The sequence below is a fragment of the Streptomyces sp. NPDC021749 genome (genome assembly GCF_040640655.1).
Taxonomy (GTDB): Bacteria; Actinomycetota; Actinomycetes; order Streptomycetales; family Streptomycetaceae; genus Streptomyces.
The window spans coordinates 1-55,742 of sequence record NZ_JBFACE010000038.1; the positions used below are offsets into that span (position 1 = coordinate 1).

Annotated in this window: 53 protein-coding genes and 9 pseudogenes; 37 read left to right on the forward strand and 25 right to left on the reverse strand. The window is 70.0% G+C overall.

All coding sequences use genetic code 11. The features are described 5' to 3' along the window. Window positions 1–105: NAD(P)-binding protein (locus AB0G35_RS29270; protein ID WP_360955877.1), on the reverse strand; the 105-nt coding region annotated here is incomplete at its 3' end. 157 nt (window positions 106–262) lie between these two features. Here AB0G35_RS29270 and AB0G35_RS29275 point away from each other — a divergent pair. Further along, a pseudogene (locus AB0G35_RS29275) lies at window positions 263–486 on the forward strand (ATP-binding protein); the annotation flags it as partial. 65 nt (window positions 487–551) lie between these two features. On the opposite strand, the gene AB0G35_RS29280 reads toward AB0G35_RS29275, so the two are convergent. Beyond that, a complete protein-coding gene (locus AB0G35_RS29280) occupies window positions 552–1,091 on the reverse strand; it encodes a 2'-5' RNA ligase family protein (protein WP_360955747.1) in 540 nt (179 codons plus the stop codon). 245 nt (window positions 1,092–1,336) lie between these two features. Between AB0G35_RS29280 and AB0G35_RS29285 the strand changes: the two genes are divergently transcribed. Further along, on the forward strand, window positions 1,337–1,825 hold the full coding sequence (locus AB0G35_RS29285) for a hypothetical protein (RefSeq protein ID WP_360955879.1): 489 nt from the start codon (window positions 1,337–1,339) through the stop codon (window positions 1,823–1,825). Window positions 1,826–2,179: 354 nt separating this feature from the next. Here AB0G35_RS29285 and AB0G35_RS29290 read toward each other — a convergent pair whose 3' ends face one another. After that, window positions 2,180–2,494 carry a hypothetical protein gene (locus tag AB0G35_RS29290; protein ID WP_360955749.1) on the reverse strand — a complete coding sequence of 105 codons (315 nt, stop codon included), beginning with the start codon at window positions 2,492–2,494 and terminating at the stop codon, window positions 2,180–2,182. A gap of 394 nt (window positions 2,495–2,888) precedes the next feature. Beyond that, window positions 2,889–3,263 (reverse strand): hypothetical protein, encoded by a 375-nt coding sequence (locus tag AB0G35_RS29295; protein ID WP_360955751.1) that lies wholly within the window; start codon window positions 3,261–3,263, stop codon window positions 2,889–2,891. Window positions 3,264–3,364: 101 nt separating this feature from the next. Here AB0G35_RS29295 and sigJ point away from each other — a divergent pair, with 101 nt between their 5' ends. Then, window positions 3,365–4,282 carry an RNA polymerase sigma factor SigJ gene (gene sigJ / locus AB0G35_RS29300; RefSeq protein ID WP_360955753.1) on the forward strand — a complete coding sequence of 306 codons (918 nt, stop codon included), beginning with the start codon at window positions 3,365–3,367 and terminating at the stop codon, window positions 4,280–4,282. Window positions 4,283–4,451: 169 nt separating this feature from the next. Here the strand turns inward: sigJ and AB0G35_RS29305 are convergent, their stop codons facing one another. Continuing rightward, window positions 4,452–5,390, reverse strand: coding sequence for a L,D-transpeptidase (locus tag AB0G35_RS29305; RefSeq protein ID WP_360955881.1), 939 nt, complete (start codon window positions 5,388–5,390; stop codon window positions 4,452–4,454). Window positions 5,391–5,661: 271 nt separating this feature from the next. On the opposite strand from AB0G35_RS29305, the gene AB0G35_RS29310 reads away from it, so the two are divergent. From AB0G35_RS29310 to AB0G35_RS29325, 4 genes are all read left to right on the forward strand, one after another. Continuing rightward, window positions 5,662–5,919: a hypothetical protein gene (locus tag AB0G35_RS29310; protein WP_360955755.1), complete on the forward strand. Its 258-nt coding sequence runs from the start codon at window positions 5,662–5,664 to the stop codon at window positions 5,917–5,919. 266 nt (window positions 5,920–6,185) lie between these two features. Then, window positions 6,186–7,325 (forward strand): S8 family peptidase, encoded by a 1,140-nt coding sequence (locus AB0G35_RS29315; RefSeq protein ID WP_360955757.1) that lies wholly within the window; start codon window positions 6,186–6,188, stop codon window positions 7,323–7,325. A gap of 387 nt (window positions 7,326–7,712) precedes the next feature. Continuing rightward, window positions 7,713–8,930, forward strand: a complete 1,218-nt coding sequence (locus AB0G35_RS29320; RefSeq protein ID WP_360955759.1) for a PP2C family protein-serine/threonine phosphatase — start codon at window positions 7,713–7,715, stop codon at window positions 8,928–8,930. Window positions 8,931–9,199: 269 nt separating this feature from the next. Then, entirely contained in the window at window positions 9,200–9,634 is a 435-nt protein-coding gene (locus tag AB0G35_RS29325) for a VOC family protein (RefSeq protein ID WP_360955761.1), read from the forward strand. A 24-nt stretch (window positions 9,635–9,658) separates the two neighbouring features. Here the strand turns inward: AB0G35_RS29325 and AB0G35_RS29330 are convergent. Continuing rightward, window positions 9,659–9,843: pseudogene (locus AB0G35_RS29330) on the reverse strand (IS5/IS1182 family transposase); the annotation flags it as partial. Between the two features lie 241 nt (window positions 9,844–10,084). On the opposite strand from AB0G35_RS29330, the gene AB0G35_RS29335 reads away from it, so the two are divergent. Next, window positions 10,085–10,687 carry a hypothetical protein gene (locus AB0G35_RS29335; protein ID WP_360955763.1) on the forward strand — a complete coding sequence of 201 codons (603 nt, stop codon included), beginning with the start codon at window positions 10,085–10,087 and terminating at the stop codon, window positions 10,685–10,687. 187 nt (window positions 10,688–10,874) lie between these two features. Here the strand turns inward: AB0G35_RS29335 and AB0G35_RS29340 are convergent. The 4 genes and pseudogenes from AB0G35_RS29340 to AB0G35_RS29355 all read right to left on the reverse strand — a co-directional run. Continuing rightward, a pseudogene (locus tag AB0G35_RS29340) lies at window positions 10,875–11,123 on the reverse strand (serine hydrolase); the annotation flags it as partial. Between the two features lie 340 nt (window positions 11,124–11,463). Beyond that, on the reverse strand, window positions 11,464–11,853 hold the full coding sequence (locus AB0G35_RS29345; RefSeq protein ID WP_360955765.1) for a DUF1048 domain-containing protein: 390 nt from the start codon (window positions 11,851–11,853) through the stop codon (window positions 11,464–11,466). Between the two features lie 2 nt (window positions 11,854–11,855). Next, window positions 11,856–12,185, reverse strand: a complete 330-nt coding sequence (locus AB0G35_RS29350) for a PadR family transcriptional regulator (protein WP_360955767.1) — start codon at window positions 12,183–12,185, stop codon at window positions 11,856–11,858. A gap of 369 nt (window positions 12,186–12,554) precedes the next feature. Beyond that, on the reverse strand, window positions 12,555–13,421 hold the full coding sequence (locus AB0G35_RS29355; RefSeq protein WP_360955769.1) for a GNAT family N-acetyltransferase: 867 nt from the start codon (window positions 13,419–13,421) through the stop codon (window positions 12,555–12,557). 750 nt (window positions 13,422–14,171) lie between these two features. On the opposite strand from AB0G35_RS29355, the gene AB0G35_RS29360 reads away from it, so the two are divergent. Beyond that, window positions 14,172–15,215, forward strand: a complete 1,044-nt coding sequence (locus AB0G35_RS29360; RefSeq protein ID WP_360955771.1) for a PP2C family protein-serine/threonine phosphatase — start codon at window positions 14,172–14,174, stop codon at window positions 15,213–15,215. 367 nt (window positions 15,216–15,582) lie between these two features. Here AB0G35_RS29360 and AB0G35_RS29365 read toward each other — a convergent pair whose 3' ends face one another. Continuing rightward, window positions 15,583–16,170 (reverse strand): hypothetical protein, encoded by a 588-nt coding sequence (locus AB0G35_RS29365; protein ID WP_360955773.1) that lies wholly within the window; start codon window positions 16,168–16,170, stop codon window positions 15,583–15,585. A 413-nt stretch (window positions 16,171–16,583) separates the two neighbouring features. On the opposite strand from AB0G35_RS29365, the pseudogene AB0G35_RS29370 reads away from it, so the two are divergent. The 7 genes and pseudogenes from AB0G35_RS29370 to AB0G35_RS29400 all read left to right on the forward strand — a co-directional run. Then, window positions 16,584–16,742 (forward strand): annotated as a pseudogene (locus AB0G35_RS29370) (SAM-dependent methyltransferase); the annotation flags it as partial. A gap of 482 nt (window positions 16,743–17,224) precedes the next feature. Beyond that, window positions 17,225–20,710: an amino acid adenylation domain-containing protein gene (locus AB0G35_RS29375; RefSeq protein ID WP_360955775.1), complete on the forward strand. Its 3,486-nt coding sequence runs from the start codon at window positions 17,225–17,227 to the stop codon at window positions 20,708–20,710. Further along, complete coding sequence (locus tag AB0G35_RS29380; protein WP_360955777.1) at window positions 20,707–22,077, forward strand: SidA/IucD/PvdA family monooxygenase; 1,371 nt, start codon at window positions 20,707–20,709, stop codon at window positions 22,075–22,077. Before AB0G35_RS29375 ends, AB0G35_RS29380 begins: the two co-directional genes overlap by 4 nt. After that, window positions 22,074–22,430, forward strand: a complete 357-nt coding sequence (locus tag AB0G35_RS29385; protein ID WP_360955779.1) for a cupin domain-containing protein — start codon at window positions 22,074–22,076, stop codon at window positions 22,428–22,430. Before AB0G35_RS29380 ends, AB0G35_RS29385 begins: the two co-directional genes overlap by 4 nt. Continuing rightward, window positions 22,397–23,950 (forward strand): class I tRNA ligase family protein, encoded by a 1,554-nt coding sequence (locus AB0G35_RS29390; RefSeq protein WP_360955781.1) that lies wholly within the window; start codon window positions 22,397–22,399, stop codon window positions 23,948–23,950. The genes AB0G35_RS29385 and AB0G35_RS29390 overlap by 34 nt, the downstream gene beginning before the upstream one ends. Continuing rightward, window positions 23,944–24,738 carry an alpha/beta fold hydrolase gene (locus tag AB0G35_RS29395; RefSeq protein WP_360955783.1) on the forward strand — a complete coding sequence of 265 codons (795 nt, stop codon included), beginning with the start codon at window positions 23,944–23,946 and terminating at the stop codon, window positions 24,736–24,738. Before AB0G35_RS29390 ends, AB0G35_RS29395 begins: the two co-directional genes overlap by 7 nt. Then, window positions 24,735–26,087: an MATE family efflux transporter gene (locus tag AB0G35_RS29400; protein WP_360955785.1), complete on the forward strand. Its 1,353-nt coding sequence runs from the start codon at window positions 24,735–24,737 to the stop codon at window positions 26,085–26,087. The genes AB0G35_RS29395 and AB0G35_RS29400 overlap by 4 nt, the downstream gene beginning before the upstream one ends. 87 nt (window positions 26,088–26,174) lie before the next feature. Here AB0G35_RS29400 and AB0G35_RS29405 read toward each other — a convergent pair whose 3' ends face one another. Then, window positions 26,175–27,005, reverse strand: coding sequence for a dienelactone hydrolase family protein (locus AB0G35_RS29405; RefSeq protein ID WP_360955787.1), 831 nt, complete (start codon window positions 27,003–27,005; stop codon window positions 26,175–26,177). A 156-nt stretch (window positions 27,006–27,161) separates the two neighbouring features. On the opposite strand from AB0G35_RS29405, the gene AB0G35_RS29410 reads away from it, so the two are divergent. Then, a complete protein-coding gene (locus AB0G35_RS29410) occupies window positions 27,162–28,265 on the forward strand; it encodes a helix-turn-helix domain-containing protein (RefSeq protein WP_360955789.1) in 1,104 nt (367 codons plus the stop codon). Window positions 28,266–28,560: 295 nt separating this feature from the next. Here the strand turns inward: AB0G35_RS29410 and AB0G35_RS29415 are convergent, their stop codons facing one another. From AB0G35_RS29415 to AB0G35_RS29430, 4 genes and pseudogenes are all read right to left on the reverse strand, one after another. Then, window positions 28,561–30,009 carry an ATP-binding protein gene (locus tag AB0G35_RS29415; protein ID WP_360955791.1) on the reverse strand — a complete coding sequence of 483 codons (1,449 nt, stop codon included), beginning with the start codon at window positions 30,007–30,009 and terminating at the stop codon, window positions 28,561–28,563. A gap of 434 nt (window positions 30,010–30,443) precedes the next feature. Continuing rightward, entirely contained in the window at window positions 30,444–31,220 is a 777-nt protein-coding gene (locus tag AB0G35_RS29420; protein ID WP_360955793.1) for a MerR family transcriptional regulator, read from the reverse strand. A gap of 213 nt (window positions 31,221–31,433) precedes the next feature. Then, window positions 31,434–32,528, reverse strand: a pseudogene (locus tag AB0G35_RS29425) (serine hydrolase domain-containing protein); the annotation flags it as partial. A 189-nt stretch (window positions 32,529–32,717) separates the two neighbouring features. After that, on the reverse strand, window positions 32,718–34,022 hold the full coding sequence (locus AB0G35_RS29430; protein WP_360955795.1) for an MFS transporter: 1,305 nt from the start codon (window positions 34,020–34,022) through the stop codon (window positions 32,718–32,720). Window positions 34,023–34,124: 102 nt separating this feature from the next. On the opposite strand from AB0G35_RS29430, the gene AB0G35_RS29435 reads away from it, so the two are divergent. The 3 genes from AB0G35_RS29435 (at window position 34,125) to AB0G35_RS29445 (ending at window position 35,802) form a co-directional block, all read left to right on the forward strand. After that, on the forward strand, window positions 34,125–34,577 hold the full coding sequence (locus AB0G35_RS29435) for a helix-turn-helix domain-containing protein (RefSeq protein ID WP_360955797.1): 453 nt from the start codon (window positions 34,125–34,127) through the stop codon (window positions 34,575–34,577). Window positions 34,578–34,712: 135 nt separating this feature from the next. Beyond that, complete coding sequence (locus AB0G35_RS29440) at window positions 34,713–35,006, forward strand: hypothetical protein (RefSeq protein ID WP_360955799.1); 294 nt, start codon at window positions 34,713–34,715, stop codon at window positions 35,004–35,006. Window positions 35,007–35,514: 508 nt separating this feature from the next. Continuing rightward, window positions 35,515–35,802 carry a hypothetical protein gene (locus AB0G35_RS29445; protein WP_360955801.1) on the forward strand — a complete coding sequence of 96 codons (288 nt, stop codon included), beginning with the start codon at window positions 35,515–35,517 and terminating at the stop codon, window positions 35,800–35,802. Between the two features lie 9 nt (window positions 35,803–35,811). On the opposite strand, the pseudogene AB0G35_RS29450 reads toward AB0G35_RS29445, so the two are convergent. After that, window positions 35,812–35,958, reverse strand: a pseudogene (locus AB0G35_RS29450) (IS5/IS1182 family transposase); the annotation flags it as partial. Window positions 35,959–36,683: 725 nt separating this feature from the next. Here AB0G35_RS29450 and AB0G35_RS29455 point away from each other — a divergent pair. From AB0G35_RS29455 to AB0G35_RS29480, 6 genes and pseudogenes are all read left to right on the forward strand, one after another. Continuing rightward, window positions 36,684–36,854 (forward strand): LysR family transcriptional regulator, encoded by a 171-nt coding sequence (locus AB0G35_RS29455; protein WP_360955803.1) that lies wholly within the window; start codon window positions 36,684–36,686, stop codon window positions 36,852–36,854. Continuing rightward, the gene (locus tag AB0G35_RS29460) at window positions 36,851–37,606 is read left to right on the forward strand and encodes a LysR substrate-binding domain-containing protein (protein ID WP_360955805.1); all 756 of its coding nucleotides are present in this window, start codon (window positions 36,851–36,853) and stop codon (window positions 37,604–37,606) included. Before AB0G35_RS29455 ends, AB0G35_RS29460 begins: the two co-directional genes overlap by 4 nt. Window positions 37,607–37,683: 77 nt before the next feature. Beyond that, on the forward strand, window positions 37,684–38,457 hold the full coding sequence (locus AB0G35_RS29465; RefSeq protein WP_360955807.1) for a class I SAM-dependent methyltransferase: 774 nt from the start codon (window positions 37,684–37,686) through the stop codon (window positions 38,455–38,457). Between the two features lie 572 nt (window positions 38,458–39,029). After that, window positions 39,030–39,677 carry a class I SAM-dependent methyltransferase gene (locus AB0G35_RS29470; RefSeq protein ID WP_360955809.1) on the forward strand — a complete coding sequence of 216 codons (648 nt, stop codon included), beginning with the start codon at window positions 39,030–39,032 and terminating at the stop codon, window positions 39,675–39,677. Between the two features lie 282 nt (window positions 39,678–39,959). Next, window positions 39,960–40,293: pseudogene (locus AB0G35_RS29475) on the forward strand (hypothetical protein). Between the two features lie 223 nt (window positions 40,294–40,516). After that, on the forward strand, window positions 40,517–41,011 hold the full coding sequence (locus AB0G35_RS29480) for a methyltransferase domain-containing protein (RefSeq protein WP_360955883.1): 495 nt from the start codon (window positions 40,517–40,519) through the stop codon (window positions 41,009–41,011). 172 nt (window positions 41,012–41,183) lie between these two features. On the opposite strand, the gene AB0G35_RS29485 is transcribed toward AB0G35_RS29480, so the two are convergent. Together AB0G35_RS29485 and AB0G35_RS29490 are read right to left on the reverse strand one after the other, a co-directional pair. After that, window positions 41,184–41,765, reverse strand: a complete 582-nt coding sequence (locus tag AB0G35_RS29485; protein WP_360955811.1) for a TetR family transcriptional regulator — start codon at window positions 41,763–41,765, stop codon at window positions 41,184–41,186. 235 nt (window positions 41,766–42,000) lie between these two features. After that, window positions 42,001–43,443 (reverse strand): NAD-binding protein, encoded by a 1,443-nt coding sequence (locus AB0G35_RS29490; protein WP_360955813.1) that lies wholly within the window; start codon window positions 43,441–43,443, stop codon window positions 42,001–42,003. A 651-nt stretch (window positions 43,444–44,094) separates the two neighbouring features. Between AB0G35_RS29490 and AB0G35_RS29495 the strand changes: the two genes are divergently transcribed. Beyond that, the gene (locus tag AB0G35_RS29495; RefSeq protein ID WP_360955815.1) at window positions 44,095–44,244 is read left to right on the forward strand and encodes a hypothetical protein; all 150 of its coding nucleotides are present in this window, start codon (window positions 44,095–44,097) and stop codon (window positions 44,242–44,244) included. Window positions 44,245–44,430: 186 nt separating this feature from the next. Then, window positions 44,431–44,907: an SRPBCC domain-containing protein gene (locus AB0G35_RS29500; RefSeq protein ID WP_360955817.1), complete on the forward strand. Its 477-nt coding sequence runs from the start codon at window positions 44,431–44,433 to the stop codon at window positions 44,905–44,907. Between the two features lie 225 nt (window positions 44,908–45,132). On the opposite strand, the pseudogene AB0G35_RS29505 reads toward AB0G35_RS29500, so the two are convergent. After that, window positions 45,133–45,549 (reverse strand): annotated as a pseudogene (locus tag AB0G35_RS29505) (sugar nucleotide-binding protein); the annotation flags it as partial. 257 nt (window positions 45,550–45,806) lie between these two features. On the opposite strand from AB0G35_RS29505, the gene AB0G35_RS29510 reads away from it, so the two are divergent. Continuing rightward, the gene (locus AB0G35_RS29510; protein ID WP_360955819.1) at window positions 45,807–46,316 is read left to right on the forward strand and encodes a GNAT family N-acetyltransferase; all 510 of its coding nucleotides are present in this window, start codon (window positions 45,807–45,809) and stop codon (window positions 46,314–46,316) included. 111 nt (window positions 46,317–46,427) lie between these two features. On the opposite strand, the gene AB0G35_RS29515 is transcribed toward AB0G35_RS29510, so the two are convergent. Then, window positions 46,428–47,132 (reverse strand): hypothetical protein, encoded by a 705-nt coding sequence (locus AB0G35_RS29515; protein ID WP_360955821.1) that lies wholly within the window; start codon window positions 47,130–47,132, stop codon window positions 46,428–46,430. 613 nt (window positions 47,133–47,745) lie between these two features. On the opposite strand from AB0G35_RS29515, the gene AB0G35_RS29520 reads away from it, so the two are divergent. After that, window positions 47,746–48,456, forward strand: a complete 711-nt coding sequence (locus tag AB0G35_RS29520) for a DUF4232 domain-containing protein (protein WP_360955823.1) — start codon at window positions 47,746–47,748, stop codon at window positions 48,454–48,456. 104 nt (window positions 48,457–48,560) lie between these two features. Here AB0G35_RS29520 and AB0G35_RS29525 read toward each other — a convergent pair whose 3' ends face one another. Both AB0G35_RS29525 and AB0G35_RS29530 read right to left on the reverse strand, forming a co-directional pair. Beyond that, window positions 48,561–49,157, reverse strand: a complete 597-nt coding sequence (locus AB0G35_RS29525) for a hypothetical protein (protein WP_360955825.1) — start codon at window positions 49,155–49,157, stop codon at window positions 48,561–48,563. Between the two features lie 166 nt (window positions 49,158–49,323). Continuing rightward, complete coding sequence (locus tag AB0G35_RS29530) at window positions 49,324–49,620, reverse strand: helix-turn-helix transcriptional regulator (RefSeq protein WP_360955827.1); 297 nt, start codon at window positions 49,618–49,620, stop codon at window positions 49,324–49,326. A gap of 34 nt (window positions 49,621–49,654) precedes the next feature. Here AB0G35_RS29530 and AB0G35_RS29535 point away from each other — a divergent pair, with 34 nt between their 5' ends. Beyond that, on the forward strand, window positions 49,655–49,792 hold the full coding sequence (locus tag AB0G35_RS29535; protein ID WP_360955829.1) for a hypothetical protein: 138 nt from the start codon (window positions 49,655–49,657) through the stop codon (window positions 49,790–49,792). A 427-nt stretch (window positions 49,793–50,219) separates the two neighbouring features. On the opposite strand, the gene AB0G35_RS29540 is transcribed toward AB0G35_RS29535, so the two are convergent. After that, entirely contained in the window at window positions 50,220–51,137 is a 918-nt protein-coding gene (locus AB0G35_RS29540) for a hypothetical protein (RefSeq protein ID WP_360955831.1), read from the reverse strand. Here AB0G35_RS29540 and AB0G35_RS29545 point away from each other — a divergent pair. The 5 genes and pseudogenes from AB0G35_RS29545 (at window position 51,115) to AB0G35_RS29565 (ending at window position 53,898) form a co-directional block, all read left to right on the forward strand. After that, complete coding sequence (locus AB0G35_RS29545; RefSeq protein ID WP_360955833.1) at window positions 51,115–51,960, forward strand: hypothetical protein; 846 nt, start codon at window positions 51,115–51,117, stop codon at window positions 51,958–51,960. The genes AB0G35_RS29540 and AB0G35_RS29545 overlap by 23 nt on opposite strands. Window positions 51,961–52,833: 873 nt before the next feature. Beyond that, a complete protein-coding gene (locus AB0G35_RS29550; protein ID WP_360955835.1) occupies window positions 52,834–52,980 on the forward strand; it encodes a hypothetical protein in 147 nt (48 codons plus the stop codon). Between the two features lie 161 nt (window positions 52,981–53,141). Next, a complete protein-coding gene (locus AB0G35_RS29555; RefSeq protein WP_360955837.1) occupies window positions 53,142–53,267 on the forward strand; it encodes a hypothetical protein in 126 nt (41 codons plus the stop codon). A 91-nt stretch (window positions 53,268–53,358) separates the two neighbouring features. Then, window positions 53,359–53,463 (forward strand): annotated as a pseudogene (locus AB0G35_RS29560) (transposase); the annotation flags it as partial. A gap of 21 nt (window positions 53,464–53,484) precedes the next feature. Beyond that, window positions 53,485–53,898, forward strand: coding sequence for a cytidine deaminase (locus AB0G35_RS29565; protein ID WP_360955839.1), 414 nt, complete (start codon window positions 53,485–53,487; stop codon window positions 53,896–53,898). A gap of 77 nt (window positions 53,899–53,975) precedes the next feature. Here the strand turns inward: AB0G35_RS29565 and AB0G35_RS29570 are convergent, their stop codons facing one another. Further along, window positions 53,976–54,572 (reverse strand): TetR family transcriptional regulator, encoded by a 597-nt coding sequence (locus AB0G35_RS29570; protein WP_360955841.1) that lies wholly within the window; start codon window positions 54,570–54,572, stop codon window positions 53,976–53,978. Between the two features lie 92 nt (window positions 54,573–54,664). Between AB0G35_RS29570 and AB0G35_RS29575 the strand changes: the two genes are divergently transcribed. Continuing rightward, complete coding sequence (locus AB0G35_RS29575; protein ID WP_360955843.1) at window positions 54,665–55,600, forward strand: zinc-binding dehydrogenase; 936 nt, start codon at window positions 54,665–54,667, stop codon at window positions 55,598–55,600. Window positions 55,601–55,742: the final 142 nt, after the last annotated feature.

Genomic DNA, 55,742 nt, shown 5'->3' on the forward strand with positions numbered 1-55,742 from the left:
GGGCTCCGCCTCGTAGACCGTGGCCGGTATTCCGTGGACGTGCAGGACGCGGGCGAGCGTGAGGCCGCCGAGCCCGGCGCCGATGATCGTGACGTCATTGGTCATGGTGATTCCTTGCGTGTGGTACGCCTGCCGGACAGGCACCCAGCAGGATCCCCAGAAAAATGCCAGCCCCCGCAGACAAACCACCGGCAAGCCGCCGACATCGCACCGACAGGCCCGCCAATACGTGCGGGCGGCCAGGGCATCACCTGGGTGATCATCGAGACTTCTCTTCCAGGTCCTGACCGAGCGCGAGGAGAAGAACAGCGTCGCCAACGCCTCCACCGAGCCCTACGGCTACGGGACCAAGGCCTTCACCGACCCACGTCTCCGCGCGGCCATCGTCGACCGACTCACCTTCAAGGCACCGTCATCGGGACCGGGACCGACCCCTATCGCCTGGCCGGCACGCGGGCCCGAGCTGAGCAGGTCGAAGCCGACTGACTGGCGCCTTTACGCTGATCCGCTGCCCGTCGCGGCGGATCAGCCAAGCTCAGGGGCGGGCCCGTTCATTCACGGAGTGCGAACGACGCCTGCTCATGCCACTTCACGCCGTCATGCACCAGGAGGTCGACGGACGAGACCCGGGACGTGAAGGGCAGTTTGCTGAGCAGGTCGGCCTCCATCTCATCCAGGACTGCATCGTCCTGACCGTCAGCGACGGTCAGATGGGGCACGACCTCGGTGAACTGGCCGCCATAGGGAGGAGCCTCGGGCCATCGGTCAGCGATCACCTCAGTGAGCCGCCGCAACTGCACGTCTGGCTCAGGCGCGAGATACAGCACTCCAGGAAACCGCCCACAGCTCTCAAACCGCAGGTCAAAGGCATGGTGATTGCCGAGCAGATCAGCGAGGGTCGAGCAGACACGTGCATCTATTCGGCTCTCGTCGAGGAACGGGAAAAGCACCGTGATATGTGCCGGAACCCCTGCTCGGGCTGACGGATCGAACCGTTCACGCCAGGCGCGGACGGCCGGCTCTGCGCCTGGGATCCTGACGATGAGTCCCGTCTGCCCCGCCTGAAACTTGCTCGTGCTGTCGTCTGTCATGACACGGCATGCTGCCATTTCAGCAGCCGATGACAGCACTCATCACACCTCCGCGCTCATGAGCAATCCCCGCTGCGAGCCACATCCCCACCAACGACCAGGCACAGGCCTCCCTCGGCCTCGCCGCTGCCCTCTGCTGCTACAAACGCCTCGTCGAACCGACCATGCAGAACACGGTGCCCGTTGGCCCGGGTGCGGGTCGCGGAGCGAGCAGGGGCGTACGGCAGAATCCAGCTGTGACGTCCATGGGGATTCTGGCCGGCTTGGAAGCGGGCCTGGCAGAGCTGTCCACGCCGATGCGGGTGTACGTGGCGGCCGGGCGGTTCACCGAGCCGGAATGCGATCTGCCCGAGCTGGCGGCTCAGATTCGCGCGTTGCTGGTCGTGGTCACGGCGGACGAGGCATGGCGGCGCTTTCTGCCCGAGTACGCCCCGCCGCCCGTCCGGGAGATCTGCGCCGCCCTGGAACCGGTGGAGAGGCACGAGGCCGCCGCGTTCCTGGCCCAGGTCGCGGCCGTCGACCTGGTCTGGCCGGACCATCGGCACCTGCCGACCGAGGCCGCCGAGCGCGCGGCGGACCGGGTGGTGTCCCTGCTCGGACCGGAGGGCAGCTGGTGGACCAATCACGACACCGAATGCGGCGCAGTGAACGGGCTCACCCCTCTGTTCGACAGCCTGCTCGCAGGGACGGACGGTGAGCACTTCGCGCTGGCCCTGCAGATCGCCGACGACTGAGCGACCCGCCCCTGGCCGAGTGCTCACCCCCCGTATCTCCGCGTGTGGACGGCACGGCGTAGCCGCCTAGGATGACAGAGCATGGTCTACCGGACACGTCGGCGCGTACTGCGGCACTCCCCGATGGCCGACGAAATCGTCCTTCGTGCGTACGAGACGGCCGGCAGGTAGCCGGCTGGCCGTACGGCCAGTGCCGGTCATTCGCCGATGACGGCAGCCACAGAACCTACAGACGCCCATCGCGCAACCGCGCGCTGAGCCTCGCGCGCCGCTGAACCTGCGTAAACACATGCCCCTGAAACCCGTCGACCGGCCGCGGAGGCTCCACGGCCGGTCATCGGTGATCTTCGGGTGTTACTGCCCCTGATAGGGCGGCTGTTGGGGCGGTGGGGCGCCGTACGGTCCGGGGTTCTGCGGCGGCTGCCCGGGAGGGATGACAGGCGGATACGCCTGCGCTCCCGGTTGCTGCGCCGGCGGGTACCCCTGGCCGGGCTGCTGGGCGGGCGGATACGGCACCTGGTTCGGCATGCCCTGGGCCGCATTCCAACCCCCGGGAGCCGCCGGCGGCTGCGCGCTCCTGCCGCTCTTGCTCACCATCACGGCGATCACGACCACGATCGCGACCAGCACGCCCAAGCCCAACAACAGCACCAACGACGACAAGACCATCTGTGCCCCTCCCATGCTCCAGGGGCGTGCGGACACGCCACGGCGTTGATTGACCCGCCACGACCTTACAAGGGCACGACAACGGCCTCCAGTTCACCACTCGAAGTCGTCGGCCGATCAGGGCCCGGAGCCTGCACCGATCACCGATCCTTGCAGCGGGTCTCGTGGTCAGCGAGCCTGCCAACGGTCCGTATCATGTCGGCGAGATCCTCGCTCCACAGTCTGCGGCTGAACCATGTCCCGGCGTGGTGCGCGGTGTGCTGCACCGTCAGGGCACCGGGTGTGTGTGCGGTTCCGCCCGGCGGCCCGACAGCTGGCACCGGCCCCGATCAGCGAACTTGCCGTCAATACCGGACTGCGGCGTATTGGCCGGGACCGTCGCCCCCCGCGCTGGTCAGCGGCGGGCCAGTGCCAGCACGCTCAGCCCGAACATCAAGACGCCCAGGGGGAGATGGACCGACGGGACGTGCGCGATGCCGAGCACGACCTGGACCGAGGCGAGTACGAGGAAACCCGACGCGTGCCAGACGGGCCGGGGCGACCCGCCGCCCGGCTTCCATGCCAGCACCGCCGCGAGCACGTACAGCATCGACGCCCCGTACATCACACGGGCTCCGACGCTGTGCAGCGTCTCTCCGTAGGACGAGGTCAGCAGCAGCCCGGCGGAGACCGCCTGAAGGAAGAGGGTCAGGGTCTGCAGCGCGATCGCGATCCGCAGGAACGGGAAGCCGCGCTGCGCGTTCGCCGTCGTCGTCACCTGGGTGGCCATGTCACAGTCCCCTTTTCCGCCCTCGGGCAGCAGATCGATAAGGTCTCACCAGCCCGACGACGCGGGGCTGCGAAAGGTAAGGCGAGGGGGCGGCCGGAAGCATGGGGACTGTCGGGACCAGCGCCGATGAGGTAGTCGGCGAGCGACGCCAACTGATCAATGTTGCTTACCGGTTGCTGGGTTCGGTGACCGAGGCCGAGGACGCCGTACAGGACGCTTACGCACGCTGGTACGGGCTGACACGAAGCCGACAGGAGGAGATCCGCTCCCCCGGCGCCTGGCTGACGACGGTGACCAGCCGCATCTGCCTGGACCTGCTCGGCTCGGCACGGGCCCGCCGGGAACGCTATGTCGGTGCGTGGCTGCCCGAGCCGCTGCCCGACCGCACCGAGTGGGGGCCCGCGGGCGGCGCCGACCCCACCGGCCCTCCGGACCCCGCCGACCAGATCGTCCTGGACGAGTCGGTGGCCATGGCCTTCCTCGTCGTCCTGGAGTCGATGACGCCCGCCGAGCGGGTGGCGTTCGTCCTGCACGACGTCTTCCGGTACCCCTTCGTCGAGATCGCCGACGTCCTCGGCCGGACCTCGGCGGCCTGCAAGCAGCTGGCGGCCTCCGCCCGGCGGCGGGTCAGCGTCGCGCGCACTCCGGTGACGGCGACCGGCCGGGCCGACGTGGTGAGACACGTCAAGGAGGCATGGGAGGCCAAGGACATCGCAGCCCTCGTCGGTCTCCTCGACCCGGCTGCCGTGATGACCGCCGACGGCGGCGGCATGGTCGGCACCGTCCTGCGCCCGGTCGAGGGCGGCGCGCGCATCGCCCAGTACATGGTCGCCATTGCCGACAAGGCTCCGGGGCTCGAACTCCTGGAGCGCTCGGTCAACGGTGTGCCGGGCCTGGTGGCCCAGCGTGCCGGCGTCGTCCTGACCGTGGCGTCGTTCGACGTCTCTGAGGGGCGCGTCACCCGGATCTGGGCGGTCCGCAACCCGGAGAAGCTACGGCCATGGGCGCGGCAGGGTTAGCTGAAGCGTGTCATCGACGGCTGCGTGTCGTAGAAGACTCCGTGTCGTAGACGGCTGCGATCCCAGCGTGCGGCGGGAGTAATTTCCCTTGCAGGCGTGGGTTTTTGAGGGCCGCATCGCTGCGGGTGAGACGTTCACCGGTCTGCGGATGCGGCGGTGGCAGCGGCGGTCACAGTGTCGCGGTCGTCCCCTGTCCGGACGCGCTGCCCGCGAGCCACTGGTCCCATCCCAGGTTGAAGGCGGCGTAGCCGTTGTCGGCCGGTGCCTTGGCACGGGGCGAGCCGGTGATGGTGACCGGGTCCCCCTGCTTGACCTGGCCGTAGAACCACTTGGCGTCCGACATGGACAGGTGGACGCAGCCGTGCGAGCCGCGGGCGCTTCCGCTGCCCGGGTTGGGGTCGCCGGTGGAGTAGTGCACGTAGGTGCCGGACTGGGTGAGGTGGATGTCCCAGGGCAGCGTGAGGTTGTAGTAGTTGGGGCTGCCCTTGTCACAGCTGATGCCGACGCTGCAGGAGGTCATGTGGACCTTCTCCTGCTTGTCGATGACGGCCATCGTGCCGTTCCACGTCGGATACTGAGCGCTGCCCGCGTTGATCGACAGGGTGCGCACCGGCTTGCTGTTCCGGGTCACCTTCATGGTGTGGCCGGTCACCGAGACATCCGCGCGCACATCGTCGCCGATCTTGAAGGTGTGCGTGTAGTTGCGCACGCCGTAGCGTCCGTTGCCGTTGCTGATGCCCTTCATGTCAGCGTCGATCTTCACCTTCGTGCCGGAGGGCCAGTACGTCTTCGGTCGCCAGTCGGCGCGCTTGTCGCCGAACCAGTGCCAGGCGCCGGCCACCGGATGCGAGGCGCTCACCTTCATGTGCTTCTCCACCGTGGCCCGTGCCTTTGCCGCCACCGGATTCGTGAAGACCACCGAGATCGGCATGGCCACGCCGACCGTGGTTCCCGTCTGCGGGGTGATGGTGTCCAGAAGCATCGGCGGGCCCGCGGGCTTCGTCGGTGACGGCGAGGCGCTCGCACTCGGCTTGCCCGGTGCCTTTGCGTCGTCCCCACCGGCCTTGTCACCATCGCCCCCGTCACAGGCACTCGCGCCCACCAGCATCGCTCCCGTGACGAGTGCGATCCCTATGCCGCCCTTGCGCCGCCCCACGATCTGCCCCGCTCTCTCGCTCTTCGGCCCTGACGGGCCCGACTCCCTGTCAGACGGATGAGGGTCGGGCTCCAGTTGCGTGTGTCGCGTAAAACGTGTCCCAAATTCGGCCGGGTGATCTGGTGCCTGCTGCACCCGATACCGCGCCGAGGGCCGACCCGGCGCTCCGACCGGCACCGTCACCTTCACCTTCGGCGACCGCACCGGCTCCGCCACCGCACCGGTGTCCGGCGGGATCGCCACGGTCACCCACACCTACAGCGGCACCACGGGCAGCCCGTTCACCATCTCGGCGGCCTACGCCGGGGACGTCAGCTTCGCCGCCTCGACCGGCACCGACACCCATTCCCTGGTCAACGGCCGGGCCAGCGCCCAGTTCAACCCCCTGTCGAAGGGGACACACGTGATCACCGGCAACTACAACGGCGACATCGGCTTCGCGCCGTCCAGCGGATCCACCCGCCGGATGGTCACCAACTGACGTGCCTGGAAAGGCCGTCGGACCCGCGGGTCGGAACCGCGGGTCCGACGGCCTTTTCGTGTCAGGGGACCGGCTGCCCGGGTCGCTGATCCCCGTAGGGCACACCCCAGCCCAGGAACTGGGGTTGGATCCCGTGTCCCTGGCCATGACGAGCGGCGCGGTCAACGCCGGGCGGAGCGCTCCCGATCCGCCGCGCCCGCACGCCCTGCCGGAACCGCCCGCCCCTTGTGGTCGTCTTGTGCGCTGACTGTGCACGAAGCAGGGATATGGGGGACATTGTGGCGCGGAACGTGACGAAGGCCGGTCTCATCGTGGTGGCCATGGCGACGGTGCTCGGGGCCTCGGCCTGCGGCAGCGGGGAAGCCGGCGCGGCGGCCGGAGGGAGCGGCGCAACGCGCCCCGTGCACGGGCAGGGGAAGCCCACGGCGCCCTCCGGGGTCGGGGCGTCGTCCGACTCGGCGCCGGTGTCTCCCGGCACCCTGGGGAAGTTGGCCGGGATGACGCAGACCACGGCGTCGCCCCTCACCCGGCACGTGCCGTGGAACCTGGACATTCTGGACCAGCGGTCGCGGCCGCTGAACGGGAAGTTCACCACCACCGCCACGGGCAAGGGCGTGCACGTCTATGTGATCGACACCGGGATGGACATCGCCCACAAGGAGTTCGGCGGACGCGCCCGCCTCGGCGCCGACTTCGTGGGCGCGAAGGACTCCGGTGACTGCTTCAGCGAGGACGGGATGGGCCACGGCACGTTCGTCGCGGGCATCATCGGCGGGACGAGGTACGGGGTGGCGCCCAAGGCGGAGCTCGTACGGGTCCAGGGCATCCAGTGCGAGAGCGAGGGCGGTGGCTCCCCGTCGGCGGCCGAGGCGGCCTTGGTGAAGTCGGTCAAGTGGGTCACCGCGCACGCGCAGAAGCCTGCGGTGGTGAACATGTCGCTCAACCTCGACCACCGGTCGGCGGCCCTGGAGTCCGCCGTGAAGAAGATGGTCGACGCCGGGATCCCGACGGTGGTGTCGGCCGGCAACTTCCATGACGACGCCTGCCGGCACTCCCCGGCCGGCGTCCCCGGCACGATCGTCGTGGCGGCCTCCACCTCGAACGACCGCGTATGGAGCGACGGCGGCTCCTACGGGTCGGGGTACGGGCGGTGCGTGGACCTGTACGCCCCCGGCCAGAAGGTGACCGCCGCCCTCGCCGGCGGCGGTACGGCCACGGAGAACGACGGCGCGACGTCCTGGGCCGCGCCGCATGCGACGGGCGTGATCGCGCTGTACCTGTCGGCACACCCCCACGCCACGGCCAACGAGGTCCACCTCTGGCTCGACCACACGGCCACCCGCGGTGTCGTACGCGGCGTCCGCTCCGACACTCCCAACCGGCTGCTCAACACCGGCGGTCTCTAGCCTGCCCCGGCCACCCCGGCCACCCCGGTCGCCCAGGCACCCAAGCCCCGCGCCTGACTGGGATGGCGGGCGCACGTCGCGCGGCGCTGCGGGGCAACACTCCGTCCCGGTCCGCCTCCTGCGGAAGCCACCGGTCCCTGGCCGGAGACGGGCCTGCGTCAAGGCACGGGCATGGGCATGGGCATGCCATATGCAACGGGAGGACCGCCCGACCGATGGTGGCCGGCGCACGAGGGGTACCCGGTCGAGCTCAGCTCACCGTCCCTGACCGCCGCTCCCGTCCTCGCCGCCCCTGGCCGCCGTTCCCGCCCTCGCCGCGGCCCGTGCCCGGCGCGATCATGACTGACGTGAGAGATTGGGATCGGTGGGAGAGTGGGCACAGAAGGGATGATCCCCGTGTCGGACCTACCGCACGCATCCGCTGGTCCAGACACAGCCGTCGACGAGAACCGGCTGGAAGAGCTGATCGTCGAGGCGCAGACGGCCCTGCCCTTCGAACTGCCCGCTCTGGCGAACCGCTGCGCCTCGGCCCTCGGCCTGGACGCTGCGCTGATCTACCTCGTCGACCTGCAACAACAGCTGCTCATCCCACTCGATGAAGCCATGGATCCGCTGCCGGTCGACCGCTCGTCGGCCGGCTGGGCGTACCGCACGGTCTCGCCGCGGGTGGCCGAGGCCGACGACGGTGTGCTCGTCTGGTTGCCTCTGGTGGACGGCGCGGAGCGGCTGGGCGTGCTGGCGGTGCGGTCCGGCTCGCTCAACGGGGTGCGGATGCGCCGCAGCCGGATGCTGGCCCATCTGCTCGCCATGCTGATCACCTCCAAGCGCGCCTACAGCGACTGGCTCGCCGGTCTCGCCCGCACCACCACGATGCGGTTGCCCACCGAGATGCTGCGGGCCTTCCTGCCGCCCCACACCGTCGGCAGCAGCAGGTGCGTCTCGACCGCCGTCCTGGAACCGGCATACGACGTCGCCGGTGACGCCTACGACCACTCGGTGGTCAAGGACGTGCTGCACACCATGATCATCGACTCCATGGGTCACGATCTGGTCGCCGGTCTGACCACCTCGGTCGCCATGGCGGCGGCCCGGAACGCCCGCCGCGGCGGTGGCGACCTGGCCGACGTCGTCGGCTCGGTCGACCAGGCACTCGCCCAGTGGCTTCCCGACCACTTCTGCACCGGCGTGCTGTGCCGGCTCGACGCGGTCACCGGGGTGCTGCAATGGGTCAACTGCGGTCACCCGCCGCCGCTGCTGATCCGTGCCCAGCGGGTGCTCGACGGCGTGCTGGACAGCCCCCCGCAGCCTCCGCTCGGCCTGGCCGGCCAACTCACCCCGGCAGCCCGGAAGGTCCACGAGACAACGCTGGAACCGGGTGACTGCGTCCTGCTCTACACCGACGGTGTCGTAGAGGCGCGCGACGCAGACGGTGCGGAGTTCGGCCTCGACCGGTTCACCGACTTCATCATCCGTTCCTCCGCCGCCGGTCAGCTCCCGGCCGAGGTGCTGCGGCTGCTCACCCACGCCATCCTCGACTACCAGCGCAATCAACTGCGGGACGACGCGACCATCCTGCTCTTCGAGTGGCGTCCGCAGCACCGGTGACGCGGTGGTGCCCCGAGCCTCGCTGTGTTCGTACGCCGTTCCTGGCCGGATCAGGTACTCGGCCGGCACCTCAGCGGCCACCTCGAAGCTGCTCGATGACGAACGCGACCACCCACACCGGCATTTGGCACGTCCTGCTTGCGCTGCCTCGACTTCGGTCGCCCCTTCGACCGCACCTCACAGCGGCGGCGGGCCGGGGGCCGTATCCCGACAACATGCGGATCCACACCGGTAGATGAGCACCAGAGTCCCCCTGCTATGGTGCGCCGATGTCATCGATCAAGCAGTTCCAAGTCACCTTCGACTGCGCAGAACCTGCGCGCCTCGCCGGTTTTTGGTGCGAGGTGTTGGGATACGTCGTACCGCCGGTCCCGGAGGGGTTTGCCAGTTGGGAGGACTACCACCGGTCGCTGCCTCCTGAGGAGCAGGTCACCTACTTCGCGTGCAGTGATCCCTCGGGTGTGGGCCCGCGACTGCTCTTCCAGCGCGTTCCCGAAGGGAAGATCGTCAAGAACCGGGTGCATCTCTGCGTGCGGGCCGGCACGGGACTGGTGGGTGATGAGCGCCTCGCCACACTGGAGGCCGAGTGCGCACGACTTGTCGCGCTCGGGGCGGTACACCTACGAACGATGCTTGCCGACGGCGACAACGAGTCGTGCATCGTGATGCAGGACATCGAGGGCAACGAGTTCTGTCTCGACTGAGCACGAGCCGGTGAGGTGGGGAGCCGTCTCCCGCTGCTCCGCCCTCCATGCAGGCAGTTCGGTCGGGCCGCGTTCGCGGCGATGCGGGATGACCAGGCCGGTGCCCGATGGCCGCCGTCCGCGATGACCGTGGTCCGGCCGACGGCGGCCTTCGCGCCGGACGGTTGCCGCGCCTTGCGGTCGTTGCGGTTGCCGGTTACCGGTTGCCGGTCGGGTGACGTCGCTGCGGCCGACTTCGCCCCCCGAAGAGCGGGGCGAGCTGCCGTGGCGTCACGTTCGTACAGCGAAACGGGTTTGGCACCTCAGAGCCTCATACCTCCTCCCTCTTTACCTCGACCCGCTGATGCCCTTTTCGCCGTGAGCGAAACCAAAGAGAGGAGAAACTTCAACCGTTAACAATGCAGCATGCCTCGACCCTCACCCCCTTCCGCACGACGGTTGCGCCAGAGAGTGCGCGGAAACTTCTTGGCCCAATCAAGGAGGGCACGCGCCGATGAAAGCGCTACCGCAGAAGAGTCCTCCAAGCATCAGCGCATCAGCTCCCTCACGGCAGCTCTTGGCGTGGTTCTCTCACTTCCGGCTCTCGTACTCTCGCTTGTCACCTATCTCGACCAGCGCGAGAGCGAGCACAAGGCCGGCCTGGAGGCAGCCTCAAAAGTTTTTTGGTACTGGAACTTCGACACCGAGGGCGAAAAACTCCTCTCGGTCACGGTCGAAAACAGGGGCCTCACGCCCGCCTATCGCACCGCCCTGATCGTAAAAGACAAGAAGAGCGGGCGAATCAAGTACGGCTACGATTTCGATCTGGCGAAAGCCTGCTCAAAGTCCTCGTACGAATTCACCGGCAAACACCCGGAAGCTGGAGTCGATGCGGGCAATGCAGACACTGAACTGATTTTCTATGACTCCATTGGCCGCCTATGGAAGAGCACGAGCAAAGAAGGTGCAACGCTCATCAGCGGAGTGAATGAATCACTTCACGTCCACACCTTCGATGCCGCGAAGAAGTGGAAACTGCCGTTCAAGGATGCAGACCTCGACAACTGCGGATAGCTACCGCTTGGGCTCTCCGCGTTACACGATCCGAAGTTGCCTGCCGGTTACGGAAGTTGGCGGACACCGACGCGGCGTCAGCGACCGTCTTGAGTGGGTGAGGCAGCTGATCGTGGAACGTGGAGGCGTCGAAGGCTGGAGCCTGGTCGAGGTCGTCTGCCGGACCGACCTCGCCCAGGGAGGCGGGTCAGTCGTCGACTGCCTGGTAGAGCGTGACCCAGAAGTCGTGGATGGCCCGCGCCGAATCCGGAGTGGACATCCCGGTCTGGGTGAGCAGGATGCCGACGAGCTGCTTGTCCGGATCGGCGTATGTAGTGGTGCCGGATCCGCCGTCCCAGCCGAACTGGCCGATGGACGCGTAGTCGCCACGGTAGGTCCGCACCGCCATCCCGAAACCCCAGCCGCCGTGTTGCCCCAGGCCGTGTGACACATTAATTGCTTTTCCCATCGTGAATCTCCTTGCACACGGTGTTGGTTGTTGCGGTGTGGGTTGTTGCGGTGTGGGTTGTTGCTGGGCCCGTCCTGGCGCGGCACTCATGGGCTGTGCAGGGGCGCCCTCGGCGTGGCCCACTGCGCGGCCCTGCGGGCGCAGTCACTGAACCGTTCATGGCATCCACCATCGCCAAAATCGCCCTGATGCCGACTGTCGCCGTCCTGGGGCCGCCGCCGACCTGCGGCGAGAGGTAGCCGGCCGGGCATGCCCCGATGGCCGCATGGTGCAGACGGGCGAGGAAAAAGTGGTGCTCGGCCCCCGGACACCAGGCGCCGAGTCGTTGTCAGACCGACGTGTCGTCTTTTCCGGTGTCTTCACCGGCGGCGCGCTCGATGTCGTCGGTCAGCCGCTTCCGCGCACGGGCGGGTACGTAGCCACCCTCCGAGTAGTTCTGGGCGAACGCCTCGACGAACTCCGCCGGGTCCTCCCCGACGATCTCGCGGATCGGCGTTCCGTCCGCCGCGGCCTGCTCGAACAGGTCGGCGAGGTCTTCGAACATCGACGCATTGCTGTCGCCGTCGGTCGGCACGAAGTGCATCAGGTGCCGCTCGATCGCCTCAACCGCCGTGCGGTAGGGCTCGGGAAGCCGACGCGAACGCGCCTTGTACGCCCGCCAGCGCTTCTTGGGCCCGATCAACTTCGCGATGATGCCGCTCTTTTCGCCATCGGACATGGTTACTTGCCCCCTTCGCGGAGCTGTTCCAGTCGTTCCGTGAGGAAGCTCCACGTCCTCCAGAACTCTTCGAGGTATTCGCGTCCTTGAGCGTTGAGGGAGTGCACCTTGCGTGGCGGCCCCTTCTCGGACGGGACCTTCTCCACGTCGACGAGTCCGCGCTTCTCCATCCTGATGAGCAGCGCGTAGATGGTCCCTTCGGCGATGTCGGAGAAACCCTGCTCCCGCAGCCGTGCCGTGATCTCGTAGCCGGAGGCGGGCCGGCCGGACAGGGAGACGAGAATGATGCCCTCCAGCGTGCCCTTGAGCATCTCCGTCAGCAGCTTGGCCATGGAACACCTCCCGTCTGAGCTATTCAGCGACACTGATTACTGGTACACAGTAACGCTGACTACCGGTACCTAGCAAGACGGACTAGTGACGCCGCTCCCACCTGGAAGAGGGCTCGCAGAGAGCGCGTGCCTGCAACAGCCGTCGCCCGCCCCCCATCTCAGACCGCGCTCAGCCCACCGTCCACCACCAGGCTCTGCCCCGTGACGTAGGAGGCTCGGCCGGAGAGCAGAAAGGTGGCGGCGCCGCGCGCGGAGGCCCCCTCCCTCCGACCGCCAGAGCCTCCTTGGGGAGGACCCGGGGAGGTCGTGACCTCTGCGTAACAGGTGCAGGAATCACGAGCGTTGTCCACAGGCGCTGGGCTTGAGCGATCAGGCGTCCCGGCGTCGGTCCCGGGTTTCAGGGCGTTGCTGGAAGCCGGCCGACTTGTACGTGGCGACGGCGGCGACATGGGAGCTCGGGGTGCAGACGATGGCGCTCGACGAGCCCAGCTCCTGGAGTGCGGCCGCCGCGGCGACGGTGATCGCCTTGCCGTAGCCGTGACCGCGATGTTCCCGGTCCACCCCCATCGGTTCGAGCAGCCCGGGCTTGCCCGGACCGGCCGACCACACCGTCACCGCCGCCACCGCGTTGCCCTGGTCGTCGTACGCGACCAGACACCGGGCGTCGGCGTACGGCAGTCCGGCCGCCATCGCGTGCCAGCACTCGTCCGTGAACGTCGACCTGCCGAACGCTGCCCGCTGTACGGCGGTCCGCACGTGCGCCTGCTCCGGCCCGATCACCTCGATCCGCACCCCCGGGGCCTCCACCGGCTCCGTGAGGTCGCGGCGCAGCGGCGTCCACGGCTCGTCGGTGCCCCAGCCCTCCTCGTACAGCAGATCCTGGACCAGCGCGCCCATGGGCGCCTCCACGTACGCCTTCCCCTCCATCAGTACGCCGCGCACCGGCTCGACCATGTCCTGAACCAGCTGCCGCGCCAGCTCCTCGTCCCGCTGAGCGTCCGGCGCGATCGTCAGCCGCAGCAGCTCGGGGCCGTCCAGCAGCCCGACGGCGAGAATCCGTCCGTTCCGGCTCCAGGTCCGGACCGCCGCGGCCGTCGCCTCCGCACCGAACCGCCAGAACCAGCCCAGGTCCCCCGGATGCAGTTGCATCGGCGCTCCCTCGTACTGCCACTCAAGCAGCGCGCCCACGGCCTCGCGCAATCCGTCGGGTCCCGGCTTGCCCAACACAATCGCCATGCCCCGATCACACACCACCGCGCCGACGGCCCGCACCCGGTTTCCGGCCGGCCGGCGTGGTGAAGTCGCGCGCGGCTGCCCGGGATTCTGCCTTCGCCTGCTCGTGCGTTCTCCCTGTCTCCTCGCTGCTCTTCGAGACCCTGAGCGCGCAGCTCGATGACCGCGGCGGAGCCGTGTCCACTCACCAGTGACTGGCGACGTGCCGATACGTGCGGCGCGCAACCTGGCCCAGCTGCGGTCGTTGGGCCTGACCCGCACCAGCCGGCCGGCCACTGCATGGGCCGCCCGAGGACTTCCCTCTACTGGCCGAGGACGTCCCTGATCAGCCGGAAGGCACTGACGCCGGCAAGGGCCTTCCCCCGGATGCAGCAGACGGCCGGCGCCCCGGGGCACGGGGCACGGGGTACGGGGCCGGCCGTCTGGTCCTGGTGTCCGTCTCCTACACCGAGACAGCGGATCAGGCCATTCAGACGCCGCCGATGAGGTTCGCGAGCCGTCACGGGCGCCCGCGCCGTGACCATCGCCGTGCAGCTGCGCTCGGGCAGTGAGCCGGTCAGGCAGGTTTCCTCCCGCTGCCCCTTCCGGAGTCGTCCGGGACAAGGGGCGTCACCCCAGCCGGCGAGCCGGTCCGGGGCAGTCGGCCGACTCTGATCCGCCAGAGCGCTACGTCCTCTTTGCGTAGATATTCTGTGAGATGTGATCGAGTCTGGACGGCCGCGGCCCCGTCGTCGCCACGGCTGGGGGAGGTTTGTGCGGCTGTCGCCGGTGATCCTCACCGTCGTCATCGCCGGCCTGGCGTACGCCACTCCCCCGGAAGTGGCCTTCAGCCGCCTCCTGCCCGCGGCTCCGGCCCTCGCCGCCGCCATGTGGCCGGTGCTCCCCACCGTGCTGCTGGGGACGGTCTGCCTCTTTCTGATGCTCGGCCTCAGCCTCGTGTTCCCGGGCCTGGGGACCTGGTGGACGGCTGGCGGGATCATCGCGGTCACCGTGGCGGCCGCGTACGGAAGTCATGCCCGGCTCCAGCGGGAGCGGACCCTCTTTCAGGTGCGGCTCGTCGCCGACGCGGCGCAGCAGGTGGTGCTGAGTCCGATGCCGCGCCGCTTCCGGAGCATCGAGATCGACTCGCTGTATCTCGCGGCCGCGGCGGAGGCCCGTATCGGTGGGGACTTCTACGAGGTGGTCGACACGCGGTACGGGGTCCGGCTGCTCATCGGTGATGTGCGGGGCAAGGGCCTGCCGGCAGTGGGGGCGGCCGCGGCGATCGTCAACTCCTTCCGGGAAGCGGCGTACGACGAGGCCGACATGGTCAGCGTCGCACGCCGGCTGGACGCCAGCAGCACCCGCTACAACGCCGCCTTTCCCCCTGAGGGGCCGATGGAGCGCTTCGCCACCGCCCTTCTCGTCGAGATCCCGCACGGGGGCAGGCGCATCGGGATCCTCAACTGCGGACACCCCCCGCCGCTGCTGCTGAACCGCGGGGAGCTCCGCACCCTGGGGCCCACCACCCCCTCGCCGCTGCTCAACCTCGCGGAGCTGATCGGTGATCACTACAACATCGACACCTTCGACTTCTCCCCCGGCGACCTGCTGCTTCTCTATACCGACGGGGTCGCCGAGGCCCGCGCCCGCGACGGCGGGTTCTTCCCGCTGGCGGACTGGATGCGCCGACAGCCCCTGACGACGCCCCACGAGCTGCTCACGGCCCTTCACCGCGACCTCCTCCACTACAGCAGAGGACGCCTGGACGACGACATCGCCGCCCTCGCAGTGCGTCTGAGGGAACCCTCGGAGTAGACCCGGCCCAGGCACCAGCCACCCGGTGATCTCGCGTGGGGCATTCCCAGCTTTGGTGGGTGCCGGGAAGGGCCGGGAAGGGCCGAGGGCACCCTTGTTCCGGGGAGGGTGGACGGACGGGCAAAATCCCAGGTCGAAGGCCGTCGCGCCGTGTGGAGCCGCTTCGTCGCGCCGTGTGGAGCCGCTTCGTCGCGCCGTGTGCAGCCGCTTCGCCTCCGACCGTTCCGTCCAGGGCTCGTGGCCCCTACACCAGCGGATTCTCGGTGTCACGCCCGAGCGGATCCGGCAGGGCGAGCCCATGACCCGCAGGTCGAGTCCAAGACCCCGACAAGCTCCGCGGACGCGATCATGGCCCTGCACTGGGAAATCATTGCGCCTGCGTCTGGATCGCCTCGCGCATCGAGTCGGCGTACTCCGGCGCGAACGCGTCGAGGAGGTGCGGGTCGATGTCCGGGGAGTAGATGACCAGCAGCTTGTGCGAGCCCTTCCCTCCGGCCGCCATCGCCTGGTCCTCCACCACCCAGACGTCGCTGGTGTCCATGCCACTGTCCACCAGGTACCCGAGGTCCCGGGTCCCGGGCCGCGCTCCCTCGCTCGACATCGCCTCGCGGACGGCTTCCTTGCACGTCTCGGTCCGGAACAGTCCGCTCAGCCGTGCGTCCGACTGCGGCCCTACGGCGACGCGCAGCTCGGGGGGCTCCAGGAAGACCAGCAGGTGAAGGGCCTTGTTCTCCCGCATCGCCCCGTGGGTTCCGGTCGAGATCCTGCTCCAGGCACCCTTCACCGGCCACCGGACGCGGCCGTCCTCGTCCACATGGCCCGCGCTGTAGTCGAGGGTCGCCTCATGCACTTCGGCCTCGGCGTTCTCCTCCGCCGTCTGGCAGTCCGGGCACACATTCTCGACCGCGTATCCCGCGTCGAAGACGACGTTCCAGCCGTCTCCCTCACCGGGCATGGGCCGCTTGCAGCGGTTACACACGATGCCCGTCGTTTCCTCCACTTCTCCCGGCTCCGGATGGCGCGCGCGCCGTTTGCGCTTGATCGCATCCCACATGGTGTCCTCACCGCCTGTGGACGGGTGCCGTTGTCGCTTCGGGCCGCGTCACCTGCACGGGCCGCTCACCTGCACGTACGGCCGCGGGACGTCACGCACAGCCAAGCGCAGCGACGTACCGCCGCGTCACGTCACGCCTCACCGAAGGGAGCGCCGAGCGCCTACAGCCGCGCACGGCTGCATGCGGCCGCAATCCCCGGCCTCGCACTGTCGACGTATGGGCATGCCCTCCGCCGCTGTATTCGCAGCCGCCGTTCGGCTTCGAGTGCGGTTCCCCGGATACCGTCCAGGATAATTCCCCATCCCGCTTCCCGGAGGAGACCGATCCCGAACGCCGCCGCGAGCGGATCACCGCCGAACTGCACCGGCTGGAGCACGCCCCGGCCGAACTCCTCGCCGCTTACTTCGGCGATCTCTCCCCCGTCGACCGCGTCTTCGACGCCGGCGGCGGTCGCGGCGGACGCTACGTCGTGCTCACCGGCTGCTGAACGACGCCTATGGGCGGGCCTTCCGCGAGGTGTCCCGGGCAGCCCCCCACAGTGGCGCCGAAGACGGGAGCCTGATCCTGGCAGGTCCAGGCAGGTCCTGGCAGGTGCAGGGTGGTACGGGGAGCGGTGGTCCGTCCGGCGGCCGGAAGTCTCGCTCTTTGCGGGGGAGTTGAAACGAGCCATCGCAATGACCTGTTACCTCTGACGGCGCAGCGGCGGGGATCGGTTTTCGCGGCGCCGCCCTGACCATGGCGTTTACGTTCGCGGAGTTCCCTCGGGCCCGTCGCGGGCGGGTGCTGTAACCGGCTCCCAGTCAGAGAGACGTCCGATTTCTGACCTTTCGCGTTTCTCGCGGGTCAATTAAACATGCCTGTGGCACTGGATCGTGACGCCCGTTCCAACACCCTTACGTGTGCAGCGCAGTCCCTCATGACTTCCCGCGACAGGCTGAGATCGGTGGTTTCTCCATGCCATTTCTGCACGAGCTGCTTACCACCCAGGCACGCACGGATCGGGACGGGATCGCCGCGCTCCACGGCGATGCCGCCCTGACCTTCGGAGAGGCGGAGACCGGTGCCGACCGGGTCGCGGCCGGATTGGTGTCCCTGGGCGTGCGGCCCGGTGACCGCGTGGGCCTGCATCTGACGCGGTCCCTCCACTTGTGGCCGGCCCTCTTCGGCCTGCTGCGCGCCGGCGCCGTCTGCGTGCCGGCCGACCCCGAGGACCCGGCCGAACGCCGGCGGACGATCCTGGAGTTCTCCCGCGCCCGCGTCGTGCTCACCGAACGCGCCCTCATCGACGCGCCCTGCCCGCCCGGTGTGCGTGCCGTCGCCGTCGAGGACCTGCTCCACGAGGCCCCCGCACCGCTCGCCGCGCCGGTGCGCCTGGCCGACGACGCCCTCGCGTTCGTCTTCTACACCTCCGGCTCCACGGGCGTGCCCAAGGGCGTCATGCTCAGCCACCGCGCCCTGCTCAGCGGACAGCAGTGGCTGCAGCGGACGTTCCCCCTGGAGCGCGGTGACCGGCAACTGCTGCGGACCACACTCAGCATCACCAACCTGGTGCGCGAGGTCTTCTGGCCCATGCTCTCCGGCGGCACCGCCGTGGTCGTCCCGCCCGGCGAGCACAAGGATCCGGACCGCCTCGTCGAATGGCTCGACGCCGGCCGCGTGACGACGCTGATGGTGGTGCCGGCCCTGCTCTCCGGCATGTTGAAGAACCCCCGCTTCGCCTCCGCCACCTCACTGAAGTACGTCTTCTGCAGCAGTGACGCGATGCCCGGGTCGCTCCCGGAGGCGTTCTTCTCCGTCGGCCTCCCGGCCCGGCTGTTCAACGTCTACGGCCTCACCGAAGCGCTGTACGCCGGTTACTGGGAATGCCGGCCCGGCGCCACGTACGACGGTTTCGTGCCGGTCGGGAGGCCGGCCGAGCTCACGCCGCTGATCCTCGACGAGAAGCTGCGTCCGGTTCCCGACGGCGAGACCGGGGAACTGTGCCTCACGGGCACCGGCATGGCCGAGGGCTACGACCGGTTGCCCGACCTCACCGAAGCGAAGTTCACCGACAGCCCGCACGGCCGGCTGTTCCGCACCGGCGACCTGGGCCGAGTGGCGGCCGACGGCCGCCTGGAACTCCTCGGCCGGCTCGACGACCAGGTCAAGATCGCCGGATACCGGGTCGAACTGGGCGAGGTGGAGGCCCGATTACGCGAGGTGCCGGGTGTCACCGCGGCCGTCGCCGTGGGTCGCCGAGGCGCGGGCGACCACCAGCGCCTCGTCGCCTACCTCACCTGCGACGGCACACCGCCGACCGCGGCCGACATCCGCGCCCGCCTCGCCGGACCACTGCCCGACTACATGATCCCCGCCGCGTTCACGGTCGTCGACGCCATCCCGCTCACTCACAACGGCAAGGTGGACCGCCGGGCGCTGACCGACCGGGACGGGATCCGGCTGGAGTTGTCGGAGGAGTACCACCCGCCGCGCACCGAGCTCGAACGGTACCTGTGCGGGCTGTGGGAGGAGGTGCTCTCCCTGCCGCGGGTCGGCATCCACGACGACTTCCTCGCGCTGGGCGGCGACTCCATCCAGGGCTTCCTCATCAGCGCGAAGGCCAATACAAGGGGGCTGGGGCTGAGCTCCACCCAGTTCTTCGCCACACCCACGATCGCGGAGACCGCCGCCGCCGTCGAGGAACGGCGCCGGGGCCGCGGCGACGTCGACGGCGAATTCGTCGCCGGGCCCTTCGCCGTGGCCGACGGGGACCTTGAGGCCGTACGGCGGACCGCCGTCGACCCCGGAGGCGTCGCCACGGTGCACCCCGTCACCGAGATGCAGAAGGGCATGCTCTTCCACTCCTTGCTCGACCCCGACTCCGGTGTCTACGTCGAGCAGTTCCTCTACACCCTCGAAGGCGAGCTCGACCTCGACGCCTACCACCGGGCCTGGCAGGAGGTCGTCGGCCGGCACGAGATCCTGCGGTCGTGGATCGCCGTCCAGGGCCTGGCGGAACCCTTGCAGGTCGTCCAGCGGCAGGCCGCGCTGGAGTGGACCGTCCTCGACTGGTCGGACACGCCCGAGGCGCGGCAACGCGCCCTGCTGGACGCCCACTTGGCCAAGGACCGGCGCCGCGGCTTCGTCTACGAACAGGCGCCGCTGTTCAGGCTGGCCGTCATCCGCACCGGCGCCGGCCGGCACCGGCTCGTGATGAGCTACCACCACCTCATCCTGGACGTCTGGTCGCTCTTCCTGCTCCTGCGCGACTCCCTGGAGATCTACCACGCCCGCCGCCGCGGCACCCCGCCCCGGCTGCCGGCCACCCGCCCCTTCCGCGACTACGTCGCGTTCGTCGGCGCCCAGGACAGCCGTGCCTCACGGGACTACTGGACCGGGCACCTCGCGGGCTTCGAGGGGCCGACCACGATCGGCCGTACGGCCCGGCCAGGCCTGTCCGCGAGCCCCCAGGAGATGCACGCAGGCGCCGCCTACCCCGTCGGTGCAGACCTCACCGCCAGGCTGACGTCCTACGGACGGGCCCACCGGCTCACCCTCAACTCCCTCATCCAGGGCGCCTGGGCGACGGTGATCTCCGGGCTCAGCGGACGGCACGACGTGTGTTTCGGCATGACCATCACCCACCGGCCCGTCGGCCTGTCCCACATCGAGGACATGGCCGGCATCTTCGTCAACATCCTGCCGATGCGGCTCACGCTCGACCCCGCGCGGCCCATGGCCGGATGGCTCCACGACGTCCAGCGCACCCAGGTCACCGCCCGGGCCCACGAGCACTACCCCCTGCCACTGATCCAGCAACACCCCGACGTCCCCAGCGGCCGCCCCCTCTTCGAGTCCCTGCTGATCTTCGAGAACATCCCGCACGGCATCGGGTGGGCCGGTCGCGACGGCATCGCCGTACGGCACGAGCGGAACCTCGGCTGGACCAACTACCCCCTCACGATCGGGGTGATGGCCGAGGGCGAGCTGACCTTCCAGGCCGAGTACGACCTCGCCCACTTCCACCGGGACACCGTCGACCGCGTCATGGGTGCCTTCCGCGACGTCCTGGAGGCCATCGCCGACGGCGGTGGCGAACCCCTCGGCAAACTCCTCGACCGCGTCGCCGGCTCCGCCCCGTCCCCCCGCCCCGCGCAGGAGGCGGCACCCGCAGCCCCGGCCCCGCGGACCGTTCCCGGCGGGCCCGCCGCTCCGCCCGGTACCCCCGACGAGGCGGCCCTGGCCGGCATCTGGGCCACCGTGCTGCGCACCGACAGCGACGCGATCGACGTGCACACCCCGTTCCTGGAACTGGGCGGCAGCTCCTTGGCGGCGCTCAAGGTGATGTCGCTCGCCCGCGCGCAAGGATTCTCCTTCGCGCTGCGCGACCTGTTCACCCGCAAGGGCACCGTCCACCACCTCGCCTCCGCCCGCGCCGACGAGGAGGGCCGATCAGCGTGACCGGCACCTCCTTGCGGCGGTACCCGCGCTACGGGCTGCTCGGCGTGGGCTTCGGCCCGTCCCACCTGTCGCTCGCCGCCATGTGCGACTCCACCCGCGAGCCTTCCGTACGGCCCAGCCTGCACTGCCTGGAAGCCCGGCCCGCCTTCAGCTGGCACCCCGACATGCTCCTGGACGGCACCCGGATGCAGATCGCCTTCCTCAAGGACCTCGTCAGTCCCCAGGACCCCACCAGCCCGTTCTCCTTCACCAACTACCTGGTCAGCAAGGGGCGACTCGAACCGTTCCTCAACCTCGGCACCCTGCACCCCACCCGGCGCGAATACGCCGACTACTTCTGCTGGGCCGCGGACCGGCTCGCCCACCACGTCTCCTACGGCTGCCTCGTGGAACGGGTCCGGCCGGTCACCGGTACCGACGGGGGCGTCACCCACCTGGAGGTCGACTGCCGCGACCTCACCGGCGACAAGCACACCATCGCCGCCGACCACGTGTCCCTGGCACCCGGCGGCCGGCCCGTCGTTCCGGCCGGAGTCGAGCGCGACGCCCTCGACAGCGGTGTCGTCTTCCACAGCAGCACCTTCCTGCCCAGCATCGACCGCTTCCACGGGCGCGGCCGCGACCTGCCCCACCGCTTCCTCGTCGTCGGAGCCGGCCAGAGCGCCGCCGAGGTCTTCCGCTATCTGGCCCGCGAGTTCCCGTACGCCGACGTCACCCTCGCCCACCGCGGGTTCGCCCTCGTCCCCGCCAACAGCAGCCCGCTGGCCAACGAGATCTTCGACCCGTCCTCCGTCGACCTCTTCCACGCCGCCGACGCCACCCGCCGCCACGCCATCCTGGCCGAGCTGCGCACCACCAACTACGCGGCCGTCGACGACGAGGACATCCGCGCCATCGCCGAGCTCCTCTACGACCAGCGGGTCCGCGGTGAGGACCGGCTGCACCTGTGCCGGTTCACCGAACTGGCGGCGTGCCGGGCCGACGGCCCTACCGCCCTCGTCACCCTGCGCGCCCCAGCGAGCGGGCAGGCCCTCACCAGCCGGTTCGACGCCGTCGTCCTGGCCACCGGATACGACTTCCGCGAGGCCGGTGACCTGTTGACCGGCCTCGAACCCCTGCTCCTGCGCGCCCCCGACGGCACCCTGCGCATCCGGCGCGACTACTCCGTGGAAACGACCGCGGACTGCCGGCCCCGCATCTTCCTGCACGGCGCCGCCGAGCACTCCCACGGCCTGAGCAGCACCCTGCTGTCCGTCCTCGCCCACCGGGCCGCCCGCATCCTCGACTCCGTCTTCGGCCCCCACCCCGAGCCGGTCGGCCACAGACAAGATCCCCTCTCCGACGCCCTTGAAGGAGCCGACGCATGAGCAGTGCCCCCATCCAGCGGCGAGCCGACGCCGCGACGACACAGGAGTACGGCTGCGACTTCCGTCGGATCCTGCCCTGGGGCTCGACGGGCCCGTCCGACACCGGCATGGGCGTGTGCACCGTCGCCCCCGGGACGACCAGCACGCCCCATTCCCATGCCGATCACGAGTACTTCTACGTCGTCCGCGGCACCGGCCTGCTGCACCTCGACGGTGAGCGCACGGCCATCGGCCCCGGCGACGCCTTCGTCGTCGACTCCCACCGGAGCCACCACTTCGAGAACCCCTCCGCCGGGGAGGAGTTGGAGATGGTGTCCGTGTGGTCGATGGGCTCCTTCGGGACGGCCCGGTGACCGCGGACCGCGCGGGGCACCCCCGCTCCTTCCTCGTCACCGCCACACCGCCGACCACCAACGGCGATCTGCACCTCGGCCATCTCTCGGGCCCCTACCTCGCCGCCGACGTCTTCTGCCGGGCCCAGCGCATGCTGGGCCACACCGTCCTCTACGTCACGGGCGGCGACGACCACCAAAGCTACGTGGTGACCACGGCGCGGCGGCTGGGCGTCGAACCCACCGACCTGGCCGCACGCTGCAACCGCGACATCCGTGAGACCCTCCGCCTCGCCGACATCGCCGTAGACGCCTTCACCACCCCGGACGAGCCCTACCGCGCCCGGGTCCGCGACTTCTTCGCCCGTCTCCACCGCGCCGGCCGCCTCGCCCGGCGCACCTGGACCTTCCCGTACGACCCGGCAACCGGGTGCCACCTCCTCGAAGGGTTCACCGCCGGGCGCTGCCCCGAGTGCCTCGCCGAGACCTGCGGCGCGATCTGCGAGACCTGCGGGCATCCCAACGAGCCCGCCACGCTGCTGTACCAGGCACCCAGCGGCGCCGCCGGGCAGGCCGCCACCGAACGTCGTGAGGCCGAGGTCCTCGTCCTGCCCCTGGAGGACTACCGGGACCGGTTCGAGGCCTTCTACGCCCGGCACCGGGCCACCATGCGGCCGCACGTCCTGCGCTTCGCCGACGAGATGCTGGCCCGGCCGCTGCCCGACTTCCCCGTGAGCTACCCCGCCGACTGGGGCATCCCCGTCCCCGTCGACGGCTTCCCCGGCCAGGTCCTCAACGTCTGGGCCGAGATGCTGCCCGGCCTGACGCACATGGCCGCCACCGCCCGCGCCGGGCTCGCCCCGGACCGGCCGGCACCGGACGTCTGGGCCCGCGACTCCGGGTACGAACTGGTGCAGTTCCTCGGCTACGACAACACCTTCTACTTCGCCTTCGCCCACCTCGGCCTGGGCTTCGCCCACGGCGTCCTCACCGAACCGGCCGCGATCATCACCAACGAGTTCCTCCACCTGGAGGGCGCCAAGTTCTCCACCAGCCGGGGCCACCTCATCTGGGCCCGCGACCTCGTCACCCAGCACGGCGCCGACGCCGTCCGCTTCCACCTCGCCCTCGCCAACCCCGAACACCAACCCGCCGACTTCTCGGAGAAGGACTTCCTCACCACCGTCGAGGCCCGGCTGCAGCGGCCCCTCGCCACGCTGCACGCCGCCCTGGCCGGGTACGACCGGCCCGCCCCACCCGACCCGACGGCCGCCGAGGTCCTCGGCCGCTACCGCGACCGCATGCTGCGCGCCTACACCCTGGAGACCTTCAGCCTCCGCCAGGCCGCCGAGACCACCGCCCACCTGCTCGGCCTGCTCGCCGGCCGCGTCACCACCGACCCCGCCCTCGCCCTGCACGGTCTGCGGGCCCTCGCCGCGTGGGCCGCGCCCCTGCTGCCCGGCCTCTCCCGCGAGCTGCGGGAGCGCTACGGCACCACCGGGCAGGACCCCGGGCGCGGGGAGGTGCCCGCCCCGTGGTGACGTTCCTGCCTTCCCCGTCGCCGCCGGCCGCGAGGCACCCCGGGGCCACGGCGCTGCTCTGCCTGCCGGGTGCCGGCGCCTCGGCCGGCCTGTTCGTCGGCTGGGACGAGGACCTGCCCGCGACCGTCGAGGCCTTCGCCTTCGAACCACCCGGCCACGGCCTGCGCACGGACGAGGAGCCCCATGCCGACCTGGACGGCCTCCTCGCCGACCTCATGGACGCCGTCCGGCCCTGCGCCGGGCGGCCCCTGGCACTCCTCGGGCACAGCTTCGGCGCCGTCCTCGCCTTCGAGCTCGCCCTCCGCCTGGAGCGCGAGGGCGCGCCCGTCCGCCACGTCTTCCCCGTCGCCGCCCGCGCCGCGGCGGGGCGGACCGGCTCACCACCGGGGCGCGGGCCCACCGACGAGGAGCTCAAGGCCCGGCTGCGCGCCCTCGGCGGCACCCCGGCACCCGTCCTCGACGACGAGGAACTGTGGGCGCTCCTCCTGCCCGCCGTCCGGGCGGACTTCGCCCTCACCGACGCCTACCGGCACACTCCCGGAAGCCTCCTCGGCTGCCCGGTCACCGCCTTCGCCGGCGCGGACGACACCGTGGTGGCCTGGGCATCGGTCCAGGCCTGGGGTGCCTGCACCCGCGGCCGCTTCACCGCCCACCGCGTACCCGGCGGCCACTTCTTCCCGTTCGCGCACCGATCGGCCCGCGCCGGCCTCCTGCGCACGATCGCGGAGGAACTGGACCGCCGCCCCGGCACGGCCCCCGACCGGCCCGACACCCCGGAGCACGGATGACCGCATCGCCCGACCAGGCCCCCGCCACCCGGAAGATCTCCGCGCGCGCCCACGACCGGGAGATCCTGCGGCTCGCCCTGCCGGCGTTCGGCGCGCTCGTGGCCGAACCCCTGTTCCTCCTCACCGACTCCGCCATCGTCGGGCACCTGGGCACCGCTCCCCTGGGCGGCCTCGGTGTCGCCGGGCAGGCGCTCGGCACTCTGGTGAACATCTGCATCTTCCTCGCCTACGGCACCACCGCCGCCGTGGCCCGGCTGGTCGGCGCCGGCCGACTGGACCAGGCCATCCGCCAAGGGCTCGACGGCATCTGGCTGGCCGTCGGCATCGGCCTGCTGGTCATCCTCGCGGGCTGGCCCCTGACCCCCGCCATCGTCGACGCCTTCGGCGCCTCCTCGGCCGTCGGCCCGCACGCCGAGACGTACCTGCGCATCAGCCTCTTCGGCGTGCCCGGCATGCTCGTGGCCCTGGCCAGCACCGGCGTACTGCGCGGGCTGCAGGACACCCGCACGCCCCTGGCCGTCTCCGTGGCCACCTTCGCGGGCAACGCCGCCCTCAACGCAGCCTTCGTCTACGGCCTCCACTGGGGCATCGCCGGCTCCGCCTGGGGCACCGTCGTTGCCCAGACCGTCGGCGGCGCCGTCTACGTGGCCACGGTGCTTCGCGCCGCGCACCGCCACGGGGCCCCGCTGCGCCCCGACCTGGCGGGGCTCCGCGCCGCCGCGACGGCCGGGGTGAACCTCATCGTCCGTACGCTCACCCTGCGCGTCGTGCTGGTCGCCGGTACGGTCGTCGCCACGGCGATGGGTGACGACGAGATCGCCGCCTACCAGGTGGCTTTCCAGGTGTGGTGGTTCCTCGCCCTGGCCCTCGACGCCATCGCCATCGCCGGGCAGGCGATCACCGGCCGCTGCCTGGGCGCCGGCGACGCGCCCGCGGCCCGTGCGGCGACCTGGCGGATGACCCAGTGGGGCCTCGTCGCCGGCACCGCCGTCGGCCTCCTGCTCCTGGCCGTCCGCCCCTGGCTGCCCGCGCTGTTCGGCGTGGAGCCGCACGTGCGGTCCCTCCTTCTGAGCACGCTCGTCGTGGTGGCCGTCCTCCAAGTCGTGGCAGGACCCGTGTTCGTGCTCGACGGGGTGCTGATCGGCGCCGGCGATATGCGCTTCCTCGCCGTGGCGGGCGTCCTGACCACCCTCGTCTTCCTGCCGGCGGCCGGCGCGGTCCGTATGACCGGTGGCGGCCTCGTCGCCCTGTGGCTCGCGATCGGCGTATGGATGCTCGCCCGCCTCGCCACACTCACCTGGCGCGCCCGCGGCGAGGCCTGGCTGGTGACGGGGGCGGTACGACGCTGAGGGACGGGCTGCCAGGGTGGGGGCGAGCGGTGTTGACGAGGGGGGATGGCGGCGAGGTAGCAGCGTCCGGCGGTCCACCACCCGGTTTCAGGTGGCGGGCAGCGGTCGGTCCCCGTGCGGGTGCAGGCGGTCGGTGAGGAAGGCGAGGATCTCGTCGCGGGCCCGGACCGTGGGGTGGCCGGCCTCGTCGACGAGATGGGCGGTGACGACGCTGTGCGGGGTGCCGACCAGGTCGGCGAAGAAGGGCGGCGGGGCCGGGTTGGCGGCGCCGTCCGGGAGGACGCGTCCGTCGAAGGCGTCGCCGAGCAGTGCGCGGTAGGCGGCGAAGCGCTGCCCCGTGCACCAGCGGTCGCCCTCGAAGCGGTAGGCGAGGACGGTGAGTCCGTCGCGGTCGAGCCGGTCGCGCACCGCGCGGGCGTCCGCCGCGTCGAGTTCGAGTCCGCCGGGGTCGTCGAGCGGCAGCGACGGGTGGTTGACCACCGGGGCGATCACCGCCGGCTCCAGGGCCATGGTGAGGGCGAAGTTGCCGGTGAAGCACAGGCCGATCGCGCCCACCCCCGGCCCACCGCACGCGGTGTGGGCCTGGCGCGCCAGCCCGCGCAGCCAGACCGTCACCGGGCTGGTGCCGCCCCCGGCGAAGGCGCGGAACTCGGCGCTGACACAGGCGCGGCGGACGACCTCCCGGCCGCCCTCGACCGTGGGGAAGGCGCCGTCCGTCCCGAACAGGGAGGGCACATGGACGGTGAAGCCCGCGTCCCGCACCCAGCGCGCGAGCCGCAGAACGTCCGGGCTGATGCCCGGCATCTCGGGCAGCACCACGACCGCGGGCCCGGCCCCGGCCACGTACACCGTCTTCTCCACCCCCTCCACGGCCACGCTCCGGCGGGTGAAGTCGGTGATCGGATCGTCGTTGCTCATGGGGCCAGCCTCGTCCGCGGGCCGGCCGCCGGGTGAGAGGCGGGATCGCCAAGGGCAGGGGTAATCTCGCCATGCGCGAGGGAGGCGAGCGGTACGCGGTCGGCGGTCCGGGGCGGGGCCGGGCCGGGGCCGGCGACAGCAGGGGGTACGGGAGCGATGGCGGAGGCGGCACGACAGGCGGCGGACGGTGCGGGTCCGGGCGCCGGACCGGGTGCGCTGCGGGTCGGGGTCCTGGCGTACCCGGACTGCTTCGCGTCCGAAGTGTTCGGCGTTCCCGACCTGTTGACGATGGCCGGGCATGTCGCCGGACCGGACGCGCCCCGCTACCGGGTGTCGGTCGTCTCGCCCCGCCGCCGGGTCGTCGCCTCGGGCGGCGCGAGCCTGGAGGTGCGTCCCTTGCGCGAGGTCGACGTCCTCGTGGTCCCGGGCTTCGAACTGCGCCCGGACACGGACCTCGACGCGCGGCTCGCCCGGCTCGCCCCCGAGATCGCGGCGATCCGCGCGCAGGCCGCCGCCGGCACCGCCGTCGTCTCCCTCTGCGTCGGCGCGTTCCTGCTCGCCGAGGCCGGGCTCCTCGACCGGCGCCGGGCCACCACCTCCTGGCTGCACGCCGGCGCACTGGCCAGGCGCTGCCCGGACGCCGACGTGCGGCCCGAGCACCTGGTCGTCACCGACACGGGGGTGACGACCACGGCCGCCTTCAGCGCCATGTACGACTTCGCGCTGGACCTGATCCGTCGGCACTACGGCGCCCGGGTGGCCCGCACCACCGCACGGCTGGCGCTCGTCGACGACGCGCGGACCTCCCAGACCCCGTACGTCGATCCGCGGCTCCTCCCGCAGCCCGGCCGGGAGTTCTCCCAGCGGGTCATGCGACGGCTCGACCAGAACCTCGCCGAACGGTACGACCTCGCGGCGCTCGCGGGCGCCTTCCGGGTCAGCACCCGCACGCTGCTGCGCCGCTTCGCCGAAGAGACCGGACGCAGCCCGCTGGCCCACCTGCAGGCCTCCCGGGTCCGCCGCGCCCGTCATCTTCTGGAGACCACCGACCGTACCGTCGCCGCCGTCGCCGTGGCCGTCGGCTACCAGGACCCCGGCACCTTCGCCGCCCTCTTCGCCCGCCACACCGGCCACCGTCCCAGCGCCTACCGGGCCGCTTTCCGCCGCACGGCACTGGCGTCCGCCCCGGACGGCGGCGTCCAGGTTTCTTCCCGGTCATCGCATGGCTGGTCGGGTGGTGAGGGAGGGGAAGAATCCTGACGCCGCGTGGGCGGTGATCGCACCGTGGCCACCGCCCATGGACTGGGCTCGTGCCCGGTGACGGGACCACCGCCAGGCCCTTGGGGGCACTGCGGTCAAGTACCGCACCGGCGAGCGCTGGAGGGTCCTGCCCGAGCGGTTCGCCCCCCGCAGAACAGACCCTGCACAGACGATTCGCCCGCTGGTCCCGCCCACCTCGCCTGCGACGGACAAGGCGGACCGCTGGCCTTCCTGGTCACGGCCGGCAACGACCGCAACGACTGCGGTCAGGCCGGAGCCGCTGCTTCGGGGCAGGTCAATCAGAGGGGGTGTCGGACGTCTCGTCGTCGTGTGTGTGGAGCGGCAGGCGCAGGGTGAACCTGGCTCCGCCCTCGGCGCGGTTTTCGGCCCGGATGTCACCGCCCATCAGGCGCGCATTCTCCTGGGCGATCGACAGGCCCAATCCACTGCCCTCGGACCGGGAACGTCGACTGTCCGCCTTGAAGAAGCGGTCGAAAATGTAGGGCAGCCCGGTTTCGGGGAGGCCGCTGCCGCTGTCCGACACCTGAAGGAGGAACTCCGGTGGCTGTGAGGAGACACTGACTGTCACCGGTGGGCGGCCGTGCCCGAGGGCGTTGCCTATCAGGTGGGTGAGGACGACGTTCAGACGCCTGGGGTCGAGCTGGGTGCTGACGGGGTGCGGAGCGTCCAGTGTGACCAGGGCCGTCCAGCCGCGGGCTTCCAGACAGGCCGCCACCTCCCTGGTGACCTCCACATCCGTAGTGACCAACCGCGCGGTTCCGGCGTCGAATCGCGCCAGCTCCATCAGGTTCTCGACCACGTCGTGCAACCGCCGAGACTCGGCGATGACCAGTCGCACTGCCGGTTCCACCATGGGATCGAGCCGGTCGGCCTCCTCCTCCAGTACCTCGTTCACCGCGGTGATGGCGGTGAGCGGTGTGCGCAACTCGTGCGCCATGTCGGCCACGAACCTCCTCATGGCCTCCTCGGGGGAGTTCGTGGCAGCAGTCGCCCGTGGCTGGTAGGCGGGATTCGGCACGAACGGCACCGTGCCCAGCAAGTTGCGGTCCCGGCATTGTGGTTCCGGTCGCCCACGCGCACGCAGGGACGAGCGCATTCTTTCGTAGATCTCGTTGAGGGTCAGCGACTCACCGGCTCCCGGCACGCCTTGGTGCAGCAGGGTCACGAGCTCTGCGGTAAAGGCGGTGTAGAGCTCGCCGGGTGGCGCCAGTGCGAGGGCGTTCTCCGCCGTCGCGGCCAGCAGATACGTCCCGTCGATCTCGGCAAGGCCCAGCCCTTCGGACATGGCACCCAGCATGCGGCCGCTGTAGCAGCAGTCCAGAACCACGATGCGCCGCACTGCCCGGCTCGTCTCCAGGGGGCGTCTGATCCACTGATACGGCACCGCCGAGTCGTAGACCTCTTGCCCGTGGCTGTCGTACAGCGCCAAGTACAGCTCACCCGTGCCGGGGTCGATCAGCCCGTGGCCGGCGTAGTAGAAGATCAGCGTGTCCGTTGCCTCACGGGCGGCCTGCTTGACCACCTGGGAAACCTGACGGGGCCCGCGCGGGTCGCGCATCACCGCGCAGTGGGAAGTGGGCAAGCCCCATACCGCCTCGGACGTGAACAGCTTCTGCAGCGCTACCACGTTGGCGGTGACAGCCGGCAGTTCGTCCAACTGCGTGAAGCGGCTGGCGCCCACCAGCACCACTCTGGACCGTTCACGGTCCGGCAGTTCCGTCACAACCTGCCGCGCCCCTGCGACCGGTGGCCGAGCACGGGCCGGTCGCCGAGCGCGGGCCGGTCGCCGAGCACGGTTCGCAGCAGTCGCTCGGCCTCTTCGGCAGGCATGTCGCTGATGGGACCACGTGCACCGTCGGGCCCTTCCACCAGCAACCATCCGCGCAGTGAACGGAGTTGCTCCTCCGCTGTCGTAGCCGCTTCTACGGAAAGCGTCGACCGCACAGGGCCCCCTCTCCCGACCCAGACCCTCATCATTCATCATGCCAGCTCGCGTCCAGCCCGTTACCGACCAGGGGGAGACGTTCCCTGGCGTTCCCTCACCGATGACAAGGACAACTTCCCCGGCGGAGCGCCGGCGGAGCGCCGGCGGAGCGCCGGGGGAGCGCCGGCGGAGCCCCCGACCGAAGGCGCGACCGGTCTGGGAAAGGGCTGGCCTCATTGGTAGGGGATGGGGACGCCGGCGGAGCGGAGTTTGGTCTCGGTGAGAGCGGTCAGCCGGGCTGAGATCGGTGCCTGGTCGCCTCGGTGGTTGTTGATCAGCCTGTACTGGGTGGAAGCCCTGGCCCATGCCCGCAGGCTGGCGGGACTCCCGAGCAGGGTGGGGTTGGCCAGGTAGTGGTCGGCCATGGCGGTCGCGAGTTCTTCGATCCTCGGGTCGTCCGGTTCCCAGCGCTCGGCCTCCCAGCCGCGCTTGGTCAGCTCGATGTACTCGGGGTCGTCGAGGCAGTGTTCGAGCTGGGTCAGGAAGCCGTCGAAACCCTCCGGCACCAGCGCCCGGGCCAGCACCAGGGCCTCGCGTTGCGCGGCCACGTAGTCGGGGCTGAAGCCGAGGCCGGGCATCCGGTCCAGGATCGCGGAGGCGCGGTCGGGCAGCAGGGCCCGGTCGCCGCCGACGAGCCGGTGCAGCATGTCACGCCGCGCAGTCAACTCCTCGATCTTTTCGGTGAGTTGTCGATCGACGTCGGCGAGCGCGGCGGTGAACTGCTCGGCGTCGGCGTCGAGCAGGGGCCCGATCTCGGACAGCGGCACCCCGGCGGCGGCCAGCGTCCGGGCCTGCACCAGCCGCAACAAGTCGGCCGATCCGTACCGCCGGTAGCTGGAGCTGTCGCGTTCCGGCTCCTCGACCAGGCCGAGCTTGTGGTAGTGCCGCACCGTCTTCACCGTGACGCCGACGAATGCCGCCGCCTGCCCGATCGTGACTCCGTTCATCATCTGCTCAGCCTGCCTTGTGCTCGGGCTCGGGCTCGGCCTTGGCGACTACACACATCACGGCCGAGCGTGTGGACGGGCCGCGCCGAGCTCACCCGGCCCGGTGTGGCCCCCGGTTCGCGTGCCCCTGATGCATGCACGACCGGAAGGGGGCGCCCCTCGCAGCGTACGGGGCGAAGGTGTCCAGTCCGTCGGCTGAGCCGGGTCGGCCCGTCCACCACAGAACACCTCGTTGACGAGCCTTTGTTGGGCATTCTGGAATGCGGCTGCTAGGGACAGCTCGGCGTCGTCCACACAGTTCAGCCCGGCGGTCAGGGTCTTGCTGCCGTCACGTGTGCTGTACATCAGCGCCACCGAGCCCCCTTGGGCACCGTTGTGATGGAAGAGGGTGTCGCCGCCCACCTCCTGCGCGAACACCCCCAGGCCGTAGCCGACCTTCGCCTACGGCGTGCGCATCTCGGCCAGCAGCTCGTTCGGCAGGAGCTTGCCGCCCATCAGCGCGGAGAAGTACGTGTGCAGATCCTGGGTGGTCGAGATCATGTCACCACCGGCCGCGATCCAGGAGGGGTTCTGACGGGTGATATCGACCGTCTTCTGCTGCCCGGCTTCCTCATAGCGGTAGTAGCTGTGGTGGTGCGGCTCGGGGATCTCCGGCGAGGTGCCCGGAGCCACGGTGCCGGTCATTCCCAGCGGCCCCAAGACCAGCCGCTGCAGTTCCTCGGCGAACGAACGGCCGGTGACCCGCTCGATCACCAGCCGGGCCAGTACGTAGTTGGTGTTGGAGTAGCTCCAGTCCGCTCCCGGTTCGCACCGCGCCGGCTTGGACAGCGCCAGCCGTACCAGCTCCTCCGGCCGGTAGGTCGTGAACCGGTTGTCCAGCCACTCCCTGCCCGTGATGCCGTACGGCATCGGGATTCCCGGCGCGAACGTCCCGTCCTCGTAGAGCTCGCCGGTGTGGTTGAAGATCCCGCTGGTGTGCTGCAGCAGCATCCGCACCGTGATCCGCCGGTCCAGTCCGAACTCGGGCAGGTAGTCATCCGCCGGGGCGTCGAGGCCGATCCTGCCCTCGGCCACCAGCATGAGCACCGACGTCGCGATGAAGTTCTTGGTGGTGCTGCCGGTGCGGAAGTGCCCGTTGGTCAGCGGCTTGGCGTGCTGGCCGAGCTCGCGTGCCCCGGCGCTGCCGACCCACTCGCCGTGCTCGTCGTTCACCCGCAGCTGCACCCCGAGGAAACCGGACTCGACGATCTCCTCGATCGCCTTGCGCAGCGCCGGGCGATCGTGCCCCTGGTCGGAGTGGGTAATGGACATGCTGCTCCCTCAATCTGTTGAACCCGGTGTCCGTTGCGTCCGGCATCGGTGGCATCCGACCGCTGTTGCGTCCGGCATCGGTGGCATCCGACCGCTGTTGCCTCCGGCATCGGTTGCCTCCGGCCTCTGTTGCATCCGGGTCGGCGTCGTGCCGTTGCGACGAACTTCCACCCTGACCCAGGGTCAACCTCAACCGTGTTCTGGCTCACAGCTGCTTTCTCGGGGTGTGCACTTGGTCCGAGGTGCTACGTCGAAGGTGCTACGTCGAGTGAACGCCCACAGCCCGAGCCCGAGGCAGCTGAACGCGGCACCCAGTGCGCAGACTGCGCCCCAGCCGGCCACCGCGTAGAGGGAGGTAGCGGCGAGGGCACCGGTGGCGCTGCCGATCGAGTAGAAGACCATGTATCCGCCGATCAGCCGGCTGCCCGCGTCCGGGTGCAGCGCGTAGATCAGGGTCTGGTTGGTGACATGGACCGCCTGCACGGCGAGATCGAGAAGGATCACCCCGACGATCAGGGCCCAGAGCGAGCCGCGGGTGAAGGCCAGGGGCAGCCAAGAGGCGGCGAGCAGTGCCAGGGCGATGCCGGTGGTCCGCCGGGAGAGTCCACGGTCGTTCAGGCGTCCCGCCACGGTCGCGGCCAGGGCGCCGGCGACACCGATCAGCCCCAGCGCCCCGATCGCGCTGTGGGGCAGGAAGTACGGGGCCGCACTGAGCAGCAGCGCGACGCTGCTCCACAGGGTGCTGAAGGCGGCGAAGACCAGCAGACCGAACAGGGCCCGGAGCCGAAGCAGTCGTTCCCGTGCGAACAGGGTGATCGTGGAGCGCAGGAGCTGTCCGTAGCGCAGGGTTGTCGGCGGAGCGGCACTGTGGCGCGGCAGCACTCGGGACAGGACCAGGGCGAGCAGAGCGGTGAGCGACGCCGAGGCGAGGTAGACGGAGCGCCAGCCCGCGAGGTCGGCCATGAGGCCGGACGCGGTGCGGGCGAGCAGGATTCCGATGACCACGCCGCTGGTGACCAGGCCGACGACCCGTCCGCGCCCGGCGGGAGGGGCCAGCGATGCCGCGAAGGCCACCAGCGTCTGTGTGACGACCGCGAGAAACCCCGTCGCGGCCATGCCGGCGAGCAGGATCGCCGGCGTGTGGGCGGCGGCCACCACGGTCAGCGCCACCCCCAGGAGCAGCAACTGGGCCACGATGAGCCGTCTGCGGTCGGCCACGTCGCCCAGCGGCACGAGGAAGAGGAGTCCCAGCCCGTATCCGACCTGCGTGAGGGTGACCACGCTGCCGACGAGTGCCGGGCTCATGGCGAGGTCGTGGCCCATGGTCACCAGGAGCGGCTGGGAGAAGTAGACGTTGGCCACCGCGGCCCCGCAGGCGACGGCGAACAGCATGACGACGCCGCGGGACAGGACGAACGCGGAGCCTTCGGAGTCTTCCCTGCTCCGGGCCTCGTTCCGTCGTGTCACGGCCTCACCGTTGCTGGGCATGAGCACCCACCCCTCCGCACCTTTGACATCTGGTTTCAAGTTGCTACCAGTGCGCGACAGTAGCGACCCTGGTAGCATGTTGCAACCGTTGTGAGGGAGAGGGACGCCGTGGTGACCAGGACGCGCTTCGACGACAGTGAATGTCCCGTCGCCCGGGCGGTGGACGCGATCGGAGACTGGTGGTCCCTGCTGATCGTGCGGGACGCCTTCGACGGAAGCCGACGCTTCGGGGAGTTCCAGCGCAGCCTCGGCGTGGCCAAGAACATCCTCACCGCCCGGCTGCGCACCCTGGTGGCCGGCGGTGTCCTCGAATCCGTCCCCGCCTCGGACGGCAGCGCCTACCGCGAGTACGTGCTGACCCCCAAGGGCAAGACGCTCTTCCCCGTCATCGTGGCACTGCGGCAATGGGGCGAACAGAACTTCTTCGCCCCCGGCGAAGCACACTCAGAGCTGGTCGACCGCCAACAGGGACAGCGCCTCCGCGCACTGGAAGTGCTGTCTGCGGACGGGCGACGGCTGAACCCCGACGACACCACCGTGCACAAGATCTCCGCCCGATGATCCGAGCCGGAGACCCGGGCCGCCGGTGATCCGCACGGCACCCACGCCGGGCGCCGACACCGCGCCCGGCGCACAGCCGGGCAGCCGGGCAGCCGGCCACCCGGTAACCGTCGGGAAGGTGACAGGATCGGTTTCATGAGCACCGAGACGGACTGGGTGTACCGGGTGGAGGAGCCGCACGGCTCCGAGGGCTGGCGCCCCTATGGCGACCATCCCGAGCGGTGGCGGGGCACCGTCACCACCGACCATCCGAAGGAGGACGCCGAGTACGTCGCCGCCCTCGTCGTCACCGACCTGGTGTCCGAGTGGGATCGCCGCGGCGCCGTGCAGGGGCACGTGCGCGTGATCGTCTGGCAGCACGAGGAAGGCACCGGCCCCGAGGACGCGGCTTTCACGATCGAGATCCAGCCGGACATCGACGGAGAGTGACGCCCCTGGCGGCGGGACCCGCACACGGGCGGGACACCGGTGCGTTGCGCACTGCGGACGCGGCCGCAAAGGTACCCGCCAGCCCCGCCCTGCTGCTCCTGGGCCCCGGCGATCAGCAGCCGCTCACCGGCGTTCACCGCAAGCCGGACCAGGGGCTGCCAGGCCTTCAGTACGGGAGGCCACCAAGGTCCACGAAGACCCATGAAGGCCCAGGGAGGCCCAGGGAGGCCCATGAACGCCCAGGGAGGCTACGCAGGCCACCGAGGGCCACCGAAGCCCACGCTCATCATCGTGCACGCGGGCGACCGAGGCCGCCCGTCGACGCATCATCCAGGCGCCAACGCCTGTCCCCCACCGTTTGCACCAGCGCGCCGTTCGGATCACCGAAGACGGACCTTCAGGTGATTTCCGGACTCCTTACGAGCCAGGCAGCCGCCGCGAGGGTACGGCGTTCCCGCAAGCACGACCATGACTCCCTGAATCCCTGAATCCCATGAGGAGATCGACCATGTACGCAGCAGTCCGACGGTACGAAGGGGTGACCGATCCAGCCGAGGCCGGCCGCCTCGTCAAAGAAGGGTTCGTACCGCTCATGCGCCAGGTCCCCGGCTTCGTGGCCTACTACTGGGTCGACGCCGGGAACGGAGTGATGGTCTCCACCAGTGTCTTCCGCGACCGGGCCGGCGCCGAACAATCGGTCTCCGCAGCGGCGGAATTCGTACGTGACAACCTCGCGACACTGATGCCCAACCCGCCCCACATCACGGCCGGGGAGGTCGTGGCCTCCGCGTACTAGGGTCCGCCTTCAAAGGGACCTTGCCCAGAGCAGGCATGAGGCCAGGCAGACCGCCGCTGCAAAGCTGGTGGCGGTCTCGTCGTACCGGGTAGCGATGCCACGGAAGCCCTTGAGCAGGTTGAAGCACCGCTCGACGGTATTGCGGCGCCGGTAGATCTCCTGGTCCGTGAAGCCCGCCGCATCCTGGAGGCCATGGCGGAGGCGTTGCCGTTCCGGCCGGTCGGAGGAGCGATCACCTGGGAGGGGACGGCCTCCAGGGCCTGCTCACCGCCCAGAACGAGCGCCCGCAGCAGCAGCGGAGGGCACAGGAGATGCCGCGGACGGCGAGGTGGTACGTGACTGCGGCTCCATCGCCCGAGCCGTGAACCCGCTCAACCCGAAGTTCCGGTCGGCGGGCACTCGGGAACGAAGCGGCCGTAGCCCGGTCGACCGGGCTACAGCCCCCTTGTTGTCGGCCGCCCCGCGGCCGTACCACCGGTCGCCCTCGGCGGTCAGGGTTTGGCGTACTCGGTCACCGAGCACCCGAGGGCGGTCAGCGCGGGGACGAGGACCTCATCCAGGTATGCCTTAACGGCAACGTGACTATGTGGGCGGCTGCTTTCGGTCGGGTAGGCGGTCATTGCGCTCAGGTCGGCGAAGAAGGCGCCCGAGTCGAGTACGCCTCGGCCCGCTGGACCAGATTTTCGGGGAGCACTGGAATATTCCTGGGAATGGCGCAGGTGCGGGTGCACGCTCAACTGCCGTGCCGGCTCAGCAGCGTAAGGGAGCGTTCTCGGCCTGACAGGCCTGACCATGGCCATTCGAGCCGCCCAGCGTTCTGATCTGAGCAACGCGGGGTACACACCTCACGTCCATCTCGCCGCCAGGCCCACGGAGGTCCGATGCAGCTCATGCCGGTGAGCCTCGCCTACTTCCTCGAAGTCGCCCGGACAGGGGCCGTGACCGAGGCCGCCCACAAGCTGCACGTCGCCCCCTCCGCGATCAGCAGGCAGATCACCAAGCTCGAACCGGGATCGGCCGCCCCCTGTTCGTCCGGCATCCACGCGGGATGACCCTGACCGACGCCGGATCACGACTTCTGGCCCACGCCCGCCGCAGCGAGGCCGAGTCCTCCGCGCTCGTCACCGAACTGCGCACCGGCAGCGGCGCCGACCACCGCCACGTCACCGTTGCCTGTTCAGAGGGGTTCGCACGCCGTCTCGTGCCGCATGCGATGGCGGTCTTCCGGCGCGACCACCCGGACGTGACCTTCCGACTCGACCGCGTGCCGCACCAGGAAGCGACCCGCCGGGTGGCTGAGGGCATCGCCGACATCGCCGTCACCTACGCGATGGGTCCCCAGCACGACGTACGGGTGGAATGCGCGGCCGTGGTGCCCATGGCCGCCATCGTCCCGCCCGGCCACGACCTGGCCGACCGGCAGCGGGTCGGCCTCGCCGAACTCTGCGAGTACCCTCTCGCCCTGCCCCCGACCGGAACCACCCAGCGCGATCTCTTCGACATCGGCGTGCAGTTGGACAACCTCACCGCCCGGCCGGCGTTGGTCTGCGACGCGATGGCCTCGAAGTACGCATTCGTGAGGTCCGGCGGCGGCATCGCACTCGTCGGCGACCTGGGCGACCTGCACCCGCACCCCTTGACCGATGGCGTTGTCTACGTACGGCTCGACCACCCGGTCTTCCGCCGCCGCGAGGCACAGGTGCAAACCATGCTCCGCCGACAACTCCCCTCGGCGGCAGCACAGTTCACCGGACTGCTCGTCTCGCTGCTCACCCCGCCGCGACCACCAGAGAACCATCAGTGACTGGCCCTTGGGTTTCGGAGGGCGTAGGACCCGGCTGGGCTTTGTCCGGCGGATCGTGCGACTACTAGGCTGCGACGATGGAACGCTTACCCGACGTACCCGAGAGTCTCGCCCGGCCCGCAGCTCCGGCCCAGGTGAACGACTACGACAGCTTCGCCGAGGCGTACTCGGCGGAAAACGAGAACAACCTCGTGAACGCGTACTACGCGCGGCCCGCGATGTTGGCCCTCGCCGGAGACGTGGCCGGCCGGCGAATCCTGGACGCCGGCTGCGGCTCGGGCCCCCTGTCCGCCGCACTGCGCGACCGCGGTGCCGTCGTCACCGGCATCGACGCCAGCGCCGGGATGCTGGCATTGGCCAGGCGGCGGCTCGGTGACGAAGCGGATCTGCACCTGGTCGACCTGAGCGACCCCCTGCCGTTCGCCGACGGGGAGTTCGACGACGTGGTTTCGTCGCTGGTGCTGCACTACCTGGAGGACTGGGGGCCGACGCTGGCCGAGTTGCGGCGAGTACTCAGGCCCGGTGGCCGGCTGATCGCGTCGGTGGACCACCCTTTCGTGGCCTACACGATCCAGGATCCCCGACCCGACTACTTCGCGACCACCAGCTATTCCTTCGACTGGACGTTCAACGGGCAGTCCGTCCCGATGAGGTTCTGGCGCAGGCCGTTGCACGCGATGATCGATGCCTTCACCACCGCCGGCTTCCGTCTTTCCACCATCAGCGAGCCGCAGCCCGACCCGGTCGCGCGTGAGCTGTTCCCCGACGACTTCCACGACCTCTCGACCAAAACGTGCTTCCTGTTCTTCGTCGTCGAGGTACCCCCGTCGGCCACCGACTCGGACGACTGACCAGTCAGCCGATCACGAGCACCGTCAGGGTCGGATCGAGCCGACGACGGTGACGGCGCCGTGAACGACGTGGGCGCGTATACCGGTCGGCGGCGGAGCAAGCGGCCGGCCCGGAGCGGTACTGCTCCGGAGCATGCCGCCGGCGCGCCTTCCGGGAGCGTGCAAAGCGAGCCGGGAACCCGCAACGGGTGGCGCGATGGCGTGGACGTGGAGGGGGGTGGTGCCCCAGGCGATCTCGGGCGGCATCGCTCTCCCCCTCGTGTACGGCGGTGTTCTTGAGTTCTCGCGGCGAGGTTGAGCTCACGCGGCGAGGGGCCGCCACCGGCGCCCCGTGACGGTCGATCACGGAACCGCAGACAAGCCGCCGCCGAACTCCGCGTGGCGTGAGCGTAGGAGTACGAGGAGCCGGAGTCGGGTACCGCCGGCGCCGGCTCCGCGTGGGCAGAGCGCGGTGAGGGCGGCGACCACGGCCGAAGCGGAAGCACCATCGGCGGGGCCTGCTGCGCAGCACGCCGACTGCTCAACCAACCGTTCTTGAAACGCAAGCCCTCTCCTCCCGCTACGGTCTCCGGGTGACCGAACTCGACACCTTGCACGCCACCCGCGAGGCCTACGACGCCATCGCCCCCACCTACGCACAGCTGTTCCATGACACGCTGGGCGACCGTCCTTTGGAGCGCGCCCTCCTGAATGCCTTCGCGGAGCTGGTGCGGACGAACGGCGACGGCAGGGTCGCGGACCTCGGCTGCGGACCGGGCCACCTCACGGCTCACCTCCACGGGCTGGGCCTGAATGCCTTCGGCGTCGACGCCTCCCCCGTGATGGTCGAGCTCGCTCGCGAAGCCAACCCCGGGCTGCGGTTCGAGGTCGGCTCGATGGCCGCGCTGGACATCGCCGACGGCGCGCTTGGCGGAGTGCTCTCGCGGTGGTCCGTCATCCACACCCCTCCGCAGGACCTGCCCGCCATCCTGGCCGAGATCGCCCGGGTCCTGGCTCCCGGCGGGCACCTGTTGATCGAATTCCCGGCCACTGACGGTCCCCACCACGAGACGCAGGCCTACGACCACACGGTGGTGACGGCCTACCGCTGGTCCCCCGACCGCTTCGCCGAGCTTCTGCGCGATCACGGACTGGCAGAGTCGGCCCGCCTGGTGATCGAGCCGAAGCCCACGGACCGGCGGCAGTTCCAGGAAGTCCAACTCCTCGCGTACAGGGCGTAGACCGAGGAGCCACGCGCGAACAGCAGCCTGGCCGGTCGGCCGGACATCCTCTGCGGGCTCGTCGCACGACCTCCGCGTAGAGGGATTCCGTGAGCGAAATCGATGAGTTCCGGCACGAAGAGAACGTGCCTGCCGGGCCATTGCGGTCGGCCCCATCCTCTGCTGAGGATGGGGCCGATCATCGGGTGACGGTAGGAGTCTGCTGTGGCTGGCGCAGGAGCGGCCGAGCTACTGCTGGGCGGCATAGTCGTGTTGGCCGCTTCGGTGCAGTGGCTCACCGGCATGGGCTTTGCGCTCATCGCGGTCCCCGTGCTCGTTCTCCTGCTCGGGCCGATGCAGGGGGTGGTGCTCGCCAATTGCGCGGCCGGAGTCATCAGCCCGAATGCACAGTTCTACGGAATCGCGGTGAACGTCTTCTTCAGTCGCCGTCAATGGTGTGCCGCGGCTGAGCGGGTCGGCCTGGTCGGTGACCGTGGCCGCCATGGTGGCGGGCGCCCTCATCGGCAGGGTGCTCGCCCCGCGGGTCCGGGAGCGGGGGGTGCGTCGGCTCATCTTCGCCCTGGCCCTGGCCGGTGGTTTCTCCGTGCTGGTGAAGGGGCTGTGGGAGATGGCATGACGGGCATGGGTCCTGGAGGTGGTACGGCACCGGGCCGCCGGCCGCTGCACACATCCGATACGGCGATCGGCACCACCTCCGGAGGGCCGTCCCAGCCCGCAAGCGATGCCTTGCCGCCAGTGCGCGGTGGGTACGAAGCAGCGGAGCTGTCGGGTGGGCGTAGCCGAAGTGGCGAGGGAGTAGCTGCCCGTCGGCGGCACCGATAGCGTGACCGTGTGAGGCGATACCGCTGCCGGACGCTTCGGTCGATGCCGTGCTGGCCGGCAATGCCATGCATTGGTTCGACATGGCGGTCGCGGGGCCCGAGACCGCCCGGGTCCTCGCGCCCGGCGGCGCCCTGGGCGGCCTGTGGAACCTCATGGACGACCAGGTCGAGTGGGTTGCCGGGCTCGCGCGGGTCAGCGGGAGCGCGGCCATCGGCCCGCGCGACACGCCCGCCAGCTGGCGCGCCGCGACGGCAGACATGCACCTTCCCACGACTGGCGTGGCCCGGTTCGGTTCGCCGGAGCAGGCCGAGTTCCCGCACGGGCAGCGCCGCACCGCCGACTCCCTCGTCGCGACACTCGCGACCCGCGCGGGGATGCTGGTCATGCCGGAACGGAAGCAAGAGGCCACGCTGGGCCGGATACGCGCCTTCCTCGCGGGCAGAGCGGAGACCGCCCGCGGCGAGTTCACCCTCCCGATGCTGACCGGCGTGCTGCGCGTCCGGCGGCTGTGAGGCATCACGTCGACACCGACGCCCGGGTCCGACGTACGGCCGCGAGCACGCGCGCGCAGACCGGCCGCGGCGGGCGTGTCGAGGGGAGGAGACGGTCGGGTCAGGTGACGGCGCCGGCGGTTGACGCGGCAAACAGACCTCCCTGGACCCGCATCGGCGGCGTCGGCCGTGGTTACTCCGGCGGTTCTGCCAGGGCCTTGATGGCCGGGCGGAGCAAGGCGGCGATGTGCTCCGCAGAGGCGTCACGAAGAGGAGCCAGGCCGAGGAGCTGGTGGCCGATGGTGACGCCCAGCAAGGTGGTGACGACCAGAGCGGCCCGCAGTTCCGGGTCCTCGGTTGCGGGCAAGGCAGTACCGATGCCGTTGATCTGCCGGCCGAGGGCCGAGCGGACGTGCTCGGCCGCTGCCGGGTCGGTGAGCATGGAGCGCATCATCGCCAACGTGCCCTCGGGAAGGCCGCCGAGCTTGAGGCCGAGGGTGGCCAACAGCTGATCGACGAGCGCGTCGGCATCAGGGGTCGTCGGCGGCGCGGGAAACGCCTGTACGGCTTGCTGGAACAGCTCGCGCTTCGAGCCGAAGTACCGCATGACCAGAGCCGGGTCGACGCTCGCCGCGATGGCCACTGCGCGAATGGTGGTGAGATCGCGGTCTACGAGACCGCTCATCCGGAAGCGATCGTCGCCGAGCATGTCGTAGTGGGAAGCCTGCCGGCCAGACACACCACCTTCGCCGTCCCCGGCCTCCTGATACTCCACGTCCGCAGCGGACTGATCACGCGGGCCCGGGACTACATGGACGGCTCGGGGGTCGCCAGCGCCAGAGGGTGAACGCCGGACCAGCCACACGTCGTGGCGAGCCAACGCCTGGGCCGGGCCGGGCCGGGCCGGGCCGCGGAGTCAAGTGCGCCCTTCAGGGCGCCCCGTGGCGTCTGTACGTCTCTGCCTCACTATGGTCACCGGGACGGTGGGGTTCGCGAGGCGCTCGCACCGCTCAGGCAGCGGCCTCTTGGTGATCGCACCGGAGTGCGTGGGGCCACGGCGTGAAGGTTCCGCTGCCGTGCTCCACCAACAGCCGTCTGCCGTGGGCAAGTACCCCGCGTGGCCGTAGCCCGGTCAGGCTCGCCGTCGTGTACGCGGCGCTCAGACTGCCCAGGTCGTGGACGGTGCCGATCCTGAACAGTGACTGGGTCTCGGCGATGGCCTCGTGGTCACCTGCGCGGATGACCACGCGCAGATCAGGGGCGACTGCCCGTGCGGCGACGGCGACCGCGATGTTGTCCAGGTCGTCGGAGGCGACGGCGGCCATGGCCTGAGCGGCGTGGAGGCTGAGCTTGCGCAGTACGAACCTGTCGGTGGCGTCGGCGATGAGGACGGGAACACCGAGGGCCTTGGCCAGCCGGAGGTTGGGGGCGGCCGGGTCCCGTTCGACCGCGATCACGCCGATGCCGAGGTCCTGCAACCGGGTGCACAGCCGCAGCCCCACCTGCCCGAGCCCGACGACCACCACGTGGCCCGCGCGGGGAAGGGCCCGGGGCCCCACCATGCCGATCGAGCGGGGCGCCAGGAGCCGGTCCACCATGCCGGCGGTGAAGACGGCCGTGAAGACGATGGTGATGAGCATCGCGAATGCGGCGAACATCAGATAGGCGCTCGATCCGTGCGCGGACGCGGGGCCGACGGCAGAGACGGTGCGTACCGCCTCGAAGAAGGCCTCCACCGGTGGCCGGTGGTTGAGGGTCACGGCCCAGGACCAGTCCGCGAGCAGCACGGCGAGAAGTCCGGCGAGACCGGTCAGCATGATGCGGGAGCTGCCGTCGTGGGGACGGAGCTGGCCTCTGATCTTCCCCAGCCAGGCCCGCCACCTCAGGGAACGCGGTGGCCGGTACGTCTCCAGACGCACGCCGTCGTCTTCCCAACGGGCCCCGATGTGGCCCGAGGACGTGCGGTTGAGGGCCAGCAGGTCGGGTTGGAGGCAGGCGGCCAGCAGGGCTGGGGCAGCGACCTCGGCCGGCGAGGTGACGTGGCAGTTGGGAACCACGCGCACGAGTTGCTCGGCGACCGTCCGGTCGAAGACGGTCACCACCAGCATGACGCCTGGACAGATGTGCTCGACCGCGAGCGCGTAGCGCAGGGACTCGACGTCGTCGTCGAAGAGGATCGCGACCCCCGCGACCTCGATTCCCGTCAACTCCTGGTCCAGCGCCCGGCGCAGATCCGCGTCCGTGGGCTGTGCCAGGTGGCGCACCGTGTGTCCCGCCGACTGCAGGAAGCCGCAGACTCTGCGCGCTTCATCGCTGCCGATGACGACGAAGTACCGCTCCGGCGCCTGGTTTTCGGGTCGCGGTCGCGGACCGTCTGAGGGATGCGGCAATGCGTCGGGCTCGGCGGTGGCGACGCCGTCGAGGGATTGCTCAGAGATCGAAGGCACAGTCATCAGATCGATAGGGGTCGCAGTCGAGGCAGCGGGAGGACTGGCAGCCTGGGCAGTTGGTGAGCAACCGGCCGCAGTGGCACCTGAGATCGTTCGGGTCGGCGGACCGGCCGCGCACGGCCGGGCCGGAGTGGGTGATGCCGGTGGGCGGCGGAACGGGTTGCCTGCCGTCAGCGTGCACGGTTCTACTCCCCTCGGATGGTGGCGCGGCACTCCAGTCAGGACCGGCCCTTCCCAGCCGGGGCCGGCCAGGCGCTGCCGGTACCGGCCGGAACCGGCCCCCTTGAACCGGTCGGGGGCCGGTCGGAGGACCGGCCGACGAGGAGTGCCGGGGGCCACCCAGCGCTGAATCTCGCGTATGCCGAAGGTAGGAGCGGCTCGTCCTCCGCACCATGGACAGACGCCACGCTCTCGGCGCCCGCGCTTCAGACATGTGCTCAAACGCAGCAGTAGCGGCCGGCTGCCAGGGGCCACATGCGTCACCGGGCGGCGGGTGCGGATGCGGATGCGACAAGCGGGCCGCGGCCTCGGACACGACAGCCCCAGCGCTGCAAGGTTTTCTCCCCGGCGCCCCTGCTCGTGCCCTTCAGGTGAGGCCTTCGCGCTCGCGGGGTGGCACTCGTCGCTGCCGAACAGGTACGTCTCGATGAACACGTGCCGACGCGTACGGCCGACTACACTCAGGCACTGCGCCGTGCCGTCCCTACGTGGCGCGCACAGCACAGCCGACACACACCGTCTGACCAGCTCGCCGACCACCTGGACGACCACCTCGACGACCAGGGGGACCTGACGATCTCCTGAACATCTGCCCTGTTCCTGGAACCGCCGCCGAAGATTTGTGCCGTTGAGGGCGGCCCCACACGACCGGTGAGTGACCGATGAATGACCGGTGAGTCCCCCTCGCCGCATCCTCTCCTTGCGCGGAACGTCCCCTTCCGCGCCTGCGGGCGGGTCGGCCGAGATGAGATGACAAGGAGCGTGCACACCGTGGACCAGGAGTACGTGAGCGCCACCCTGACCGTCGCCGTGCCCGCCGCGAAGGTGTTCGCGGTGCTGGCGGACCCGACGGCCCATTCTGCGATCGATGGCACCGGCTGGGTTCAGGAAGCCGTCGACCGAGCGCCGCTGACCGAAGAGGGACAGATTTTCCGGATGGCCATGTACCACCCCAACCATCCACACGGTGACTACCAGGTGGCCAACAAGGTCCAGGTACTCGACCCGCCGCGCACCATCGGCTGGCTGACGGGGCAGGAGAAGGACGACGGCACCCTGGAGTTCGGCGGCTGGACCTGGCGCTACGACCTCGCGCCGCTCGGCCCCTGCGAGACCGAGGTCACGCTCACCTACGACTGGTCCGCGGTGCCGCAGTCCATCCGGGAGTACCTCCAGTTCCCACCGTTCGCCCCTGAGCACCTCACCAACTCGCTGCACCACCTGGCCGTGCTTGTTTCCGGCAGGTGATGTCATCACACCGAAGTTGAGATAGCCGGTGCGCCGGAATGCGTACGTCTCCGTCCACCGGCACTACCTTTGTGACTGGCATCAGCGCTGTGTCCCGCGCAGCCCGAATCGCCGGCTCACCCAGTCACCGACTCACCCACTCCCCCACTCACCGGGGGACGCGAGGTCAGCTGTCCCAGCGAGGAAGCCGCGGGCGCCGCGGAGCCTGGTGCGCAGTTTCCGCTGCACGAGCAGGATCCCGGTCTCCGCTGCGGCCTTCGCCGCTCCGTACGGGGTGAGGGGGTCGGGGAGGCAGGACTCGTCGTAGTGGACACGCGATCCGGAGAAGACCGCGTCGCTGGAGACGTGCACGAGGTGGCTGCCGACTCTCGCCGCCGCGATCGCCAGGCGGACGGGGCCCTGGGCCGTGACCGCCCAGTCCTCCTTTCCGCTGGAAGCGTTGACGACAACATGTGGGCCGACCTCGGTCACGACCGCGTCCACGCGCCCAGGTTCCCGTAAATCCAGGTGATGCCACGCGACGTGAGCGGCATTGCCAGGTCTTGTCGTGCACGTCGCCACTGTCGGTTGCCCGGCCGCTGCTGCCTGGCGGATCAGTTCAGCGCCCAGGAAGCCGCTACCGCCGATGATCAGAATCGTCACGATGTGACACCGTAGACCCGTCCTTGATGTCCAAGGCCTGTGAAGCTGGCCGGTGTCCAGGGGCCTGTCGACGCTCCGAAAATACCTTGCTGCGGCTGGCGTCAGGTTGGTACCGTCCTGCGGCGCAGGAAGCGTACGTGATCTTGGACAGGGAGGTTGATGAATATGGCCGCCGACGGCCCCCTTCAGCATGCCCTCGTCCGGTCCGCGCGTTAGCAGAGCGCGGTCCGGGTCGTTCCAACGACCAGGAGAATCACGTGAATTCCGCCATCTCATCAGCCCCCGCAGAGCTGACCACCGACCGCCTTCGTCTCCGGCCCTGGACCATGGCCGAGGCCACCGCGGTCGTCGACGACACCAGGTCGCCCCACTGGGCCGATGACTTTCCCGCCGACGGCGACCGCGTCATCGCAGGCTTCTTCGACCGGCACCCGGCCTGGCTCGGCGCATACGGCCACCGTCTGATCATCGAGCGCGACAGCGGCCTGGTGGTCGGCTCCATCGGGCTGTTCTGGCCGCCCAACGAGGGCATCCTCGAAATCGGATACGGCATCGTGGCCTCCCGCCGCGGCCGCGGCTACGCCCCCGAGGCCACTCGGGCGCTCGCCGCCTTCGCACTCACCGCGCCCGATGTCCATACCGTCGTCGCCAACGTGGAGTTGTCCAACCCGGCCTCCGTCCGCGTACTGGAAAAGGCCGGCTTCCACCGATGGTCCACTGAAGAGAACGTGGCCCACTTCAGGATCACGAAACCGGAGCAGCACTAACGATCACCAGTGGGTCGGCGGCCTGCCCGTCGCCGGCCCACTGCCTCGGGACCAGGCTGCGAACGTGCCGAGCAGAGCCGAGCGGACCAGGGCGCTGCTGGAGTTCACGAACTACCTGATGCCTTGTGCGCGGGCGTTGGCCAGGAGCGCCCGCAGCCCGTTGGTGTCATACCCCGTGAGCTTGCCCATGGTGGCGGTGGTCTTGTAACCGCCGTTGGGACTGCACATGATCGGGGTGTTGCCGTAGCTGGTGGCCACGCACTCGTAGTCGGCGAGCTTGCCGTCACGGTTGAGGTCGGCGTTCGGATGGTCGAGCCCGAGGACGTGCAACGGTTCGTGCACCACGGTGTTGCGCAGCTTGTAAGTGGCGATCGGATACCCGGTCCAGTACTCGGAGTCGTAGGCGACGATGCCGCCGATGCCTAAGCCCTTGGGCGGGTTGGGGCAGGGCATGCCCTGGCTGAATCCGGCGCGCCCCAAGGGCCGGTACAGCTCGGTGATCTGTACGTGATAGGCGGGGCCGCACTTGGCCGGGTTGACGGGTTCGACGCCGCCGAGCTTGAGGTGCAGGCCGGCTGCGTTGACCTGGGCAACGGCCGGCCCGAGGAGTGGCGTGTATCGCTTCCGCAGGGTCTCGGTGGCGAAGGTGATCGTGTAGGTCTTGCTGGGCGAGGCCGAAGTGACGCCGAGTTGCGTGGTGAGCTTCCAGCCGACGCCGGCCGTGGTGAGAGCGGCGGCGTGGGTCGGTCCCCCAACGAGGGAGAAGGTGGCGGCGAGGGCAGCCACCACAGCGCAAGAACGCGTCCGTCTGAGCATGTGCGTGGGCATCATTCCTCCATATGCAGTTGTGGGGGGATACATCCGGTGAACACCTGATGCGAAGTCTCCACGAAAGAGACACATGTGCGAGGCGTTTCGTTACAAAATTAGCCGAGGCTTTTTACGAGTTGCCGCGGGAACAGCGCCGCAGAGCACCTGGCCGAACCCCGCTGCGGCGAGGCCGTCCCGCGCCTCGCTCCCTGCGGGCCGGTGCCTCGCACGTTCACGCTCCGTCCCGCCCGTCGACGCCTGTCGCGTCCCTGCGCGGCGTTCCAGCCAGGGTTCATCTCTGCAGTTCAGAGGCAGTACGAGCATTCCAGCGTCCCATGTTTGGCGGTGATCGTGGCGGTAGGGACGGAGGGCGTCGCAAGCTCGGAACGGCAAGCGCCGACGACTTCCTGCCGAACGGAGACACCATGCAGAGCCGCTTCCGGCCGTGCCGGTGGTGCCGTGCCGATGTCACCGACGTGGTGGCCCTGGCGGTGTTCGCCGTGTCAGCAGCGACCGTCTTCTTCCTGGTCGTCAGCTGACTTTGACGGCACGTATGCCGAGACGCACGCCCGTCACGTAGACGACCGGAACCGATCGAACGAGAAAGCACCCACTCACCATGCGCATCGCCCGTTACAGAACCCGCCTCGTTGCCTCCGCTGCCGTCCTGGCGGCCGCCCTTTCTCGGACCGCTTGCGGGAACGACAGCAAGGACACCGGCAGCAAGGACACCGGCAGCATGACTCCGGTCGCGTCTTCCCAGACCACGGCCTCCGGCGAGGGTGCCCTGCCCTCGCCGGATGCGAAGGGCAAAGCCGGGGACGGTGGTTCGTCGAAGAACGCGTCGAGGGCCTCCGGCAGCGGAAACGGCCACCCGAGCGGACCCGGTCAGGCCGCCGGCAAGGGAACCGGCAAGCGAACCGGCAAGGGATCCGGCAGCCACGCGGCCATTGCGGCCTGCACCGGCGCGCAGGTCAAGGTCACCGTGACCAAGGTCAATCGCCCCCTCAACCACCTGCTGCTCACCGCCACCAACACCGGCTCCATGCCCTGCTACGCCTACGCCGCGCCGTATCTGCGCTGGGACGGCGCACAGGCCGCCACGGCCTTCTTGGACAAGTCCAGGCCGCAGGCCGTGGTCACGCTTGAGCCGGGCAAGTCGGCGTACGCAGGGATCATGTACCAGTCCGCAGACGGGTCAGGCAACAGCGCGTACACGGCCCGCACGCTCGGCGTGCTGTTCGCCAACCGGGCGGAAAACGGCTCCACCGGCCCGGCCGTGCGGCTGGCGCTGCCCAAGGGCGGTATCACCACCGACAGTTCGGCATAAGTCACCTACTGGCAGCCCACCGCTGAGCTCGCCCTGTCGTGGTGAGAGAGCGTCGCTGACTTCGAGCGGGTCCCGGGGCCGGCGTAGGTGCGTCGGCCCCGGGATCAGCCGTTCTCCTTCGGGGCCGGGATCCACTCGTTTCCGCCCAGCGGGTAGTCGTACTGAGGTCGGCCTGCCAGCCCACTGGTGTGGAACGCCTCCCCGTTGTCGTCGATCCGGAGCGTTCCACGCCGGTTCCCGCTGGACCACTCCAGTTCCATGTACCACCGCACATCGCGGGCTCCGGCCCGCGCAACGACCTTGAGGACTTCAGGGTCCCGCTTGCTGACCTTGTAGGGGAAGTCCCGCTGTCCGTTCTGCGGCACGATCCGTGGCTGCGGCGCGTCCAGAGAAACATCGAACGACTTGGGCCCGATGCCACCGCCACAGCCCACGCCCATGCTGTAGGCGGTCCAGGCCGGTGGCGCCGAACTGCCCACCACGCGCACCCTCAGGGCGTGCAGGATCACCGTGTTGTCGCCGGTGCCCTGCACCGAGACCTGCACCATCTGGCTGTCCGCGGAGATCGCACCCAGCGCCGAGATCCAGGCCCGGGCCCGCTGTTCGACGGGCGGCGGGGGCATGTCGCCCGGGTCCCGGTCGACCAGGTAACGCTGGCTGCACGGGTCCTCCCAGGTGTAGGGGCGGACGTCCACACTCACCGGGAGTCCGGCCAGATCAGGCGCGGCTGGGCCGTTCGCCCGGTCGTCGGATCCGTCGGGCGCCTTGCCGTCGTGCTTACGGGGAGAGGACGGGGAGGGGCTCGCGTCGCCCGCTCGGGGCGGTTTCGCAGATGCCGCCCGGCCGCCCTCGGTCGTCGTCGCCTTGCTACTGCTCTTCGCCCTCGTGGGCGCCTCGGCTGCGGTCGCACGGCCGTCGCCGGCATCGGAGGCGAGTCCAGCGATCAGCGCGGCGGACCAGTTCGTCCGGCGTCGCCCGGCACAGCCGTGCCAGCCGCTCCAGCGGTGCGTACTCCGTCGGAACCGCGTCGCCGTTGCAGTAGCGGTGCAGCATCGACGTGCTCATGTGCAGCCGCTTCGCGAGCACCCCGTAACTGTGTCCGGAACGGTCCTTCCACTCTTTCAGCAGCGCCGCGACCGCTGCCGCTTCCTCAGCCGCCCCCACCGTTACCCCCTCCCCGCCCGCGCGCACCGCACACGTGCAGTCCCCCGACATCGACCGCTCCGACCGCTGCGACCGCTCCGACCGCTGCGACCGCCCCGACGACGCCAACTCCCGCGCCACGTTCCTGATTCCCCGGGTGGCCGATCCGCTGGTGACCGTGCGCATCCTCTGATCTGCGTCGCCCACTACGTACGGATCATGTTCGCACCGATCCGCTGGGCCGCCGACCGGACCTCGGGGAGACGAAAGACATCTCGCCAGGCCGTCAGGGCTTCGATGGCGGTCTCAGCTCGTCGAGTTGGGCAGTGCGACGTGCACATCGTCACAACCCTCTGGCCGTAGGGGTGCGTTACCCGGTACGGACCGGCGTCGTAGACCTCGCGGCGCACAGGAGGGTCAGGCCCGGCCCGCCCGGGCGGGGTCGGTGCCGCCACCCCCATGGAAGGTGGCCGGGTGGACCCTCCCCTCACCCCACCCCGCCTCGGGAGCGTGCTGACGCCGGTGATGAGCGTGCCACCGTCGCTGGTGAAGCCGGGTCCGCACAAGGGAAAGGGGACGAGGGGCCGTCGGCCGTGCGTTACCTGCACGCATACGCGGTCTCACTCGCTGGCGGCGTTCAGCATGTCCCGCACTCGCGTGACCGCCCACGGGGCGTCCTCCACCGGCCAGCTCGCGCTCAGCCCCTCAAGCATGGCGCGATGATCCTCGATGACCTCTTCCCCCCTCAGCCCCCATGCCGCAGCGGCTTGAAGCTCCGCCTCGGGGCAGCGCGTCGCCCGCACCAGCGCGTGCACGGAGCTGGTCCCCGGAGACTCATCGAGCAGTTCCAGGGCCCGGAGGCGGTCGTGCAACGGCACGTTCTCGTCGCAGGCGACGTTTCCCAGCGCCTCGACGAGCCGTAGGTCGGCCTCCTCCGCGTCGTTGAACACCGCTTCCACCGCATCCAGAGCCCGCTGGCGGACGTGATCGCTCGCGGCGGCCGCCACGACGTCGGCCAGCAGGGACGGCTCTTCCGCGGTCACGACGTCCAGCGCCGACAGGGCCGCGAGGTGTGTGGCCTCGGGCCCGTACCTCTCGCTGAGCTCGGCCGGTGAGGGAGACTGCCGCAGCACCTCCCGGATGCGGTCCAGGACGAGCGGCCTCTCCGGTTCACGTGCTTTCGCGCCGCCCCGCTTCACGGCGCCGCCGGGACTCCACCAGTGGTCGAGGGCGATGCCCACGGCCGCCTGGTCGTCGCTTTCGAGCAGCGTGCGAAGCGCCTGGTGGTACGACTCGTCCACCGTGGGAGCCCTCAGCCTTTTGTGAGCGCGATACAGGTCCGGGTCCGCCAGCCGGTGTCCGGTCCAGTGGACGCTGTGCGGCTTGCCGAAGATCAGCTCGATGGGGTCCTGGCCCCAGGGGCGCCGGGGTGGCTGGTCGCCCCAGCTCTCGGCGGCCTCCTCCAGGAGGGCGCGGTGCCGGTCCAGGCCCCCCGTCTTGACCAGGAAAGGCCGCGTGGGCCTGCACCTCCGGCTCACCCTCGCGGAGCGCCCGGAGGAGAACGTCGTCCGCGTCCGCGCCGAGGCTGTCGGCCAGGACGCGGATCGCCGTCTCCTTCGTGAGGGAGAAGCCGACGGACCGGTCGAAGACCAGGTCGCCCAGCGCGGCGACGAGCCTCTCGTCCTTCGCCCCGGCCGCCTCGAACACGCCGGACGCCATCCAGATGGCCTCCGTGCGCACCTCGTCCGAGTCCGTGCGCCTGAGAACGTCCAGCAGGAGGTCGGCGTCGCCGGGCTCGGCGTGCCGCGCTCCGATCATGTTCAGCGCGCTCACCTCGGCCGGAGATATCGGCCGTCGGAGCACCTCACGAGCCCTCGCCAACACCTCGGGCAGGTAGTCCTCGGCACGATGCTCGTCCTCCAGGACGCGACGCAGGCCCTCCGAGGACTCGTAATGGTCGAGTGCGATGCCCACGGCGACCGGGGCATGACTGCGGAGCAGGGTGGCGAATGCGTGCAGGCATCCCGCGTCGCTGACCGGGAACCTCAGCTCGTCATGGGCCTTGCGGAGTACCGGATCGTCCAGCTCGGTGTCTTTCCAGTACGTGCTGAAGCCCTCGCACACTTCGCGGCGAATGCGCCCGGCCTCCCAACCCGCTTCTTCCGGCCAGGACTCCACGAGCCGTCTGACACGGTCACGGTGAACGCGGAGCCGCAGGGGTGTCGCCAGGCGACCCGCCGCGTAGACCTGGAGTTCCGGCTCGGACGACTCGCTGAGACGGACGAGGAGGTCCTCGACCGCCGGGAACCGCCCGGACCGTGTCTCCGCTTTGCCGTCAGGCACCTGCCTAACGTCCTTTGAAGAAAGGGCTGTTGAGCGACCGGCCGACCAGCCGATGGGAAGACCGGCCGGCCCGCGGCCGGTGGCCGGCTGTTCGCCCGTGCTGGACGCCTGCATCGCGACCCGCAAGCACTGACGACGCGTCACGGGTGCGCTCAGCCTCATCGATGACTCTCCTCACGCCTCAAGCATTTAGCGAACGATCGTATGCTAACTTTTGACAACCGAACGTACGCTAAATCGAGAGGGAGTCACATGCGCATCCGATGGCTGGGCTGGGCCGGAATCGAACTCGAAGCACAGGGCGAGAGCTTGGTCATCGACCTCCTCGGCCACCCCGAAGGAGTCCTGGAAGGCTCAGCGCTCACGGCCCCCCTGCCGAAAGTCACCCGCCCCCACACAGAGGGCAACGTGCTTGCCGGTCTGTGCACACATCTGCACCGGGACCACACAGACGCCGCCGCCCTCGCCCGGGCCCTGCGCCCCGGCGCACCGGTCCTGCACCCCGAGTCGTTCGGCGGCGACGACCACGAAAACCTGTGGATGCCCCAAGCCGACAGTGAACTCACCGCATCGCATCTCCCCCGGCGGGCGCTGGCGGCATGGGAGACCACCACGATCGGGCCCTTCACGAGTGCCCGCCGTCGACGGCATCGGAGACCCGCAGGTGTCATGGGCGATCGAGGCCGGCGGCAAGCGCGTCATCCACCTCGGCGACAGCATGTTCCACGGCTACTGGTGGCGCGCCGCCCACCGGTACGGCCCGTTCGACGCCGTACTGACCCCCATCAACGGACCGGCCCTCTGCTTCCCGCACTGCCAACCGCCCAGCCCCTACCCCGGGGCGCTCGACGCGGAACACGCGGCCGTCGCGACCCGATTGCTGGGGCGAAGGTGGCGATACCCATCCACTACGACGGATTCCACATCGACGGCGTCTACAGCACCCAGCCCGATGAACTGGCCCGCTTCCTCGAAGTCGCCTCCGGCGAGGCGTACGAGGTCCTCACCCCGAAACTGGGCGAAGACCTCACCCTCTGAAAGAGGTTCTGACTTCTGATCTCCGGCGGTGGCTGACGGACGCATCGGACGGGCGCGTTGAACCAGTCCATCGGACAGGCCCATCGGACAGGCCCCGCCCATAGGCCCCTCCGACAGGCCCATCGGACAGGCCCATCTGGACTGGCCCTGGGGTTTGTCCGGTGGGTCGGGTCGCCGGGCCCACCTACCTGTCGAGCTACTCGCCGCACCTGGTCCGCGGGCCCGGCCAGACCCTGCTGCTGACCGAGACGTCCACCTCGGCCTACCGGCCGGTCGAGGGGCGGTAGGTCGGCCGTGGCCGCCGCCGACGGACGGCCGCACCGGCCACGCCGGCCATGCCAGCCACTGTCCCACGCCATCCACGTCGGCCACGTCGGCCACGAGGAGCAAGGCAGCATGGTCCGTCGCCGCATCATCAGCAGAAACAAGCACCCCGCCGATTTTCGCTTGAACATCCTCGTCAGGCGGTTCAATGTCGCCTGACACCGAATCAAGGCGGAGAAGATGATGACGCAGACCGACCACGTCGACCACGAACTCATCCAGGCCGCAGCGCACGTCGCTCAGACTCGCTGCCGGGGCGACAACCACACCATGGCAGCCGCGGCCCGCGACCGGGACGGCCGGATCGTCACTGCGGTGAACGCCTACCACTTCACCGGAGGACCCTGCGCCGAGCTGGTCCTCATCGGCGCGGCAGCCGCCCAGGGCGCCTACGAACTGGAGACGATCGTCGCCGTGGGCGACCGCGACCGAGGGGTCGTTCCCCCGTGCGGAAGGTGCCGTCAGGTCCTTCTCGACTACTTCCCCGCCCTCAAGGTCATCGTCGGCAAAGGCGACCGCATCCGAACCATCCTCATCACAGAGCTGCTGCCAGAGAGCTACGTCTGGGCCGACCACCAGCTCGCCGATGAGTGAACCGCGCCACTGACTCACCGCCCCACCGACTCACCAAACGACTCCTTCTGGTCCGCCCGATGACCTGAACGAACGTTTTACGCCCCCGCATTGAGGCTGTGACGCATGGCGTCGAAGGCGCGTTGCACGCACCGGGGCAGCTCCGCGGGGATGCACTGGGGCAGCCACTCGTCCAGGGCACACCGCCAGGTAGCCACGCAGAACTCAATGAGCAGTCGGGCTTCCAGCGTGTCCGGTGCCCCGAGTTGGCGGGTGATTCCTGCCTGGATCTCAGCGCAGTGCCGTAGGGAGTGCCCCTGCAGCGACGGCGATTGCTCGATCAACCGCACTGTGGCCGCGAACCGGGGAAACCAGTCCTCGTCCATGCGCCCGAGGCTCGTCAGCAGCGCGTCCCGGAACTCATCGACCAGGCGCCCGGTCTGCTCGCTCTCCTCCATGACCTCCAAGCAGGTACTCCACAGCTGTTTGACAGCGGTGAGCGTCACGTCCTCCTTGGACCGGTAGTTGCGGAAGAAGGTTCGTCGCGAAACCTCCACCGCTTCGAGGAGCGCTTCGAGAGGCGTGTTGTCGAAGCCGCTCTCGGTGAACAGCGACACAGCGGTTTCCGCCAGCGCTTGGCGGGTGCGCAGCTTCTTGCGCTCACGCAAGGAAGCGGGCTGCGGGGCGGTCGTCATACGGCCCAGCTTACCGTTCACGCTCCCGACGAGCATGTGCTTCAATGGCGCAAACGCCACACTGTGGCACTTCCGCTTGAGGAGGCGGGCACATGCGAGCACTCGTCATCGACCACAGCGCAGCAACGCACCTGTCGCTGTCCGAGACTTCAGATCCGATACCTGCACCGGACGAGACCCTGGTGAAGGTCACAGCGGTTTCCCTCAACCTTGGCGAGGTCAAAGGCGCCACCAACCCGGAGACGCCGGACGGCACCGTGATCGGCTGGGATGCCGCGGGTGTCGTGGTGAAGGCAGCGGCCGACGGGTCGGGGCCGGCCGAGGGCACCCGCGTCGTCACCCTCGGCGCCGCGGCGGGGTGGGCGGAGCTGCGCGCGGTCCCGGCCACCCTGCTCGGTCAGGTGCCGGACGACGCCGACCTGGGCGCCGTGAGCACGCTCCCGGTGGCCGGACTCAGCGCCCTGCACGTGCTGCGCCGTATGGGCCCACTTCTCGGCCGCCGGATAATGATCACCGGCGCGTCCGGCGGTGTCGGCCGCTTCGCGATCCAGCTCGCCGCTCGTGCGGGGGCGGAAGTGGTGGCCATCAGCGGGGACCCCGCGCAGGCGGACGGCCTGCGAGCGATGGGCGCACACGAGGTGCACACCGATCCGGCCGCCGTGGACCGGCCCGTACGTGCCGTGTTGGACAACGTCGGCGGACGACAACTGGTGGACGCCTTCGCCGCTTTGGAGGCGTACGGCACGCTGGTCAGCGTGGGGCGCGCGTCCGAGGCCGACGCGGTCCTCCCGCCCGCAGCGCTGCTGGGTACCGAGGGACGGCACGACAGATCGATCCGCACGTTCTTCCTCTTCGGCGACCCCGCCACGGACTTCTCCGCAGACCTGACGTGGCTCGCCGCCGAGGTAGCCGCAGGCCGCCTCGACCCGGGCATCAGCTGGCGCGGCCCGTGGGACCGCCACGACGAAGCAGTCCAGGCGCTGCTCGGCCGCCGCCTGCACGGCAAAGCGGTGCTGGACGTCGGCTGACCTTGCATCCGGCCTCCGTGGTGGGCATCACCGGTTCAACGGCAGCGGCTCAGCGGCTCAGCGTGACCTGCCGGGTCGTCGCGGTGCACTGCAGTATCGTCCGCGCCCACCGGCACGCGGCCGGGGCCCGTCGAAGGGGCCC

Excerpts from the sequence above, each read along its gene's own strand:
- AB0G35_RS29355 (WP_360955769.1), bottom strand. The coding sequence starts at position 13,421 with ATGGCGATTGTGTTGGGCAAGCCGGGACCCGACGGATTGCGCGAGGCC.
- AB0G35_RS29290 (WP_360955749.1), bottom strand. The coding sequence starts at position 2,494 with ATGGTCTTGTCGTCGTTGGTGCTGTTGTTGGGCTTGGGCGTGCTGGTC.
- AB0G35_RS29520 (WP_360955823.1), top strand. The coding sequence starts at position 47,746 with ATGCGCATCGCCCGTTACAGAACCCGCCTCGTTGCCTCCGCTGCCGTC.
- AB0G35_RS29455 (WP_360955803.1), top strand. The coding sequence starts at position 36,684 with ATGCAGCTCATGCCGGTGAGCCTCGCCTACTTCCTCGAAGTCGCCCGG.
- AB0G35_RS29365 (WP_360955773.1), bottom strand. The coding sequence starts at position 16,170 with ATGCCCGGTGAGGGAGACGGCTGGAACGTCGTCTTCGACGCGGGATAC.
- AB0G35_RS29420 (WP_360955793.1), bottom strand. The coding sequence starts at position 31,220 with ATGATGAACGGAGTCACGATCGGGCAGGCGGCGGCATTCGTCGGCGTC.
- AB0G35_RS29445 (WP_360955801.1), top strand. The coding sequence starts at position 35,515 with ATGTACGCAGCAGTCCGACGGTACGAAGGGGTGACCGATCCAGCCGAG.
- AB0G35_RS29325 (WP_360955761.1), top strand. The coding sequence starts at position 9,200 with ATGTCATCGATCAAGCAGTTCCAAGTCACCTTCGACTGCGCAGAACCT.
- AB0G35_RS29460 (WP_360955805.1), top strand. The coding sequence starts at position 36,851 with ATGACCCTGACCGACGCCGGATCACGACTTCTGGCCCACGCCCGCCGC.
- AB0G35_RS29295 (WP_360955751.1), bottom strand. The coding sequence starts at position 3,263 with ATGGCCACCCAGGTGACGACGACGGCGAACGCGCAGCGCGGCTTCCCG.
- AB0G35_RS29345 (WP_360955765.1), bottom strand. The coding sequence starts at position 11,853 with ATGTCCGATGGCGAAAAGAGCGGCATCATCGCGAAGTTGATCGGGCCC.
- AB0G35_RS29465 (WP_360955807.1), top strand. The coding sequence starts at position 37,684 with ATGGAACGCTTACCCGACGTACCCGAGAGTCTCGCCCGGCCCGCAGCT.
- AB0G35_RS29410 (WP_360955789.1), top strand. The coding sequence starts at position 27,162 with ATGGCGGAGGCGGCACGACAGGCGGCGGACGGTGCGGGTCCGGGCGCC.
- AB0G35_RS29305 (WP_360955881.1), bottom strand. The coding sequence starts at position 5,390 with ATGCTGGTGGGCGCGAGTGCCTGTGACGGGGGCGATGGTGACAAGGCC.
- AB0G35_RS29405 (WP_360955787.1), bottom strand. The coding sequence starts at position 27,005 with ATGAGCAACGACGATCCGATCACCGACTTCACCCGCCGGAGCGTGGCC.
- AB0G35_RS29565 (WP_360955839.1), top strand. The coding sequence starts at position 53,485 with ATGATGACGCAGACCGACCACGTCGACCACGAACTCATCCAGGCCGCA.
- AB0G35_RS29570 (WP_360955841.1), bottom strand. The coding sequence starts at position 54,572 with ATGACGACCGCCCCGCAGCCCGCTTCCTTGCGTGAGCGCAAGAAGCTG.
- AB0G35_RS29440 (WP_360955799.1), top strand. The coding sequence starts at position 34,713 with ATGAGCACCGAGACGGACTGGGTGTACCGGGTGGAGGAGCCGCACGGC.
- AB0G35_RS29515 (WP_360955821.1), bottom strand. The coding sequence starts at position 47,132 with ATGCTCAGACGGACGCGTTCTTGCGCTGTGGTGGCTGCCCTCGCCGCC.
- AB0G35_RS29315 (WP_360955757.1), top strand. The coding sequence starts at position 6,186 with ATGGGGGACATTGTGGCGCGGAACGTGACGAAGGCCGGTCTCATCGTG.
- AB0G35_RS29400 (WP_360955785.1), top strand. The coding sequence starts at position 24,735 with ATGACCGCATCGCCCGACCAGGCCCCCGCCACCCGGAAGATCTCCGCG.
- AB0G35_RS29375 (WP_360955775.1), top strand. The coding sequence starts at position 17,225 with ATGCCATTTCTGCACGAGCTGCTTACCACCCAGGCACGCACGGATCGG.
- AB0G35_RS29280 (WP_360955747.1), bottom strand. The coding sequence starts at position 1,091 with ATGACAGACGACAGCACGAGCAAGTTTCAGGCGGGGCAGACGGGACTC.
- AB0G35_RS29285 (WP_360955879.1), top strand. The coding sequence starts at position 1,337 with ATGGGGATTCTGGCCGGCTTGGAAGCGGGCCTGGCAGAGCTGTCCACG.
- AB0G35_RS29320 (WP_360955759.1), top strand. The coding sequence starts at position 7,713 with ATGATCCCCGTGTCGGACCTACCGCACGCATCCGCTGGTCCAGACACA.
- sigJ (WP_360955753.1), top strand. The coding sequence starts at position 3,365 with ATGGGGACTGTCGGGACCAGCGCCGATGAGGTAGTCGGCGAGCGACGC.
- AB0G35_RS29385 (WP_360955779.1), top strand. The coding sequence starts at position 22,074 with ATGAGCAGTGCCCCCATCCAGCGGCGAGCCGACGCCGCGACGACACAG.
- AB0G35_RS29490 (WP_360955813.1), bottom strand. The coding sequence starts at position 43,443 with ATGACTGTGCCTTCGATCTCTGAGCAATCCCTCGACGGCGTCGCCACC.
- AB0G35_RS29575 (WP_360955843.1), top strand. The coding sequence starts at position 54,665 with ATGCGAGCACTCGTCATCGACCACAGCGCAGCAACGCACCTGTCGCTG.
- AB0G35_RS29350 (WP_360955767.1), bottom strand. The coding sequence starts at position 12,185 with ATGGCCAAGCTGCTGACGGAGATGCTCAAGGGCACGCTGGAGGGCATC.